The sequence below is a fragment of the Streptomyces sp. NPDC007917 genome (assembly GCF_042959105.1).
In the GTDB taxonomy this organism is placed as follows: Bacteria; Actinomycetota; Actinomycetes; order Streptomycetales; family Streptomycetaceae; genus Streptomyces.
This window is the reverse complement of record NZ_JBIBKK010000010.1, coordinates 1-57,671: the sequence shown is the minus strand read 5'-3', so window position 1 is coordinate 57,671 and position 57,671 is coordinate 1. Positions and strand designations below refer to the sequence as shown.

44 protein-coding genes, 2 tRNA genes and 1 pseudogene are annotated in these 57,671 nt (G+C 73.0%); 21 read left to right on the top strand and 26 right to left on the bottom strand.

Annotated features, from left to right (window positions below; all coding sequences use genetic code 11):
• Nucleotide 1 precedes the first annotated feature (1 nt).
• The 3 genes from crcB to ACFZDL_RS21420 are packed head-to-tail and all read right to left on the bottom strand — an operon-like array spanning nucleotide 2 to nucleotide 1,259.
• Complete coding sequence (gene crcB, locus ACFZDL_RS21430; RefSeq protein ID WP_353594105.1) at nucleotides 2–376, bottom strand: fluoride efflux transporter CrcB; 375 nt, start codon at nucleotides 374–376, stop codon at nucleotides 2–4.
• Nucleotides 373–723: a DUF190 domain-containing protein gene (locus ACFZDL_RS21425; RefSeq protein WP_353594106.1), complete on the bottom strand. Its 351-nt coding sequence runs from the start codon at nucleotides 721–723 to the stop codon at nucleotides 373–375. Before ACFZDL_RS21425 ends, crcB begins: the two co-directional genes overlap by 4 nt.
• The gene (locus tag ACFZDL_RS21420; protein WP_353594107.1) at nucleotides 720–1,259 is read right to left on the bottom strand and encodes a CrcB family protein; all 540 of its coding nucleotides are present in this window, start codon (nucleotides 1,257–1,259) and stop codon (nucleotides 720–722) included. Before ACFZDL_RS21420 ends, ACFZDL_RS21425 begins: the two co-directional genes overlap by 4 nt.
• A gap of 140 nt (nucleotides 1,260–1,399) precedes the next feature.
• On the opposite strand from ACFZDL_RS21420, the gene ACFZDL_RS21415 reads away from it, so the two are divergent.
• From ACFZDL_RS21415 to ACFZDL_RS21405, 3 genes are all read left to right on the top strand, one after another.
• Nucleotides 1,400–2,386, top strand: a complete 987-nt coding sequence (locus ACFZDL_RS21415; protein WP_353594108.1) for a zinc-binding alcohol dehydrogenase family protein — start codon at nucleotides 1,400–1,402, stop codon at nucleotides 2,384–2,386.
• 22 nt (nucleotides 2,387–2,408) lie between these two features.
• The gene (locus tag ACFZDL_RS21410; RefSeq protein ID WP_353594109.1) at nucleotides 2,409–3,308 is read left to right on the top strand and encodes a nitroreductase/quinone reductase family protein; all 900 of its coding nucleotides are present in this window, start codon (nucleotides 2,409–2,411) and stop codon (nucleotides 3,306–3,308) included.
• An 84-nt stretch (nucleotides 3,309–3,392) separates the two neighbouring features.
• Nucleotides 3,393–3,884 (top strand): MarR family winged helix-turn-helix transcriptional regulator, encoded by a 492-nt coding sequence (locus ACFZDL_RS21405; protein ID WP_353594110.1) that lies wholly within the window; start codon nucleotides 3,393–3,395, stop codon nucleotides 3,882–3,884.
• A 103-nt stretch (nucleotides 3,885–3,987) separates the two neighbouring features.
• Here the strand turns inward: ACFZDL_RS21405 and ACFZDL_RS21400 are convergent.
• Both ACFZDL_RS21400 and ACFZDL_RS21395 read right to left on the bottom strand, forming a co-directional pair.
• A tRNA-Ser gene (locus ACFZDL_RS21400) sits at nucleotides 3,988–4,051 on the bottom strand.
• Nucleotides 4,052–4,145: 94 nt separating this feature from the next.
• Nucleotides 4,146–4,218 (bottom strand) — tRNA-Arg (locus ACFZDL_RS21395).
• A 389-nt stretch (nucleotides 4,219–4,607) separates the two neighbouring features.
• Between ACFZDL_RS21395 and ACFZDL_RS21390 the strand changes: the two genes are divergently transcribed.
• The 7 genes from ACFZDL_RS21390 (at nucleotide 4,608) to ACFZDL_RS21360 (ending at nucleotide 14,080) form a co-directional block, all read left to right on the top strand.
• Nucleotides 4,608–6,302: a dynamin family protein gene (locus ACFZDL_RS21390; RefSeq protein WP_353594154.1), complete on the top strand. Its 1,695-nt coding sequence runs from the start codon at nucleotides 4,608–4,610 to the stop codon at nucleotides 6,300–6,302.
• Nucleotides 6,299–8,518 (top strand): GTPase, encoded by a 2,220-nt coding sequence (locus ACFZDL_RS21385; protein ID WP_353594111.1) that lies wholly within the window; start codon nucleotides 6,299–6,301, stop codon nucleotides 8,516–8,518. Before ACFZDL_RS21390 ends, ACFZDL_RS21385 begins: the two co-directional genes overlap by 4 nt.
• A gap of 119 nt (nucleotides 8,519–8,637) precedes the next feature.
• Nucleotides 8,638–9,240 (top strand): single-stranded DNA-binding protein, encoded by a 603-nt coding sequence (locus ACFZDL_RS21380; protein ID WP_353594112.1) that lies wholly within the window; start codon nucleotides 8,638–8,640, stop codon nucleotides 9,238–9,240.
• 204 nt (nucleotides 9,241–9,444) lie between these two features.
• A complete protein-coding gene (locus ACFZDL_RS21375; RefSeq protein ID WP_353594113.1) occupies nucleotides 9,445–10,845 on the top strand; it encodes a Cys-Gln thioester bond-forming surface protein in 1,401 nt (466 codons plus the stop codon).
• 234 nt (nucleotides 10,846–11,079) lie between these two features.
• Entirely contained in the window at nucleotides 11,080–12,744 is a 1,665-nt protein-coding gene (ettA, locus tag ACFZDL_RS21370; protein WP_353594114.1) for an energy-dependent translational throttle protein EttA, read from the top strand.
• Nucleotides 12,745–12,746: 2 nt separating this feature from the next.
• The gene (locus tag ACFZDL_RS21365; protein ID WP_353594115.1) at nucleotides 12,747–13,283 is read left to right on the top strand and encodes a thioesterase family protein; all 537 of its coding nucleotides are present in this window, start codon (nucleotides 12,747–12,749) and stop codon (nucleotides 13,281–13,283) included.
• On the top strand, nucleotides 13,280–14,080 hold the full coding sequence (locus ACFZDL_RS21360; protein ID WP_353594116.1) for a hypothetical protein: 801 nt from the start codon (nucleotides 13,280–13,282) through the stop codon (nucleotides 14,078–14,080). The genes ACFZDL_RS21365 and ACFZDL_RS21360 overlap by 4 nt, the downstream gene beginning before the upstream one ends.
• A 411-nt stretch (nucleotides 14,081–14,491) precedes the next feature.
• On the opposite strand, the gene ACFZDL_RS21355 is transcribed toward ACFZDL_RS21360, so the two are convergent.
• The gene (locus ACFZDL_RS21355) at nucleotides 14,492–14,896 is read right to left on the bottom strand and encodes a globin (RefSeq protein ID WP_353594117.1); all 405 of its coding nucleotides are present in this window, start codon (nucleotides 14,894–14,896) and stop codon (nucleotides 14,492–14,494) included.
• An 80-nt stretch (nucleotides 14,897–14,976) separates the two neighbouring features.
• On the opposite strand from ACFZDL_RS21355, the gene ACFZDL_RS21350 reads away from it, so the two are divergent.
• On the top strand, nucleotides 14,977–16,026 hold the full coding sequence (locus ACFZDL_RS21350; RefSeq protein WP_353594118.1) for a methyltransferase domain-containing protein: 1,050 nt from the start codon (nucleotides 14,977–14,979) through the stop codon (nucleotides 16,024–16,026).
• Nucleotides 16,027–16,049: 23 nt separating this feature from the next.
• Here ACFZDL_RS21350 and ACFZDL_RS21345 read toward each other — a convergent pair whose 3' ends face one another.
• The 14 genes from ACFZDL_RS21345 to ACFZDL_RS21280 form a co-directional block, all read right to left on the bottom strand.
• Nucleotides 16,050–16,796: a glucose 1-dehydrogenase gene (locus ACFZDL_RS21345; protein WP_353594119.1), complete on the bottom strand. Its 747-nt coding sequence runs from the start codon at nucleotides 16,794–16,796 to the stop codon at nucleotides 16,050–16,052.
• A gap of 145 nt (nucleotides 16,797–16,941) precedes the next feature.
• Nucleotides 16,942–18,204 (bottom strand): FHA domain-containing protein, encoded by a 1,263-nt coding sequence (locus ACFZDL_RS21340; RefSeq protein WP_353594120.1) that lies wholly within the window; start codon nucleotides 18,202–18,204, stop codon nucleotides 16,942–16,944.
• 71 nt (nucleotides 18,205–18,275) lie between these two features.
• Entirely contained in the window at nucleotides 18,276–19,643 is a 1,368-nt protein-coding gene (locus ACFZDL_RS21335; protein WP_353594121.1) for a VWA domain-containing protein, read from the bottom strand.
• A gap of 106 nt (nucleotides 19,644–19,749) precedes the next feature.
• The gene (locus ACFZDL_RS21330; RefSeq protein ID WP_353594122.1) at nucleotides 19,750–21,144 is read right to left on the bottom strand and encodes a PP2C family serine/threonine-protein phosphatase; all 1,395 of its coding nucleotides are present in this window, start codon (nucleotides 21,142–21,144) and stop codon (nucleotides 19,750–19,752) included.
• A 3-nt stretch (nucleotides 21,145–21,147) separates the two neighbouring features.
• On the bottom strand, nucleotides 21,148–23,643 hold the full coding sequence (locus tag ACFZDL_RS21325; protein WP_353594123.1) for a tetratricopeptide repeat protein: 2,496 nt from the start codon (nucleotides 23,641–23,643) through the stop codon (nucleotides 21,148–21,150).
• Nucleotides 23,640–24,971, bottom strand: coding sequence for a hypothetical protein (locus tag ACFZDL_RS21320; protein WP_353594124.1), 1,332 nt, complete (start codon nucleotides 24,969–24,971; stop codon nucleotides 23,640–23,642). The genes ACFZDL_RS21325 and ACFZDL_RS21320 overlap by 4 nt, the downstream gene beginning before the upstream one ends.
• Before the next feature lie 163 nt (nucleotides 24,972–25,134).
• Nucleotides 25,135–26,178: a glutamate ABC transporter substrate-binding protein gene (locus tag ACFZDL_RS21315; RefSeq protein ID WP_353594125.1), complete on the bottom strand. Its 1,044-nt coding sequence runs from the start codon at nucleotides 26,176–26,178 to the stop codon at nucleotides 25,135–25,137.
• 5 nt (nucleotides 26,179–26,183) lie between these two features.
• The gene (locus ACFZDL_RS21310; RefSeq protein WP_353594126.1) at nucleotides 26,184–27,629 is read right to left on the bottom strand and encodes a hypothetical protein; all 1,446 of its coding nucleotides are present in this window, start codon (nucleotides 27,627–27,629) and stop codon (nucleotides 26,184–26,186) included.
• Nucleotides 27,630–27,894: 265 nt separating this feature from the next.
• Complete coding sequence (locus ACFZDL_RS21305) at nucleotides 27,895–28,920, bottom strand: BadF/BadG/BcrA/BcrD ATPase family protein (RefSeq protein ID WP_353594127.1); 1,026 nt, start codon at nucleotides 28,918–28,920, stop codon at nucleotides 27,895–27,897.
• Nucleotides 28,911–30,173: a 6-phospho-beta-glucosidase gene (locus ACFZDL_RS21300; protein ID WP_353594128.1), complete on the bottom strand. Its 1,263-nt coding sequence runs from the start codon at nucleotides 30,171–30,173 to the stop codon at nucleotides 28,911–28,913. The genes ACFZDL_RS21305 and ACFZDL_RS21300 overlap by 10 nt, the downstream gene beginning before the upstream one ends.
• Entirely contained in the window at nucleotides 30,170–31,069 is a 900-nt protein-coding gene (locus ACFZDL_RS21295) for a carbohydrate ABC transporter permease (RefSeq protein ID WP_353594129.1), read from the bottom strand. Before ACFZDL_RS21295 ends, ACFZDL_RS21300 begins: the two co-directional genes overlap by 4 nt.
• A gap of 24 nt (nucleotides 31,070–31,093) precedes the next feature.
• On the bottom strand, nucleotides 31,094–32,050 hold the full coding sequence (locus ACFZDL_RS21290; RefSeq protein WP_353594130.1) for a sugar ABC transporter permease: 957 nt from the start codon (nucleotides 32,048–32,050) through the stop codon (nucleotides 31,094–31,096).
• Between the two features lie 11 nt (nucleotides 32,051–32,061).
• Entirely contained in the window at nucleotides 32,062–33,393 is a 1,332-nt protein-coding gene (locus ACFZDL_RS21285; RefSeq protein WP_353594131.1) for an ABC transporter substrate-binding protein, read from the bottom strand.
• 124 nt (nucleotides 33,394–33,517) lie between these two features.
• A complete protein-coding gene (locus ACFZDL_RS21280; RefSeq protein WP_353594132.1) occupies nucleotides 33,518–34,720 on the bottom strand; it encodes an ROK family transcriptional regulator in 1,203 nt (400 codons plus the stop codon).
• A 230-nt stretch (nucleotides 34,721–34,950) separates the two neighbouring features.
• Here ACFZDL_RS21280 and ACFZDL_RS21275 point away from each other — a divergent pair, with 230 nt between their 5' ends.
• Both ACFZDL_RS21275 and ACFZDL_RS21270 read left to right on the top strand, forming a co-directional pair.
• A complete protein-coding gene (locus ACFZDL_RS21275; RefSeq protein ID WP_353594133.1) occupies nucleotides 34,951–36,033 on the top strand; it encodes a hypothetical protein in 1,083 nt (360 codons plus the stop codon).
• Between the two features lie 41 nt (nucleotides 36,034–36,074).
• A complete protein-coding gene (locus tag ACFZDL_RS21270; RefSeq protein ID WP_353594134.1) occupies nucleotides 36,075–36,575 on the top strand; it encodes a hypothetical protein in 501 nt (166 codons plus the stop codon).
• 73 nt (nucleotides 36,576–36,648) lie between these two features.
• On the opposite strand, the gene ACFZDL_RS21265 is transcribed toward ACFZDL_RS21270, so the two are convergent.
• Nucleotides 36,649–37,788: a mechanosensitive ion channel family protein gene (locus ACFZDL_RS21265; RefSeq protein WP_353594135.1), complete on the bottom strand. Its 1,140-nt coding sequence runs from the start codon at nucleotides 37,786–37,788 to the stop codon at nucleotides 36,649–36,651.
• A gap of 367 nt (nucleotides 37,789–38,155) precedes the next feature.
• Between ACFZDL_RS21265 and ACFZDL_RS21260 the strand changes: the two genes are divergently transcribed.
• Nucleotides 38,156–38,692 carry an HNH endonuclease gene (locus ACFZDL_RS21260; RefSeq protein ID WP_353594136.1) on the top strand — a complete coding sequence of 179 codons (537 nt, stop codon included), beginning with the start codon at nucleotides 38,156–38,158 and terminating at the stop codon, nucleotides 38,690–38,692.
• Between the two features lie 122 nt (nucleotides 38,693–38,814).
• Here the strand turns inward: ACFZDL_RS21260 and ACFZDL_RS21255 are convergent, their stop codons facing one another.
• Nucleotides 38,815–41,793: a beta-N-acetylglucosaminidase domain-containing protein gene (locus ACFZDL_RS21255; protein WP_353594137.1), complete on the bottom strand. Its 2,979-nt coding sequence runs from the start codon at nucleotides 41,791–41,793 to the stop codon at nucleotides 38,815–38,817.
• Nucleotides 41,794–42,235: 442 nt separating this feature from the next.
• On the opposite strand from ACFZDL_RS21255, the gene ACFZDL_RS21250 reads away from it, so the two are divergent.
• From ACFZDL_RS21250 to ACFZDL_RS21235, 4 genes are all read left to right on the top strand, one after another.
• Nucleotides 42,236–42,535, top strand: coding sequence for a hypothetical protein (locus ACFZDL_RS21250; protein ID WP_353594138.1), 300 nt, complete (start codon nucleotides 42,236–42,238; stop codon nucleotides 42,533–42,535).
• 11 nt (nucleotides 42,536–42,546) lie between these two features.
• Nucleotides 42,547–44,883 carry a 4-alpha-glucanotransferase gene (gene malQ / locus ACFZDL_RS21245; RefSeq protein WP_353594139.1) on the top strand — a complete coding sequence of 779 codons (2,337 nt, stop codon included), beginning with the start codon at nucleotides 42,547–42,549 and terminating at the stop codon, nucleotides 44,881–44,883.
• Entirely contained in the window at nucleotides 44,880–45,116 is a 237-nt protein-coding gene (locus ACFZDL_RS21240) for a hypothetical protein (RefSeq protein ID WP_353594140.1), read from the top strand. The genes malQ and ACFZDL_RS21240 overlap by 4 nt, the downstream gene beginning before the upstream one ends.
• A 274-nt stretch (nucleotides 45,117–45,390) precedes the next feature.
• Nucleotides 45,391–46,365, top strand: coding sequence for an acyl-ACP desaturase (locus tag ACFZDL_RS21235; RefSeq protein ID WP_353594141.1), 975 nt, complete (start codon nucleotides 45,391–45,393; stop codon nucleotides 46,363–46,365).
• 134 nt (nucleotides 46,366–46,499) lie between these two features.
• Here ACFZDL_RS21235 and pepN (ACFZDL_RS21230) read toward each other — a convergent pair whose 3' ends face one another.
• Nucleotides 46,500–49,070 (bottom strand): aminopeptidase N, encoded by a 2,571-nt coding sequence (gene pepN / locus ACFZDL_RS21230; RefSeq protein WP_353594142.1) that lies wholly within the window; start codon nucleotides 49,068–49,070, stop codon nucleotides 46,500–46,502.
• A gap of 143 nt (nucleotides 49,071–49,213) precedes the next feature.
• Nucleotides 49,214–50,239, bottom strand: a complete 1,026-nt coding sequence (locus ACFZDL_RS21225; protein ID WP_353594143.1) for an aspartate-semialdehyde dehydrogenase — start codon at nucleotides 50,237–50,239, stop codon at nucleotides 49,214–49,216.
• A gap of 418 nt (nucleotides 50,240–50,657) precedes the next feature.
• Here ACFZDL_RS21225 and ACFZDL_RS21220 point away from each other — a divergent pair, with 418 nt between their 5' ends.
• Nucleotides 50,658–52,385: a TIGR03767 family metallophosphoesterase gene (locus tag ACFZDL_RS21220; protein ID WP_353594144.1), complete on the top strand. Its 1,728-nt coding sequence runs from the start codon at nucleotides 50,658–50,660 to the stop codon at nucleotides 52,383–52,385.
• A 100-nt stretch (nucleotides 52,386–52,485) separates the two neighbouring features.
• On the opposite strand, the gene ACFZDL_RS21215 is transcribed toward ACFZDL_RS21220, so the two are convergent.
• A complete protein-coding gene (locus ACFZDL_RS21215; RefSeq protein ID WP_353594145.1) occupies nucleotides 52,486–53,526 on the bottom strand; it encodes a hypothetical protein in 1,041 nt (346 codons plus the stop codon).
• Nucleotides 53,527–53,686: 160 nt separating this feature from the next.
• Nucleotides 53,687–56,305: an aminopeptidase N gene (gene pepN / locus ACFZDL_RS21210; protein ID WP_353594146.1), complete on the bottom strand. Its 2,619-nt coding sequence runs from the start codon at nucleotides 56,303–56,305 to the stop codon at nucleotides 53,687–53,689.
• Nucleotides 56,306–56,475: 170 nt separating this feature from the next.
• Here pepN (ACFZDL_RS21210) and ACFZDL_RS21205 point away from each other — a divergent pair, with 170 nt between their 5' ends.
• Nucleotides 56,476–57,111 carry a DsbA family protein gene (locus ACFZDL_RS21205; RefSeq protein WP_353594147.1) on the top strand — a complete coding sequence of 212 codons (636 nt, stop codon included), beginning with the start codon at nucleotides 56,476–56,478 and terminating at the stop codon, nucleotides 57,109–57,111.
• A 231-nt stretch (nucleotides 57,112–57,342) separates the two neighbouring features.
• Nucleotides 57,343–57,671, top strand: a pseudogene (locus ACFZDL_RS21200) (IS30 family transposase); the annotation flags it as partial.

The window sequence follows — 57,671 nt, the reverse complement described above, 5'->3', positions numbered from 1 at the left end:
CTCAGCCCCAGATGGCCCGGGCCAGCGCCGCACCGGCGAAGGCGGCGCCGACGCCGGTCGCCACACTCACCACCACATTCGCGACCGCGAAGACCCGGGCGCCGTCCTCAGCCAGCCGCAGCGTCTCGTACGAGAACGTCGAGTACGTCGTCAGCGCCCCGCACAGCCCGGTGCCCAGCAGCAGCTGCAGCCGCGAGGAGGCGGCCCCGGCGGCGGCCGCGCCGGTCAGCGTGCCCAGCACCAGACAGCCCACGACATTGACGGTGAAGGTGCCCCACGGGAACACCGAATCGTGCCTGGCCTGCACGGCCCGGTCGGTCAGATAGCGCAGCGGCGCGCCCACCATGGCGCCGGCCACCACCAGCAGCCAGTTCACCGGGTCTCCTCACCCTTCTCGCCCTCGTCGCGGTGCGGAAAGCGGATCACCTCGACCGGGTCGAGGACGACCAGCCCCTCGTCGACGATCTCCTCCAGCTCGGGGAGGAACGCCCGTACCCGCTCCTCCGTATCCACGATCACAATCGCGACGGGCAAATCCTCGCTCAGCGACAGCAGCCGTGAGGTGTGGACGAGCGACGAGGAGCCGAATCCCTCGACCCCGCGGAAGACGCTGGCTCCCGCGAGCCCGGCCCGGTGGGCGCGGTGCACGATCTCCGCGAACAGGGGCTTGCGGTGCCAGGTGTCACTCTCGCCGACGAACACGGTCAGCCGCAGGCCGCTCATCGCCCGCCCCCGCCGCCCGTGCCGTTCGCTTCCGTGGCATCCGCTGTTCGGCGTGCGCCCCGTGGCCCGGCCACCCCCATGGCGCGCCGCGTCGCCGCCACCGCGGCCCACACCGCCGCCAGCGCCGCCAGAGGGGTGGCCACCAGATAGACCAGCCCGGTGGCCGGGCTGCCCCCGTCGACCAGGCGCTCGATGTCCACGGCGTACGTCGAGAAGGTGGTGAACCCGCCCAGCACCCCCGTCCCGAAGAACGGCCGCACCAGCCGGTGCGCCGCCCACACCTCGGTGATCAGCACCAGGAGAACGCCGATGAGCCCACAGCCCACGGCGTTGACCAGGAACGTCGTCCAGGGGAACGCGCCCGCCGGGATCGGCCACAGCAGCGACGCCCCGTACCGCGCCACCGCCCCCGCCGCGCCGCCGACCGCCACCGCGCAGACCACCGGACCCTGCCCGCGCCAGGCGCCGTGGCGCGCGGGCGGGGCGGCGCCGGGGCCGGTGGCCCGCTCCGCCAGCGGAGACCGTGAGCTGCCCATGGGCCTTAGCCTACGGGCGCTCGCCGCGGGCCCACTGACGCGCCCGCTGACGCGCCCGGAACGCGCGCCTCCGCCTCCCCGTAAGGCCGCCGCAGTACGTTGCCCCGGTGGCGCAGGCGAATCCAGACATCCCAGGGAAAATGCGGGCATGGGTGGTGCGGACCCCGGGCCGGGTCGACCAGGTGGAGCTGCCGGTTCCGCGGCCCGCGGCGGATGAGCTGCTGGTGCGGGTCCGGGCCTGCGGGGTGTGCCGCACCGATCTGCACGTACGCGACGGCGACCTGCCGCCGCACAGGACCCCCGTCGTCCCCGGCCACGAGGCGGTCGGGGAGGTGGTCGCGGCGGGCCCGGCGGCGGAGGGCCCACCGGCCGGGACCCGGGTGGGAATCCCCTGGCTGCGCCGGACCTGCGGCCGCTGCCGCTACTGCCTGAGGGGCCAGGAAAACCTGTGCCCGTCGTCGGAGTACACCGGCTGGGACGCGGACGGCGGTTACGCCGAGTACGTCACGGTCCCCGCCGCCTACGCCTACGAACTGCCCGGCGGCTACGCGGACGAGGAGCTCGCCCCGCTGCTGTGCGCCGGAATCATCGGCTACCGCGCGCTGCGCCGCGCCGAACTGCCGCCCGGCGGCCGGCTCGGCATCTACGGCTTCGGCGGGTCGGCGCACCTCACCGCCCAGGTCGCGATCGGCCGTGGCGCGGTGGTCCACGTCCTGACCCGCTCGGCGGCGGCGCGCGCGCTCGCGCTGGAGCTCGGCGCGGCGTCCGCCCGCGAGGCGTACGACCGGCCGCCGGAGCCGCTGGACGCGGCGATCCTCTTCGCGCCGGTGGGGGACCTGGTGCCGGTGGCCCTGGAGGCGCTGGACGGGGGCGGCACCCTGAGCGTCGCCGGAATCTACCTCTCGGACATCTGGGCCCTGGACTACGAGCGGCACCTCTTCCGCGAGCGCACCCTGCGCAGCGTCACGGCCAACACCCGCGAGGACGGCCGGGAGTTCCTGACCGCGGCGGCCGCCCACCGGCTCCGGGTCACCGTGACGCCGTACCCGTTCGAGCGGGCGGACGCCGCGCTGGACGATCTGGCGGCCGACCGGGTGGAGGGGGTCGCGGTGCTGCGGATGGACTGAGGAAGGTATCGGAAAGGCTCCCGTGGACCTGAACAAACACCTCATCGAAGATTTCCGGGCGAACAACGGACAAGTGGGCGGCATGTTCGAAGGCGCCCACCTGATCCTGCTGACCACGGCCGGCGCCAGGACCGGCAAGCCGCATACGACCCCCACCGTGTATCTGCGCGACGGGGACCGCTATCTCGTCTTCGGCTCCAACGCCGACGGTCCCGAGCACCCGCACTGGTACCACGACCTGCTGGCCGATCCGCATCTCACCGTGGAACTCGGCACCGAGGAGGGGGCCGTCAAGCCGTTCGCGGCGCGGGCGGTGGTGCTGGAGGGCGAGGAGCGCGACCGCTACTGGGAGCTGCGCAGCTCACACGACCCGGGCTTCGGCGCCCACGCGGAGCAGACCGAGCGGACCGTACCGGTCATCGCCCTCCACCTCCTCGACCTCGGCGCGAACAACCCCGAGCGCAACCGGATGATCGGCCGGCAGCTGATCAGCCACCACAACGATCTGCGCGCCGCGCTCCACCACGTCCGCGCCGAGATCGACCGGGCGCTGGCGGGGGAGTCCGCGGAGGCCGACGCCGGTTCAGGGGCCGACCTCGTGGCTCAACTGCGCCGCCACTGCCTGACCTTCTGCTACGCGCTGCAGACCCACCACATCCGGGAGGACGGCTCGTTCACCGCCTTCGAGCAGCGGTTCCCGCATCTGGTCCCGGCCATCACACGGCTGCGCCAGGAGCACGAGGTGGTCGAGCGGGCCCTGAAGGAGTTCGAGGCCCTGCTGAACGGGGGACTGCCCGCCGACCCCGCCGATGTGAAGAAGATCCGCGCCGAGCTGGACCGGCTGGTCTCGGACCTGGAGGAGCACTTCGCCTACGAGGAGCGGCACCTGCTGCCCGCCCTGGAGGTGCCCCTCCCGTCGTGACCCCCCTGCCGTGAGCGGTGGCGCGCGCCTCGGGATAGCTTTGCCGGGAAGGCGACGGCGCGAGCCAGTAGGGGGTTGAGAGGCATGTCGGCGGAGCGTGAGCCGCGGTCCGGTCCGGAGTCCGCCCTGAGCTCGGACCAGGCGATCCGGGCCATGCTGCTGCTGATGCCGCGCGTCGCTGCCCGGCTCAAGCGCACCAGGATCCCGGAGCGGCTGAGCTCCTTCAACCTGGCCCCCAGGCATCTGTCGCTGCTGTCGTACCTGCTGTTCGACGGCCCGATGCCGGTCAACGAGCTCGCCGCCCGCCTGGAGGTCGCCCCCACGACGGTCAGCCTCATGGTCAGCGACCTCAGCCGCCAGGGCGTCCTGGAGCGCCGCACCGACCCCGACGACCGCAGGCGCACCATCGTCGCCATCACGGAGGACCAGGAGACCCGCTCGGCCATCGACACCTGGCTCGCCCACGGCGCGAACGCCTGGCGCGCGGCCTTCGACCCGCTCACCCCCGAGCAGCGCGCCGTGTTCGTCCGGACGATCGAGACGTACGAGCGCGAGGTCTCCGGCTCGGCCGACTGAGGGCGCGCGACGCCGGGTGTCCGGCGCGCGACGCACGCCGGGTGTCCAGAGATCAGAGCCGGAGGATCCGACAAGGTGCTCTGCCGATTGAGCTACCGACGCGAGCGCCGGACGGGACTCGAACCCGCAACCGCCCCATTAACAGTGGAAGTAGGACCCGCCTTCGCACCTGGACGGCCCCACTGTAACCGCCCGCGCCGACAGTGCCGACCGGATTTTCGGGGCCGGACCCTCTACGTGCGTAGAGGAGGAGGTGGAGAGCGCCCCCGGCAGGACTCGAACCTGCGGCCAAGTGCTTAGAAGGCACCTGCTCTATCCACTGAGCTACGGGGGCCGGACGGTGGATCACGCAACTGCTGAGCCCCCGGTGTGCCTGCGGTTCCGACGGTGCGGGGCCGTGGTGCCGGTGGCCGGGCTCGGCGGATCCGTGACCTTGCCGGGGACAAGGATAGGGCTCCGTGCGCCTCGCCCCGGTTGCTTCACCTCCGTGGCACGTTGTGGAGGTTCGGTGAAGCGGTTTGATAATCGCAGGCAGGTGCGAATCCCGCATCGTTTTTCACGCCTCAGAGAGCGGGTGTTGTCTACTCGTTATGCCCGTGCCCCAGTCGCCACGCCCGCCTCTTGGTCAATCTGGGGTAATCCGGGTGGGTCTGTTTGACGCACATGAGCGGGCATACGCTTCAAAAATGTCTCAAAAGCGGGCATTCTTCACCCGTGGCGATCTTGGACGTACGGCCCCGACTGCTCGACGCTCTGACCGCACTGCGCGATCGCGTCGATGCCGCACGGTTTCCGCTCCCCCTTCCCGGCGCCGACCGCGCTCGCCGCGGCCGCGCCGAGCTGCTCGCCCAGCTGGATGACTACCTCGTGCCCCGGCTGTGTGCCCCCCAAGCGCCCTTGCTGGCGGTCATCGGCGGATCCACCGGGGCCGGGAAGTCCACGCTCGTCAATTCGCTCGTCGGCCGCCGCGTCACCGAGGCCGGGGTGCTGCGCCCGACCACGCGCACGCCGGTGCTCGTCTGCCATCCGGAGGACCGCGCGTGGTTCGCCGGACAGCGGGTGCTGCCGCAGCTGACCCGGGTGTGGGTGCCCGCGCAGGGCGAGCGGGCCGAGGGCGGGTACGAGGAGGAGGACGCGTACGAGGGAGCGGCGTACGAATCCGGAGCGTACGAGGGCGGAGCGTACGGGGGCGGGGCGTACGGCGAGCAGGACAAGGCGGCGCGGACGGCGGCGGCCGGGGCGCTGCGGGTCGAGACCGACCCCGGGCTCGCCCGCGGGCTCGCGCTCCTCGACGCGCCGGACATCGACTCCCTCGTCGCCCGCAATCGCGACCTCGCCGCCGAGCTGATCTGCGCCGCCGACATCTGGGTGCTGGTGACCACCGCCACCCGCTACGCCGACGCCGTGCCCTGGCATCTGCTGCGCACCGCCAAGGAGTACGACGTCACCCTCGTCACCGTCCTGGACCGGGTGCCCCACCAGGTCGCCGCCGAGGTCTCCCACCAGTACGCGGGACTGCTCACGGCGGCCGGACTGGGGGACGTGCCCCGGTTCACCATCCCCGAGCTCCCCGAGTCCGCGGGCGGCGGCAGCGGGCTGCTGCCCGGGACGGCCGTCGCGGCGCTGCGCGACTGGCTCACCCGGCACGCCCAGGACCCGGCCGCCCGCCACGCCGCCGCCGAGCGCACCGCCGCCGGGGTGATCGCCTCGCTGCGCGCCCGGATGCCCGCGCTGGCCGGGGCGGCGGCCGCCCAGCACGCGGCGGCGGTACGGCTGGTGCAGCACGTGGACGGCGCGTACGAGGAGGCGGCCGAGCGGGTGCGGCGCGAACTGGACGGCGGGGCCGCGCTCGCGGGAGGCGCGCTCACCCACTGGCACGGCAGGCCGTACGACAGCACGCCCGAAGAACTCCTCACGGCCCTCGCCGACTCCCTCGCCACCCTCCTGCGCAGCGTCACGGCCGCCGCCGAGGAGCGGATCGAGGAGACGGGCCGGCGCGACCCCGCCGCGCGCGCCGGGCTCGCGCCGTGCGACGCGCGCGGCGCCGGGGAGCGGATCGGCGTGGCCGTACGGCGCTGGCGGCGCTGTGTCGAGGAGCTGGCCGAGGAGGAGGTGACCGCCCGGGCCGCCGAAGGCGGCGCCGGCTGCGCCCCGGACGAGGCCGCCGCGCTGCTGGTGGCCTCCCTGATCGGCGGGCGCCGCACCCGTACGGCGGGCGAACGGCTGGCCGAGACGCTGGGCGCGCACGGGGCGCTGCGCCTGCGCGACCGCGGTCGCCGGCTGCTCGACGACTGCGTCGGACGGGTGCTGGCGGCGGAGCGCGACCTGCGGCTGGCCCCGCTCGACGCCCTCAACGTGACCCCGGACCACCAGGTCCGGCTCATCGCCGCGCTGTCCGTACTGCAGAAGGAGAGGTGACGGTGGTGACGGCCACTGCGACATCCGGGCCGGGAAGCGCGCTCCCCCAGGAGAGCGCCGCCCGCAAGCCCGCGCCGCCCCGGCAGACATGGGACGACGGCCTGATCGCACGGCGGGTGGTGGGCCGGCGGCCCGGACCGCCGGTCGCGCCGGAAGGGCGGGGACCGGGGGCCGGGCCAGGATCGGGGGCCGGGCCGGGATCGGGGGGCGTGCCGGGATCGGGGGGCGGGCCGGCGCGGGTGGCTGACGGCGGCGAGGGGTACGGCGGCGAGGCGTACGGCCGGGGGCGCGAAGGGACGTACGGCGGAGGACATGGCGGGGGGTACGGCGGGGGGTACGGCGAGGGGGGCGGTCGGGGGTACGGCGAGGAGAGGGGCCAGGCGTACGGCGAGGGGGACGGCGGGCGGCGCGGCACGGGGTACGACGGGGCGCGCGGCATCGGAGGCGGCGCGGCGCACGAGCCGTACGCGCCGACGTACGAGCACGGCGGCCGCGGCTTTGTCACCGGCGCGCTGCGACCCCGCCTCGACGCGCTGCGCGAACTGGTCGGGCTCTCCCGCACCCGGCTGGACGGGCGCACCCTCGGCGAGGCGGGGCGGGTGCTCGACGAGGCCGTCGCACGGGGGCGGCACCCGCTCGGACACACCGTCGTGGCCCTCGCCGGGGCCACCGGAAGCGGCAAGTCCACGCTCTTCAACGCCCTGGCCGGGGCGTATGTGTCCGAGGCGGGAATCCGCCGCCCCACGACCGCCACGCCGCTGGCCTGCGCGTGGACCGACCACGCCGACGGCCTGCTCGACCGGCTCGACATCCCGCACCGGGACCGCCGCCGCCCCGCCTATCCGTACGACCCGACGCTGCGCGGCCTCGTCCTGATCGACCTGCCCGACCACGACTCGGCGGCCCCGGGGCACCGCGAGCGGGTGGAGCGGCTGCTCGGGCTGGTCGACGCGGTGGTGTGGGTGGTGGATCCGGAGAAGTACGCGGACGCGGTGCTGCACGAGCGCTATCTGCGCCCGCTGGCCGGATACGCCGAGGTGACCTTCGTCGTGCTCAACCAGGTGGACCGGCTGCCCGGCGAGGCCACCGACCAGGTGCTGGACGATCTGCGGCGGCTGCTGGACGAGGACGGGCTCGCGCTGGGCGAGCACGGGGAGCCGGGGGCGACCGTCCTCGCGCTGTCCGCGGTGACCGGCACGGGCGTCGGGCAGCTGCGGGAGGCCCTGGGCCGGCTCACCGCCGAGTGCGGGGCGGCGGAGCGGCGGCTGGCGGCGGACGTGGACGGCGCGATGGAGCGGCTGCGCCCGCAGTACGTGGCGGACGGGGCGCCGGTCGGCTTCTCCGAGCGGGCCCGGGCGAAGTTCGAGGAGCGGCTGGCGGACGCGGCGGGCGCCGTGGCGGCCGGGCAGGCGGCGGAGCGCGCCTGGCTGCGGGACGCGCGGTGGGCGTGCGGAACGCCCTGGGGGCGGCTGCGGCAGCGGAGGCGGGCGGGGGCCGTGTGGTCCTGGGAACGAGACAGCGAGTGCGTGGGGAGCAGCAGCGTGGGCGGGGGGAGCGGCGGCGCTCCCGGGGGACGGGCCGGGGCCGCGCCGGCCATCCCGGGGGCACGGGCGAAGGCGGCGGCGGTGGCCGCGGTCACCGCCCGGCCCGCGGTGGAGGAGGCGGTGCGGGCCCTGGCGGACGAGGCGACGGCGGGGCTGCCCGCGCCCTGGGCCCAGGCCGTACGGGAGGCGGCGGCGTGGGGCGGCAAGGGGCTGCCGGACGCGGTGGACGAGGCGGTGGTCGCGACGGCGGAGCGGCGGCTGTCCCGGCCGCTGTGGTGGTCGGTGGTGGCGGCGGCGCAGATCGCGCTGGCGGGGGTGTTGCTGGTGGGGGTGGTGTGTCTGCTGTCGGTGGTGGCCGGGGTGTTCGGCGGGGTGGCGTGGTGGCTGCCCGCGCTGCCGGCCGCGGCGGCGGGGGCCGGTGGTCCGGCGCTGGCCTGGGGGTGCGGGCTGGCGGCTCGGGGGCCCGCGCGGCGGTACGGGCTGGCGGCGGAGCGGCGGCTTCGGGAGGTGGCCGCGGAGTGCGGGCGGACGCGGGTGCTCGAGCCGGTGACGGCGGAGCTGACGCGCTACCGGGAGGTACGGAAGCAGTACGTGATCGCGGCGGGCGGGGTCGTGGCGGGCGGGTTCGGTTCACCCGGCCGGGGCGCCGAGTTGTCCACAACCGGGGAGTAGCCCACAGGCTCCGGCGGGCTTGCGCGATCGCGTGCAGCATGGAGGCGGAAGGCGACGCGAGCGCGACGCGGGCGAGATGCGGGCGCGGGCGCGGAGAAGTGACGGGGGAGGCTGCGGGGTTGAACGAGACCTGGCTGACGGTGGTGGGCAATGCCGCGACGCGGCCGGACTATTGGGAGACGGCGGCCGGTGTCGCGGTGGCCCGGTTCCGGCTGGCGGTGACGGCGCGGCGCTGGGACCGGGCGCGGGAAGCGTGGCTCGACGCGTACACGAGCTTCTACACGGTGTGGGCCTGGCGGGGGCTCGCGGTCAATGTGGCGGCGTCGGTCTCGCTGGGCGAACCGCTGGTCGTGCACGGCACGTTGCGGGTGCGGGAGCGGACGGGGGACCGGCCGGTGGAGCCGCGCGACGGGTGGCCGGGCGAGCGGCCGGCGGAGCGCCCCGGGGCGGAGTGGCAGGGGCCCGGCCCGCAGGGGGCCGACCGGCAGGGGGCCGACCGGCAGGGGGCTGATGGGCAGGGAGCGGCGCGGGCGGCGGATCGGGCGGGGGCTCGAGCCGGGGAGCGGCAGCGGGAGGACGGCGGTGGGGCCAGGCGGTGGATCACCGCGGACATCGACGCGGTGGCGGTCGGACACGATCTGGCGCGGGGCACATCCGCGTTTCGCAGGGTCTCGCGGGCTAAACCTCTTTTAAACGTACCGACCGGGGCAACATCCCCCTGATTCCCGGGGATTTGTCGATAAAGCCAGGTCAGAGGCGATGGTGTGATGAGATAACGATTTCGATTCGGATCGGTTGGGCCTTGGTATTCCTGGGGAACGGGACGAGGGTTCTCCCTAGGATCCCTGGTGCCAACGGGGGCTCCTGAGTTTTGAGTTCGCTGGCGAGGCGCACCCATAGATCGGCGCTCGCCCGAAGGGGAAACCATGATTTCTGTAAAGAGGCGGGGCGCTGCTCGTCTTGCCGCCGCTGTCCTGGCCTCCGGCCTGGTCGCGGCGGGTGCGATAGTCACGGCCGGCTCCGCCGCGGCGGACGAGGCGACTCCGAGCCAGGGTGGCGCCACCGCCACGCTGAGCGGTCTCAAGACCTTCGACCAGGCGGTCATCCACGACAAGGGCAAGGACCAGCGGGTCGGCGCCGGTCTGTTCGAGATGGCGGTCGACAACGGCGGCACCATCCAGACGTACTGCATCGACCTCCACAACCCGACGCAGAGCAAGGCGAAGTACGAGGAGAAGTCCTGGAGCGCCACGTCGCTGGCGCACAACGCCGACGCCGGCAAGATCAACTGGATCCTGCAGAACTCCTACCCGCAGGTCAATGACCTCTCCGCGCTCGCGGCCAAGGCGGACTCCGGCCCCCTGACGGAGAAGACCGCGGCCGCCGGCACCCAGGTCGCCATCTGGCGCTTCTCGGACGGCGCCGATGTCGACGCCGTCGACCCCGCGGCCGAGAAGCTGGCCGACTACCTCGAGAAGAACGCGCAGAGCCTCGAGGAGCCCAAGGCGTCGCTGACCCTGGACCCGCCCGCGGTCTCCGGAAAGTCCGGTGAGCGCCTGGGCCCGATCAAGGTCCACACCAACGCGGACAGCGTCACGGTCACCCCGGGTGACACCGCCGCCTCCGGCGTCAAGGTCGTCGACAAGGCCGGCAAGACGGTCACCAGCGCCGCCGACGGCAGCGAGATCTACTTCGACGTGCCCGCCGGTGCCGCCGACGGCAGCGCCACGCTGACCGCCCAGGCCGCCACCAAGGTCCCGGTCGGCCGCGCGTTCGCCAGCGCCACCAAGAGCCAGACCCAGATCCTGGCCGGCTCCAGCGAGTCCACCGTCTCCGCCACCGCCACCGCGGACTGGGCGAAGAAGGGCGCGATCCCCGCGCTGTCCGCCGAGAAGAACTGCGCCAAGGGCGGCGTGGACATCACCGCGACGAACAAGGGCGACGAGGCGTTCACCTTCGAGCTCCTGGGCGAGAAGCACACCGTCGAGGCCGGCAAGTCCCAGACCATCACCGCCCCGGTGAAGGAGGACCAGGCCTACAAGTTCACCATCACCGGTCCGAACGGCTTCGAGAAGACCTTCTCCGGCGTGCTGGACTGCAAGACCGCGAGCACCGGCGGCGGCAGCGGTGACGAGACCCCGTCCTCGCAGCCGAGCCCGGCGTCGGCCGGCGGCAGCAGCGCGGACAGCAGCGGCGGCGACCTCGCCGAGACCGGCAGCAGCAGCAACACCCCGATCATCGCGGGCGTCGCCGTGGCGCTCGTCGTGATCGGCGGCGGCGCGGTCTTCTTCGTCCGCAAGAAGAAGGCGGCTCCGGCGGGTGAGTGATCACTGACCCGAAGTAATCGCTGAAAGGGCCGGAGCCTCGGAAGAGGCTCCGGCCCTTTCGTATGCATGTGGTGGGCAACTCGTATGAGGTGGGCAACGGGTTTCCGTCGCGAGCTTGGCGTACGGCAAGATGGGGTGTATCTGACGACGCGGCGCAGCCGCACGCCGACCCACGGGCTGCGACCTTCGTGGTGAGGCCGCACTTCGATACCTACGATTGCCGGACGGTTTCTCTTGGCTGAGTACATCTACACCATGCGCAAGACGCGCAAGGCTCACGGCGACAAGGTGATCCTCGACGATGTCACGCTGAGCTTCCTGCCCGGCGCCAAGATCGGTGTCGTGGGTCCCAACGGCGCCGGTAAGTCGACGGTGCTGAAGATCATGGCCGGCCTGGAGCAGCCGTCCAACGGGGACGCCTTCCTCTCCCCCGGATACAGCGTCGGCATCCTGCTCCAGGAGCCCCCGCTGGACGAGACCAAGACCGTGCTGGAGAACGTCCAGGACGGCGTGGCGGAGATCAAGGGCAAGCTCGACCGCTTCAACGAGATCGCCGAGCAGATGGCGACCGACTACTCCGACGCGCTGCTGGAGGAGATGGGCAAGCTCCAGGAGGAGCTGGACCACGCCAACGCCTGGGACCTGGACGCCCAGCTGGAGCAGGCGATGGACGCCCTCGGCTGCCCGCCCGGCGACTGGCCGGTCACCAACCTCTCCGGTGGTGAGAAGCGCCGCGTCGCCCTGTGCAAGCTGCTGCTCGAGGCGCCCGACCTGCTGCTGCTCGACGAGCCCACCAACCACCTGGACGCCGAGTCCGTGCAGTGGCTGGAGCAGCACCTCGCCCAGTACGCCGGCACCGTCGTCGCCATCACCCACGACCGGTACTTCCTGGACAACGTCGCCGAGTGGATCCTGGAGCTCGACCGCGGCCGCGCCATCGGCTACCAGGGCAACTACTCCACCTACCTGGAGACCAAGCAGACCCGGCTGAAGGTCGAGGGGCAGAAGGACGCCAAGCGCGCCAAGCGCCTCAAGGAAGAGCTGGACTGGGTCCGCTCCAACGCCAAGGGCCGCCAGGCCAAGTCCAAGGCGCGACTGGCCCGTTACGAGGAGATGGCCGCCGAGGCCGAGAAGACCCGGAAGCTGGACTTCGAGGAGATCCAGATCCCGCCGGGCCCGCGCCTGGGCAATGTCGTGGTCGAGGTGGAGAACCTCTCCAAGGCGTTCGGCGAGAAGGTCCTGATCGACGACCTGTCCTTCACCCTCCCGCGCAACGGCATCGTCGGCGTCATCGGCCCCAACGGCGCCGGCAAGACCACGCTGTTCAAGATGATCCAGGGCCTGGAGACCCCGGACGCGGGTGACATCAAGGTCGGCGAGACGGTCAAGATCTCCTACGTCGACCAGACCCGCGCCAACATCGACCCGAAGAAGACGCTGTGGGCCGTCGTCTCGGACGAGCTGGACTACATCAACGTCGGCCAGGTCGAGATGCCCTCCCGCGCGTATGTGTCCGCGTTCGGCTTCAAGGGCCCGGACCAGCAGAAGCCGGCCGGGGTGCTCTCCGGCGGTGAGCGCAACCGTCTGAACCTGGCGCTGACCCTCAAGCAGGGCGGCAACCTGCTGCTCCTCGACGAGCCGACCAACGACCTCGACGTGGAGACCCTTTCCTCCCTGGAGAACGCGCTGCTGGAGTTCCCCGGCTGCGCCGTGGTCGTCTCCCACGACCGCTGGTTCCTCGACCGCGTCGCGACGCACATCCTCGCGTACGAGGGCGACTCCAAGTGGTTCTGGTTCGAGGGCAACTTCGAGGCGTACGAGAAGAACAAGGTCGACCGCCTCGGCCCGGACGCGGCCCGCCCGCACCGCGCCACCTACAAGAAGCTGACCCGGGGCTGAGTGTGGCCCGCCATATCTACTCCTGCCCCCTGCGCTGGTCCGACATGGACGCGTTCGGCCACGTCAACAACGTGGTCTACCTCCGCTACCTGGAGGAGGCGCGCGTCGACTTCATCTGGCGGCTGGCGCCGGGGGACGGCAGTGGCGCCTTCACCGGCGGCGTGGTCGTGGCCCGGCACGAGATCAGCTACCTCAGGCCGCTCTTCCACCGACACGCCCCGGTGACCGTCGAGCTGTGGGTGAAGGAGATCGGCGCCGCGTTCATCACGCTCGGGTACGAGGTCAAGGACGAGGAGACCGTGTACGCGCGGGCCTCCACCATGATCGTCCCCTACGACCTGGAGCGCGGCCGTCCGCGCCGGCTCACCTCCGAGGAGGAGGGCTTCCTGGTGACGTACCTGGAAGGCGACGCGGACGGCGCGGACGACGCTGCCGGGCCCGCCGAAGCGGCCCCCGAGGCCGCTGTGGCTTCGGAGGCCGCTGTGGCTTCCGAGGCCGCCGGGCGGGACGAGCAGCCCGAGGGGGCCGTGACCGTATGACGGTGCAGGGGGAGGAACTGTGCTTCGCCGACCCCGGGGAGGCGGCGGACCTCGCCGCCTTCCTGGCCCGGCTGATCCACTACGACCGCGCCGCGGCGGTGCGGCTGCAGGCGGGCGGCGGAGTGCTCGCCGTCTTCGGCCGCCCGCCGTCCTTCGAAGTGCTCGCCATCCGCACGGCGCGGCTCGCGGCCGACACCGTGCTGGACACGACGGTCTCGGCCGGACAGCTCGCGGACGCGCTGGACGCGGGGGCGCGGCGTAGGGCGGACGGCGGCGCGGCCGCGGCGCCCGACGGCCCGGCCGGCCTGGCCGTGGCCGTGCCCGACGCGGTCACCGGCCCGCCCTGGGCCGGCCTGCTGCCGCCGCGCGGCGGCTGGCGCCGGGTGCCCGGCCTGCCGGGCGCGGCCGAGGTGCGCGGGGCGGTCGCCTCGGCCGTCGCCGAGTTCCGCGCCCGGGACGCGGCGCTGCCCGAGGAGCGGCGCACCCGCGCCGAGCGGGATCGCATCGGCCGTGAGATCTGGTCGCGGACGCTCGGCGGGACCGGCCTTCCGCTGCGCGCCGTGCACGCGGCGCAGTCGCTGGGTTTCCTGCGCCCGGCCCGTACCGCGGAGCCGGTTGCCGCGGCTGTGGCCCCGGGTGGGCCGGGCGGCGGCGCGACGGCGACCGCTCCCGGGCCCGAGCAGCTTGCGCTGCTCGCTGCGGGCGGCTGGCTGCGGCTGCGTACGCCGTACGGCTCGATAGCGGTGCGCAAGACGGGGCTGCCGGGGCTCTCGGGCCTGTCGGTGACCCCGGCCTGAGCCCCGCCTTCGTCCGTCAGATCTGGTCGCGGACGCTTGGCGGGATCACCCGGCGCGGTCGCTGAGCTTCCTGCGCCCGCCCGTACCGCGGGGCCGGTTGCCGCGGCCATGGCGCCCGGCGGCGCTCGCTCCCCAGCCCGAACAGCTTGCGCTGCTCGCCGCGGGCGGCGGGGCGCGACCTCGCGTGGGGCCGCGGCGGGCGCGCGTCGCCCGCGCCGCCGGTGCGGCGGCGGCTGACCGCACGCCCCTGGCCGCGACGGGCCGTCGCGGAGCCGAGCGCGGCGCCGCCCGCCGCGCCGGGCGGGGACGAATCTGCGCGCGGCCGCTCGCGGGCGGCCTTGGCCGCCTGGGGCGAGCAGAGCGTGCGTACGCAGGGGCGCCCGCCGACGCCGTCGGCTCTGCGGCGCGGGGTCAGCCCGGGGTGTTGACCATGGACGCGGCCGCGTAGGTGAGGTAGTCCCACAGTTGCCGCTCGAGCTCGGGCGCCAGCTCCAGCTCGTCCACGGCGTCACGCATATGACGCAGCCAGGCGTCGTGGGCCGCGCGGTTCACGGTGAAGGGCACGTGGCGCATGCGCAGCCGCGGGTGGCCGCGGTTCTCGCTGTAGGTGCGCGGGCCGCCCCAGTACTGCATGAGGAAGAGTCGCAGCCGCTCCTCGGCCGGGCCCAGGTCCTCCTCGGGGTACATGGGCCGCAGCAGCGGGTCCTCGGCCACGCCCTGGTAGAAGCGGTGCACCAGGCGCCGGAAGGTCTCCTCGCCGCCGACCTGTTCGTAGAACGTCTGTTCCTGAAGCGTGCCGCGCGGAATCTCTGTCACCCCTCCATGCTCTCAGACCGCCTGACGGAGGACTCCGGACGTAGGTCGCACCCGGAGCCCGGGCGCAGGACAGTGGAGTCATGGGCAGCACGCGCACGGGCGGGCGCGGCGCGGACGGCACGGACCGGAAGACCGATCCGTACGCCGCGACGGCCGCGACGCTGCGGGCCGCCCTGGTCCGGGAGATCGCCGCGGACGGCGGGCTGACGGACCCGGCGTGGCGGGAGGCCTTCGAGGAGGTGCCACGCCATGTGTTCGTGCCCCGTTACTACGAGGCGGGCGAGGCGGGCTCGCCCGGCGGGACGGCGCTGTACGAGCGGCTGGGGCGGCACGACGCGGACGCCGCGCGGCGGGCGCGCTGGCTGGCGGGGGTGTATTCCGACGCGCCCCTGGCGACGCGGGTGCGCGACGGCGAGCTCGTGTCCTCCAGCAGCCAGCCGTCGCTGATGGCGCGGATGCTGGAGGCCCTGGAGGTGCGGGACGGGGACAGCGTGCTGGAGATCGGCACGGGCACCGGCTACAACGCGGCGCTGCTCGCGCACCGGCTCGGCGAGGACCGGGTCACGACCGTCGACATCGACCCGGACCTCACCGACACCGCCCGCGACCACCTGGCCGCGGCCGGATACCACCCGGCGGTCGTCACCGGGGACGGGGCGCTCGGCTGCCCCTCGCGCGCCCCCTTCGACCGGATCATCGCCACCTGCGCCGTGACCCGTCTGCCGCCCGCCTGGCTGGGCCAGTGCCGGAGCGGCGCGCTGATCCTGGCGCCCCTCGCCACCGGGCTGATCGCGCTGCGGGTCGCCGACACCCGGCACGGCGAGGGGCGCTTCCTGACCACCCCCGCGTACTTCGTCCCGCTGCGCGGCAGCGAGCCCCCGCCCCCGGTCCGTACGAAGGGACTGCCGACCGAACCGCTGCTGGAGGACTCCTTCCGCTTTCTGCTGAACGTGGTCACGGCGCGGCTGGACCCGCTGGAGGCCCTTGCCCTGTGGGAGCACGAGGGCCGGCCGGGGCGGGAGCGGTACGGCGTGACGGTGCGCGGGGAGCGGCAGTGGGCGTGGCTGGACGACCCGGAGGGCCCGTACGCATGGCCGCTGGGGCCCGCCCATCCCGAACGGACCCGCTGACGAGCGTCCCTGGACGAGCGTTCCTAGCTGAGGCCGCCCGAGGCACGGAGGTTCTGGCCGGTGAGCCAGCGGCCGTCGGGGCCCGCGAGGAACGCCACGACGTCGGCCACGTCGGACGGCTGCCCGAGCCGCCGGAGCGGGGTGATGCTGACGAGCAGGTCCAGCATCTCCCCGGGGTTCGCGTCGTGCAGCATGTCGGTGTCGGTCGCACCGGGGGAGACCGTGTTGACGGTGATGCCGCGTTCCCCCAGCTCCTGCGCGGCCGCCGCGGTGAGCTGTTCCAGCGCACCCTTGCTGATCATGTACGGGGCGATGCCGGGCGCGGGCCGGGTGGTGTTGAGCGTGGAGACGTTGATGATGCGCCCGCCGTCGGGCATGTGCCGGGCCGCGTGGCGCACGGTCAGGAAGGCGGCCCTCAGATTGACCCTCAGCAGGTGGTCGAAGGGCTCCTCCTCGATCTCGGCGAGAGGAGTCCTCGGAAGGTTGACGGCCGCGTTGTTGACCAGGATCTCCACGCCGCCCGACGGCCCCTGTGACGCGGTCTCCATCAGCTGCTCCGCCGCCCCGGGTTCGGCCAGGTCCAGCCGCACCGCGCGGGCGCTGCCGCCCGCCTCCTCGACGGTGCGGACGACGTCTTCGGCGGCCTCGGCGCTGCGCGCGTAGTTGAACACCACCTCGGCGCCGTCGCGGGCCAGCCGCTCGACGATGGCCCGGCCGATGCCCCGCGAGCCCCCGGTGACCACGGCGGTCTTGCCTTTCAGCACTGGCATTACACCCTCCACGCATCTCGGTGAGCGGATGTTCCGCCCCGAATCTATGCAGGGTGTGCCTCCGGTGGCGGACGATCGGCCGAAGTCGGCCGGCCGCCCGCCACCGGGCTGGGTCGCGTCAGCCGGGGAGAAGGGCCGTCCTCGGCTATCCCCGGCGCACGGTGATCGTCGTCCAGGCCCCGACGTGGACGCGGTCGCCGTCCTGGAGGGGGATCGGGACGTACGGCTGGATCGGGTCCTCCCCGCCGTTGATCGTGGTGCCGTTCGTCGAGTCCTGGTCGACGACCGCCCAGCCGCCGTCCGGCTGCTGGACGAGGACCGCGTGCTGGTGGGAGACCCCGGGGTCCTCCGGCGGGCGCGCCAGGTCGATGTCGGGCGACTCGCCGGTGCTGTGGCGGCGGCGGCCGATGGTGACCTGCGGCCCGGTGAGCTGGAGCTGCTGCTCGGGGGAGTAGGCCGGAAGGTTCAGACCGGCCGCCTCCGGGCCGCTGCGGTGCATCATCGCCATGAAGTACTCACGGTCCGGGCCGATGACCGCGACCCACCCCGCCGGGGCCGCCGGCCCGGGGGGACCAGGAGGTCCACCCTGGGGTCCGCCCTGGGGTCCGCCCTGGGTGAAGTGGGCGGGCGGCCCCTGGTGCGGTCCGGGCGCCGGGGCGCCCGGGTAGTCGCCGCCGAAGGAGGGCCCGGGCGGGGCCGGGGCCTGGGGCGGCTGCGGCTGCCCGTACGGCGAGGGGGGCGCGGGGGCGTGCGGCGGCGCGCCGGGCCCGGCGGCGTTCGGCGGACGCAGCGTCCAGTCGTCGTCGCCGAAGGACGGGCCCGGGGGCTGCTGCATCGGCGGCGAGGCCAGCGGCTCGCCCGGGTGGTTCGGCTGCGGCGGGCCCGCCTGGTAGCCGCCCGGACCCCCAGGGGGCCCCTGCGCCGGGAACGCCTGAGGCTGCGGGGGCTGCGGCGGCTGGAAGCCGCCGGGGCCGGGCCCGGGCGGGGGCGGCGGGGCGTACGAGGTGGGCGACTGGGTCAGGAAGTTGTAACGGCACTCCTCGCAGAAGGGCGCCTGCGCCTCACGGGGCGTACGGCACTGAGGGCACAGCTCCGCCTGGAAGGTGGAGTCCTGCGGCTGCGGGGTGGGCGCCGGGTAGCCGTAGCCCCCGGGCGCGCCCTGGGGCCCCGGGGCGCCTGGTGGTGGCGGCCCACCGGGGAAGCCCATGCCGTCGGGGGCGCCGGGACCGCCGGGGCCTCCCGGACCCGCGGGTCCCGGAGCGCTTCCAGGGAACCCGGGCGGGCCGGGCATGGGCGGTGGAGGCGGGGGGACGGCGCCCATGGGCACGGGCGTCCCCGACATCCGGTGGCCACACACCTCGCACCAGTCGTCGGCCGCGGATTGGTGGCCGTTAGGGCAGGTCGGCATGTCGGTCTTCCCCCTCTTGTGCCGTTCTCGGCATTCACTGCCGTTTTGTGTGCTTGCCGCGTTACTTCTTGCTACTTCTTGACGCGAACTGTCTTGGTGGAGCGCGTTTCGAGAGTCATCTCATCAGCCTCCGCGACCTTCGCTTTCAGTCGCACAGTACCTGTCGCCGCATCGACGACGTCCACCACCTTCGCAAGCAGTTTCGCCGTGTCCTCGTTCCCCGAGACGATCGCCAGCTGGACGGCACGCCCCAGCTTGGCCGTCGCTCCATCCATGTCGCCCGCTTTGCGGGCATCCAGGCCCTGCTGGATGGTCTGTGCCAGTTCGGCCTGGCCCGTATAGTGCGCGACCTGCGGATTCAACGCGGTGGAGACGACCATGTCCTCCGTCCACACGGCCCGCACCAGCCCCTGGGCGAGGGTGGCCGGGAGCCCGCCCCCGGGGCGCGGCAGCACCAGGGAGACGCGGGCGGCCAGCATCTCCTGCCCGACGTCGGCCGCGGGCACCCGCACACACAGGTGGTAGTCGCGGGACTCGTCGCCCCAGGAGCCCGTCGGATAGTCGCCGGCCCGCGCCCCGGCCTCGGCGCGCCGGTCGGTCAGGTCCTCGACCGCGGGCGCCACCTGCTTGACGAACACCACCTCGGCGCCCACCGGCGTCCACACTCGCAGGCCGACGTCCGCGACCTCCTTGCCCATCGCGGCGTCCATCATGCGCGTGAAGTCCGCGGCCAGGTCACAGGGGTCGGCCACGATATCGGCCGTGCCGAGCAGCGCGGAGGCGACGCCGGTGACCTCCTTGACCTCCCAGTCGGTGCCCACCCCGCGCGCATCGCAGGTGAAGCGGCCCGCGCAGGCCTCCAGCGCGGCCCGCAGCTCCGCCGGCTCCTCGTGCTCGTTGCGGCCGTCGGTCAGCAGGATGCCGTGCCGGATCGGCGCGTCGGCCGACGCCAGCAGACGGTCGGCGAGGCGCAGCCAGGTGCCGATCGCCGTGCCGCCGTCGGCGCTCAGCTTGCGCAGCGCGTCCTTCGCCCGGACCCGGGTGGCCGGGTCGGCGATCGCCGGCCGGCCCCCGCCCGGGAAGACCTCCACCGCCTTGTGGGTGCCGGCGACCACGGCGAAGGCGACGCCGTCGCGGATGGCGTCGATCGCGGCGGCGGTCGCCTCCCGCGCGCTGCGCATCTTCGTCGGCGGATAGTCCATGGAGCCGGAGCAGTCGACCATGATCACCACGGCCGCGCGCGGGGCCGGGCCGCCGCCCTGGTCCCGGGCCGGGGCGGGCGCCGGGACCGCCGGGATGGGCATCCCCCCGGTGGTGCCGCCGCCGGTGGAGGTGACCGTGACGATCGCGTTCACCTCGCGGCCGCCCTCGGGGAGGTATTCGTTCTGGTAGACCTCGACCGAGAACCGCGGCACGGTGGACTTGGCGAAGTTGGCCATCAGATCCGCTCCTTGGGCTCAACCGCTCCTTGGGCTCAACCGCTCCTTGGGCTCAACCGCCCCTGGGCTCAGACCGCTTGCTCGGCACCGGCGCTTCTCCGCAGGATCAGCCGGATCCTGCCCCGCCCGGCTCCGCGGGGAACGGCAGTACGGCCACTGTTACGTTGTCGTGGCCCCCGCCCTCCAGGGCGTGACCGACCAGCACGCGCGCGCTGTGCATCGGCCGGGCTCGGGCGTCCTGGGGCAGTGCGCGGGCCATCTCCTGCGCCGATTCCGCGTAGTTCCACAGGCCGTCGGTGCACACCACCACCACACCCGGCCGGTCCGGCTTGTAGGACGCGGTGTGCGGCTCCAGTTCATAGGCGTCCGCGCCGAGCCAGCCGGTGATGGCATGGGCCCGCTCGTCCGCGTACGCCTCCGCCTCGGACATCAGACCGGCCGCCACCATCTGGGCCGCCCAGGAGTCGTCCTCGGTGAGCCGGGCGGGCGGCGCCGAACGGTCGTCGGGCACCCAGTAGGCGCGGCTGTCGCCGATCCAGCCGACGGTCAGGATGCCGCTGGTGACCACCGCGCTGACGATGGTGCAGGCCGGCGCGTTCTGCTGGCGCTGGTGGGGTTCGTCGTGCGGACCCGTCCGGCCGTCCTCCGCCGCCAGCGAGTTCACGGCCTCCGCGGCGGCGACGATCGCCTCGTTCATGGCCTGCTGGGGATGGGCGCCGCGGGGCAGTGCGGCGAGCAGCGACTGGCCGGCCGCCCGGGCGGCGGCCGCGGACGCGTCGTCGGGGCGGGTCGCCGAGGAGACCCCGTCGCAGACGACCGCGAGCACCGCCGGCGAGCCGTCGGGCAGCGCGGCGGCGGACACGGCGAACGCGTCCTCGTTGCGGTGGTGGCGCAGCCCGCGGTCGCTGGCCGCCGCGACGCCCGCCAACTCCCGCTCCATGTGGTCGCGATCCCGTGGCTGGGCGTGGCCGCAGGAGTCGCAGTATCCGTCCTGGTCGATGGTGCCCTCCCGGCATGCGCCGCACAGGCGGCGGCCGCTGCTCGTGTCAGTGTCCGTTCCGGTGCCCGACATACCCGGAGTGTCGGGTGTGCCGGAGGCTGGTTGCTCCCCGAGAGCCGCCGTGGCCCGGGGGTCTGCCGCCGATTCGTCCTGCCCGCCCGGCACGTCCCAGGCCACCGGGACGTCCGGGGCCGCCGGGACGTCCTGGGCCGGTGGGGCCCACGCGGCAGCCGGGGGCGCCGGGGCGGGGGCCGGGAGCGGGTAGTCCTCCGGCTCCCGCCGCTCGGCCCGCGCCGCTCCGTTCACCGGGGGCACCGGATCCACCGGGTCCACCGGGGGCACGGGCACCGGGGGCGCCGGGCGGTCCGCGGCCACGGCGGCACCCGGCGCCGCCGACGCCAGGTCGGCCCCGCACACGCCGCAGAAGTTGTCACCCGACTCCAGCGGCTCTTCACAGGTCGGGCAGGCTGCCACTCCAGGCAGCTGCGGCATCTGCGACATCGATCACACCCACGTCCTGGGGCGGAAACGGTTGGCCCGCTCCACCAGTTCGATCCTTTCCTCGCCCCGCTGCGCGAGCCTGGCGAGTACCCGGTACGAGCGTTCCAAGCCGAAGCGCAGTCCCCGCTCGTCCAGACTGCTGCCCAGCAGGGACAGCCGGGCGCCGCCCGGCTGCGCGCCGCTGCTGCCGGACAGTACCCAATCCAGGGCGCTGCCCAGTACTTCCGTGCACAGCCGCTCGTACCGCACCGCGTCCAGGCCCAACTGGCCCAGCCGCTCGACCTGTTGCGCCGAGGCCATCAGATCGGCCAGCAGCGGCTCGTGGGCGGCGCGCTGCCGCAGCCGCGCCCGCACCGCCGCGACCCGGGCCGCCGTGTAGTGGATGGACGACTCCGGTACGGACTCCAGAGCGGCCACCGCACCCGCACGGTCCCCGGCGTACAGCAGGACCCGGGCGAGCCCGAAGGCGGCGCTCACATGGTTCGGGTCCGTCGTCCACACCAGCCGGTAGTACTCCGCCGCATTGTCCAACTGGCCGAGCACCTCGGCGCACACACCGAGCGCCAGCTTCGGCGCGGGCTCACCGGGAAACGCGTCATAGACGGCGTCGAACGACAGGGCCGCGGTCTCGTTGTCCCCGGTCGCCAGCGCATGCAGCCCCCGGTACCAGACGATCCGCCAGTCGTCGGGATAACCGGCCTCCAGACCGTCCAGCGCGATCCCCGCCTCACGCGCATGGCCCAGCTCCAACTGGGCGCGGACACGGCGCAGCCGCAGCTCCAGCGAGTCGGCGGGGGCCGCCCGCAGCGCCGCGTGCAACTCGGTCGGGGCGGAGGCCAGCAGCCCGGCGAGAAACCCGGCGTTGGCGTCGTCCGGATCCACCAGCGGCACCGGCAGCGCCAGGGCGGTGGCGCGGGCGTCCAGCGGCGCGATCGCCGGCAGCGGCAGGGCGAGCACGCCCTCGGGACGGGGCGGAGCGGCGGCCGCCCGGCCCCGGCCGGCACGGGCGCCGAGCACGGACGCGTCCTGCCCCTGCTCGGCGAACAACCGGGTGTCCACCACCCGCGGCTCGGGCCCGAACAGCGTCGACAGCGCCGGCCGGGGCCGCCCCGTCTGCAACGCCACGACCTCCCGCAACACGCCCGTCAGCTGGTCGGCCATCTCCTGCGCGGAGCCGAACCGGCGGTTCGGATCGGGGTCGGTGGCCCGCACCAGCAGCCGGTAGAACGACTCGTAGCGCTGGAACACCTCGATGTTCCCCGGATCGGGCAGGCTGTCCGCGAAGACGTTCGTATAACCCTGGAAGTCGAAGGTGAGCACGGCCAGCGTGCGCGCCACCGTGTACAGGTCCGAGGCGACCGTCGGGCCGAGCTCCGAGACCTCGGGGGCCTGATAGCCGACCGTGCCGTAGATCGGGCTCTCCTCGTCGTCCATCCGCCGCACCGCGCCCATGTCGATGAGCTTGAGCTGATCCTGCTGCTGGATGGCGTTGTCGACCTTGAAGTCGCAGTAGAGCAGATTGCGGCTGTGCAGATGACCCAGGGCCTCCAAGGCCTCGATGCCGTACGCGCACGCCTGCTCGACCGGCAGCGGATCACGCCTGCCGTCCGGCGCGCGGCGGGCGTTCGCGATGTCCTTCAGCGACTTGCCGCCGACGTACTCCATCACGATGTAGCCGTCGAGGCTGCCGGTGCGCTGGTCGAGGTGTTCGACGAAGTTGTAGATGCGGACGATGTTGGAGTGCTCGATCTCGGCCAGGAACCGGCGCTCCGACACGGCGACGGACAGCGCCTCCTCGTCGCCCGTGTCCAGCAGGCCCTTGAGGACCACCCAGCGGTTTGACACCGCCCGGTCGATGGCCAGATAGATCCAGCCGAGACCGCCGTGGGCCAGACACCCCGCCACCTCGTACTGGCCGTGCACGATGTCGCCCGGGCTCAGCTTGGGCACGAACGAGTACGGATGGCCGCACTTGGTGCAGAAGCCCTCGGTACGGCCCGGCCGGTCGCCCCGGGCGCGCCCCACCGGCGCCCCGCAGTCGCTCCGGCTGCAGAACCTCTTGCGCTCCGGCACCTCCGGATCGGCCAGCACCGCCGTACGCGGATCGGGCCGCGGCACCTCCGGCACGCTGACCAGACCCGCGCCCAGCCGGCTGCGCCCGGAACGGGCCGCGGCCGAGGAACGCGAGCTGCGCACCGACACCGAACGCGAGGAGGACCGCCCCGACCCCAGCGAACGCGACAGCCGCCCCGACACCGAGCGCCGGGACGAGGACGACCGCGACGACGGCCGCGAAGAAGAACGCGAACCGGTCCCCGACGAGCCGCTTCCCCGGTCCCCGCGCCCCACGCCGGTGATACCGGTGGGCTGCGAGGCGACCATTCCGTCCCGCGAGACGACCGGGGCCATGCCACAGGTGTCGCAGTACAGCTGGCCGCCGCCCACATCCTCGTACGACCCGCCGCAGCCACGCCGCTGACACCTGCCCACAGCGCTCACAGCACCCCTCCCGTCCTTCGGTCCTGAGGCTCCTGCGGCGCCGTCTGGCGCGGGACCAGGGCCTCGGCCGCGGCCTGCTGGTAGCGCAGCACCGCCGCTTCGGCGGCGCGCAGATCACAGGGCGCGCTCCACAGCATCCGGCGCGCCGTGTCGTACCGCTCGATCAGCAGCGGGTCCTCGGCCATGCCGTGGCGCGCGACCTTCGCCTTGTACGCGTCCAGACGGCCGCGCAGCTCGGCCCGGACCGCCAGCGGCGCGGTCACCGCTGTCAGCGACTCCCGGGCCCGCAGCAACTCGTCGTCAGCGCGCTCCTCCAGCGACTCGAGCAGCGGGGAGAGCCGGTGCCACTGGGCGCGCCTGCGGTACTCGGCCGCCGTCACCAGCTGCTCCTGCAGCACCGTCGGCGGGCCGCTGACCGCCGGCACCTCGGATGCCGCGATCTTCGCCAGCACCTCGCCGCGCGCCTGCCGCGCCTCGGCGAGCGTGCGGTCCGCGCGGGAGAGGACGTCACGCAGCCGCATCAGCCGCCGCTCCGCGTCCTGCCGCACATCGAGAACCGCCTCGATCTCGCGCCGTACGTCCTCCAGGGCGCGGGCCGCGGCGTCATAGCGGGTGGTGTCGGGGCGGCCGCCGCCGGGCGCGGAGCTCGGCGAGGCGCCGGACCAGAAGGCGAGCGGATCGGAGACGACCTCGGCGCGCAGCGAGGTCAGCTCCGCGGTGATCCGCTCCAGATCGTCACCGGAAGGGTGCTCCCCGGGGCGCACCCCCACCGAATGGGCGAGGGAGCGGGTGCGGCGCAGCTCGGCGGAGAGCATGTCGATACGGGCGGGCAGCGCGGACCACACGGCGTCGGCCGTGACGATGACATCAAGGGCCTCGGCGTACCAGCGGTTCATCCGGTCGACCAGCGCGTCCAGCGTCAGCTGCTCGCTGAGCAGCGGCGAGCCGGTGAGCGAGGCGCTGCTGGGCAGCGTGATGCCGGGGCCCCGCAGCAGCTCGGTCAGCTCGGCCAACTCGCCGGGCGTCGACCAGCGGTGGCGGGCGCGCACCTCACGGGCGGAGTGCAGCGCGTCCGTGTAGGCGTCGAAGTACGTCCACAGCAGGGAGATGGCCTGTTCGGTGGTGGCCCACCGGTCCTTGGTGACGCCCGTCAGCTCGGCGCCCTCCAGGAGTCTGCGGCCCGCGTGGTCCTGGAGGGCGAGCAGCGAGGACTCGATCGCCTCGTGTTCGGCGCCGAGCTTCGCCAGCACGCGGTCCACCTCCTCGCGGCCCATGACCGGCTTGTCGGGTTCCCCCGCGGAACTGGGGAAGGGTCCCGTGCCCCCCATCGATCACCTCTCCGTGTCCGTGCCCTGTGAACTGCGTGATCCGTATTCGCTCATCCCTACTGCGCGCACGTGCCGCGTGCATCCCTACGCGCGCCCGCCCGGCGCCAACCCTCGGCGGCTGCCCGTCCTTCGCTGCCCGTCCATGGACGCTGCTCCCTGGGCGCTAGTCCTTGTACACCGGGGCCGGTGCCGCCGGATTCTCCTCCGTCCTGCCGAGATCTTCGGCGAGCCACTTGCGGTAGGCCCGCATCCAGGGGCTGTTGTCACCGCCGGAGCGGTACTCCTCCAGCACCTTGTTGACCCGGCGTACCAGGTCCTCGTCGGATCTGTTCATCGCCACGCCGTAGAACTCCTCGGTGAACGGCTTGCCGACGAGCTTGACGGACGGGTCCTGAGCCGCCTGCCCGGCCGCCAGGGCGTTGTCCGTGATCACGGCGTCCACCTGGCCGAGCTGCAGCCTGACCAGGCAGTCGAGCTGGTTGGGCACCGGGTCGACCTTGATCGCACCCAGGTCCTTCGCGCCGCCCTTCTCCTTGTCCAGCTCGGCCTCGGCGGTGGAACCCTGCGCCGTGCAGACCCTCTTGCCGCGCAGCGAGGTGTTGTACCCCGTGACGGAGGAGCCCTCGGGCACCAGCACCTGCTGCCCCGCCTTGAAATAGGCGGTGGAGAACGCGACGTCCTTCAGACGGTCGCAGTTGATGGTCATCGTGCGGACGACGATGTCCACCTTCCCCTGCTGCAGGGCCTTGATCCGCTGGCTGGTGGGGATGGCACGGTAGATGACCGCGTCGGGATCGCCGAAGATGTCCTTGGCGATGGCGCGCACCAACTCGATGTCGAAGCCGGTGAGATCACCGGTGGCCGGGTCGCGGTAGCCCCAGCGGTAGCTGTTCTGGTCCACCCCGGCGATCAGCTTGCCCAGCTTGCGGCCGTCGACCCTCCGGTTCTTGATGCGCTGTATGGCCGGGCCGCTCGCGCTCGACGGCCGCAGGCTGGCCTCCGGCCGGACACACTTGCCCGTGGTGGTCGCCGCCGTCGTCCCCACCGCCCGCGGACGCGCCCCGGCCCCGCCGCCGTGCCCGCTCCCGCCGCCCTGGTCGTCGAGCGCCGCGGGCACGAAGATCGCCGTGGCCACCCCCAGGGCGCAGACGGCCGCCGCGGCACCCGACCGCACTGATCGCCCCGCTCGCATCCTCAGACCCCCCATCGCCCTCACCGGTACTCCGCCAGCCGGCGGCCCATGCCCAGCAGCGCGGCCGCCGCGCCCAGCGCGGCCAGCACCCCGGCGCCGAGCGCCAGCCCGCCCAGCGCGCCCCGCCCGTCGTCCGCCGCCCGCTTGAACTCCCGCTGCTCGTGGTCCAGGGCCTTCGCCAGCAGATCGTCGACCTTGTCGAACGACTCGCCCGTGCTGCCCTCACCGCCGATGACCTTCGCCCGCGCGTCCTTGTAGTCGCCCGCGTCGTCGTCGGCACGGGCGGCCTTGTGGCGCACCTGCCACTCCCGTACGCGCGTGATGGCCTGGTCCACCGGGGCGCGGCCCTCGTCGTCGTCCGCGAGGTCCCGCGCCCGGGCCAGCAGGCTCCCGGGGGCGGCCCCGGACTTGCCCCCGCCCGCGACGCTCCCGGCATCCGCGCCGTCATCGCCTATGAGGCCCGACATCTGCTCGGCATAGCCCACCTCGTAGGCGTCCTTGCCCTTGTCCTTGCCTTCCTTGTCGACGACGACCGCGCCGCGTGCCACCAGCGTCAGGTTCTCGTCGCCGCGGGCGCGCAGCGAGTCGATCCGGGCCTCGTTGAGCACATGCAGGGACTTGGCCCCATGGTCATTGGAGTCGTTCAGCGCGGAGCGGGCGAGGCCATGGCCGACCGCCAGCCACACCAGCGCCACCGCCGAAGCGGCCGCGGAGGCGAGCAGCCCGCGGTTGAACACCCGGTTGGTGCGCAGAAAGTCACGGCGCTGGGCCCAGCCCAGGGCGGCCAGCGCGGCGACACCGATGCCGATCGCCGCCCACGGCCAGGCCGTCGCCTCCTCGTAGTCCTCGCCGAGCCGCGCGGTCTCGGCCTGGTACAGCCGTCCGGCGGCCGGCAGCAGCCGCTGCCGCATGGTGTCGTTGGCATACCGCAGATAGGCCCCGCCCAGCGGCAGCCCCTGGCGGTTGTTGGCCCGCGCCGACTCGACCAGACCCGCGTAGACCGGCAGCAGCTCGCTGATCCGGCGTATCTCCTCGCGGGCGGTGGCCGAGCCCTCCGTATTGGCCGCGGCCCGCACCAGCAGCTTGGCGGCCCGGTCGATATCCGCCTCGTAACGCCGCCGCACCTCGGCCGGCTCCTGCCCGCCGGCCAGGAAGGCACTCGCCGCGGTGGTGTCCGCGTCGGCCAGGGAACGGTAGATGCTCGCCGCGTCGGCACTCAGCGGCTGGCTGTGCTCGACCACCGCGTCCGCCGCGGTCTGCCGGTCGGAGACCTGCCACGCCGTCACCGCCCCGAACGCCACCACCAACGCCGCGAGCACGGCCCCGATGACCCGCAGCCGCCCCGGCTCCGTCGTCGCCGCGGCCCGGGCCCGCCCGATGCCCTCCCGCCACGCGGCCCGCCGCCGCCCCGACAACGCGGGCGCGGCCGCTGCTCCGGCCGCGCCGGTGGTCGGCGGGTATGCCACGAGACCTCCCCCTCGGTCCTGACCCCTCAGTCACTGTCGACGGCCCGTCGCCCGGTGCGGCGGGGGACAGGTGTCCGGGCAGCAGTATGGACGCAGCCGACGACGAGCACACCGGTCGTGCCCGGATCTTGGCCCGATCGCGATCTTCGCCTCTGAGCCGCCGGCCCCGGGGTGTCCGCGTCGTCCTCCTTCTCCCAACTTCTCATACGCTTCTCGGCGCGGATCGGTTCCCAATCACCCGCCCCGACCTGGAAAATCGGCGTCCTCAGCCCCGGGCGTAATGCGCGCGCAGCACCGCGTACGCCGCCGCCGGCGCGCCCGTGCGGTCCAGACCGAGCAGGGCCGCTCCGAGCACGGGCGGCGCGGTGACCACCCTCGGCTCGGCCTTGGGCGCGCGCTCGGCCAGCAGCTCGCGGACCCGGTCGTCCAGGAGCGGATGGCGCGCCGCGAGCACACCGCCGCCCAGCACCACCGGCGTCTGCTCACCGAGCAGTTCGAGCCGGGTCAGGGCCACCGTGGCCATGGTGACCACCTCCTCCGCCTGCCGGGCGACGACGGCGCGCGCGATCCCGTCACCCGACTCGGCCACCGCGAAGAGCACCGGCGTCAGCTCATGGCGCCGCGCCGGGGCGATCCGCCCCAGATGAAGCGCCTCGATCAACTCGTACATGGTCGCCAGGCCGAAGTGCTCGGGCAGGGCGCGGGCCAGCGCCGTCGACGCACCACGGCCGTCCTCCGCGCGCGCCGCCCACCACATCGCCTCCTTCGACAGATCACTGCCGCCGCCCCAGTCGCCGGAGAGCCGGCCGATGGCGGGAAACCGCGCGGTGCGGCCTCCGTGGCCCAGCCCCGCGCAGTTGATGCCCGCGCCGCAGACGACGGCCACACCGGTCGGCTCACCGTCGTCCGCGACCCCGGCCCGCAGCAGCGCGAACGTGTCGTTGGCGACCGTGACACTCGCCCCCCACCCCTGGGCCGCCAGCAGCGGCGTCACCTGCTCCTCCTCGGCCGGTAGGTCCACATTGGCCAGGCAGGCCGAGACATGCTCGGTCGACGGCGGCCCGTCGAACCCGGCGGCCCGCGCCGCCCGCGCCACCAGCGGGGCCAGCGAGGCCACCGCGGCCTCGGCGCCGACGACGGGCGGCGCGAAGCCGCCGCCGCGCGCCGTGCCGAGAACCGCCCCGTCCGGGCCGACCAGCGCCACGTCGGTCTTGCTGTTGCCCGCGTCCACCGCCAGGACGGACGCACTCGGCGGATGGGCGCTCACGCCCTGGGACTGCTTCAGGCCCACGCCAGGTGCTCCCGGTTGTGCGCGATGAGAGTGTCGGTCAGCTTCTCGGCGTACTCGATCTGGCCGATCAGAGGGTGCGCCAGCAGGGCGTCGAAGACCCGCTCACGGCCGCCCTTCAACGCCGCCTCCAGCGCCAGGTCCTCGTACGCGGTGACATGGGCGACCAGCCCCGCGTACAGGGGCTCCAGCGGGCTGACGGGCAGCGGGCTCGCGCCGCGCCCGTCCACGGCCGCGGGGACCTCGATCACCGCGTCGTCCGGGAGGAAGGGCAGCGTGCCCCGGTTGAAGGTGTTGACGATGCGCACCTCACCAGTGTCCCGTAGCAGGGACGAGGTCAGATCGACCGCCGCCTCCGAATAGAAGGCGCCGCCGCGCTTGCCCAGCAGCTCGGGCTTCTCGTCGAGCGCCGGATCGGCGTACATCTCCAGCAACTGCCGCTCGATCGCCGCGACCTCGGCCGCCCGCGACGGCTTGGTCCCCAGCTCCCGTACGACCGCGTCGTGTTGGTAGTAGTAGCGCAGATAGTACGAGGGGACGACGCCGAGGCGGTCGAGCAACGTACGCGGCATCCGCAGATTGCCGGCGATCGCATCACCGTGCTCGGCCAGCAGCTTGGGCAGCACGTCCTCGCCGTCCGGGCCGCCGAGCCGCACCGCGCGCTCCCAGGTGAGGTGGTTGAGACCGACGTGGTCCAGCGACACCTCCTCCGGGGCCACGCCCAGCAGCTTCGCGAACCTCCGCTGGAAGCCGATCGCGACATTGCACAGCCCGACCGCGCGGTGCCCCGCCGTCAGCAGCGCACGGGTCACGATGCCGACAGGGTTGGTGAAGTCCACGATCCACGCGTCCGGGTTGCGGCGGCGCACCCGCTCGGCGATGTCCAGCACCACCGGGACTGTGCGCAGCGCCTTGGCGAGCCCGCCCGCGCCGGTGGTCTCCTGCCCGACGCAGCCGCACTCCAGCGGCCAGGTCTCGTCCTGGTCGCGGGCGGCCTGCCCGCCCACGCGCAGCTGCAGCAGCACCGCGTCCGCGCCGTCCACGGCCGCGTCCAGGTCATCCGTCCAGGAGATCCGGCCGGGGTGGCCCTGCTTGGCGAAGATCCTCCGCGCCAGCCCGCCGACCAGCTCCAGCCGGTCGGCGGACGGGTCGACCAGGACCAGCTCCTCCATCGGCAGCACATCCCGCAAGCGGGCGAATCCGTCGACGAGTTCGGGGGTGTAGGTGGATCCGCCACCCACCACTGCGAGCTTCAACCCTTGACTCCTGTCAGTGTGACGCCTTCGACGAAGGCTTTCTGAGCGAAGAAGAAGACGATGATGACGGGGGCCATGACCAGCAGTGTCGCGGCCATCGTCAGATTCCAGTTGACGCTGTGCGCGCTCTTGAAGCTCTCCAGGCCGTACGACAGCGTCCAGGCGCCCGGATTCTGCGCGGCGTAGATCTGCGGGCCGAAGTAGTCGTTCCAGCAGTAGAAGAACTGGAACAGCGCGACGGCCGCGATACCCGGCTTGGCCATGGGCACGATGATCCGCAACAGGGTCCGCAGCTCCCCACAGCCGTCGACCTTCGCGGATTCCAGATATTCCCCGGGGATCGTCAGCAGGAACTGCCGGAGCAGAAAGATGGAATACGCGTCGCCGAACGCCATCGGAATGATCAGCGGCCACAGCGACCCCGACAGATGGAACTGCTGGGCCCACACCAGATACATCGGCACCACCACGACCTGCGGCGGCAGCATCATCGTGGAGATGACCAGGATCATGGCGGTGCGACGGCCCCGGAAGCGGAATTTGGCGAGCGCGTAGGCGACCGGCACCGAGGAGATCAGCGTGAACGCCGTACCGAGCCCCGCGTATATCAGGGAATTGCGCCACCAGTCCAGAAAACCCGGGGTGTTGAAGACCTCGGTGTAATTGGACCAGTGCCATGCGTCGGGCCACAGATCGCCGCTCATCGCCTGGCTGTCACTCATCACCGAGGTCAGAAAGACGAAGACGAACGGCAGCACGAAGAACAGGGCCGCGGCGATGGCGACCGCGTGCACGGCGATCCAGTGCAGTGCGGCCTTGCGGCGGGCGGCCGGGGCGGAAGAGGGGCGGACGGCGGGCCGCGCCGGCGCGGACGGAGCCGAGAGGGTGGTGGTCATGACGGTTGGTCCCCTTAAGCCTTCTCAGTCGTCCGCCGACAGCAGACCGGCTCGCCGGCGCATCAGCAGGGTGGTGACGGCCATCGCGATCGCGAAGAGCACGAGCGACAGCACACAGGCGGCCCCGGTGTTGAAGTTCTGGAAGCCGAGCGAGTACACGAGCTGGGGCACGGTGAGCGTGGAGTGGTCGGGGTAGCCGGGCTGGATCACCGTGCCGGGGCCGATGCTGACGCCCGAGGCCAGCTTCCCGGCGACCAGGGCCTGCGTGTAGTACTGCATGGTCTGCACCACACCCGTCACGACCGCGAACATCACAATGGGCGTGATCGACGGCCAGGTGACATAGCGGAACCTGGTGAACGCCCCGGCGCCGTCCAGCTCGGCCGCCTCGTACTGCTCCTTCGGCACATCCAGCAGCGCGGCCATGAAGATGACCATCAGGTCGCCGATGCCCCACAGGGACAGCATCACGAGCGACGGCTTGGCCCAGGCCGGGTCGTTGAACCAGTTCGGCGCGTCGATCCCGAACGTGCCGAGAATGTCGTTCACCGGGCCGGTGCCGGGGTTGAGAAGAAAGACGAACGCGACGGTCGCGGCGACCGGCGGGGCCAGATAGGGAAGGTAGAAGGCGGTCCGGAAGAATCCGACGCCTGACTTGATCTTGGTGACCAGCAGCCCGATGCCCAGGCCGAACACCACGCGCAGCGTGACCATCACCACGACCAGCCACACCGTGTTCCACAGCGCCGGCCCGAACAGCGGCATCTGCTCCAGCACATACCGCCAGTTGCGCAGGCCCACGAAGGTCGGCGCCTTGATCTGGTTGTAGTGCATGAAGGAGAAGTAGACGGTGGCGATCAGCGGATAGCCGAAGAAGACGGTGAAGCCGACCAGCCAGGGCGAGAGAAAACCGACGGTGCGCAGCCGCTCGCGCAGATGCTTGCGGCGCAGGGCGGGCGCGTTCGTTGTCATCGTGGCCATGTCGCCCTCCGTCAGTCCTGCGCCTGGAGAATATCGGCGTCTATCTGGTCGTCCAGTTCTCTGAGGCCCTTGTCCAGGTCATGGACCTTTCCCGCCTCCACGTCGTATGAGAAGTCCTGCAGCGAGGTCACGTACTGTCCGCCGTTGATCGAGGGCGGAAGGGCGTTGCTGTGCTTGTTCTGCGCGATGTCGAGGAAGGTGCGGAAGGTCGGATCGGAGTCCAGCTCGGGGGAGGCGAGCGCCGCTTTGGTGGACGGCACATTGTGAATGGCGTTGGCGAAGGCGACCACCTGATCGGTGTCCGCGGTCAGGAAACGCACCAGTTCCCAGGCGGCGTTCTGATGCTTGCTGCTGTGCGCGATACCCGTGACGGTGCCGGTGAGATAGCCCCGGCCGTAGGTGTCGGCCTGGTCGTCGGGCACGGGCAGCGGGGCGGTGCCCCACTTGAACTTCGCGTCCTTGAGGAAGAGGCCGCGCCATTCGCCGTCCAGGTGCATGGCCAGCTTGCCGGTCAGAAACGCGTTCTGGGAGGAGAACTCATCGCCGAAGGAGGTGCGGAAGGTCTCCAGCGGCCCGTAACCGCCCTGTTCCTGGATCAGGTCCCGCACGGTGGCGTAGAAGTCCTTGATCTTTCCTTCCTTCTCCAGCCGCGCCTTTCCGTGCTTGTCGAAGTACGTCGGGCCCCACTGGGCGAAGAGCCGGTCCGGGCTGTTCTGGTAGAGCCGGAAGTCGGGCATGAAGCCGACCCGCTCATAGCCGCCGCCCTTGGTGCGCTCGGTCAGCTTGGCGGCGTCCCGTTTGAGCTCCGACATGGTGCGCGGGGGGCGCGCGATGCCCGCCTCCTCGAAGGCGTCCTTGTTGTAGTACATGCCGTAGGCGTCGGCGAGCAGCGGCAGCGCGCACTGCTTGCCCTCGTAGCTGGTGTAGTTCAGCAGCGTCTTGGGGAAGACCTTCTCCTTGTCGAGACCGGTCTTCTGCATGAACGGGTCGAGATCCACCCACATACCGGACGAGCAGTACTGGCCCACGTTGTTGGTGGTGAAGGACGTGACGACGTCGGGGGCGTCACCGCCGCCGGCCCGTAGCGCCTGGTTGATGGTCTCGTCGGTGACATTGCCGACGGACTTCACCTTGATGTTGGGGTGGAGCTTCTCGAAGCGGGCGATGCTGTCGTTGATCGCTTTGACTTCGTTCGGCTCCGACCAGCCGTGCCAGAACGTGAGCGTGACCGGTTCGGTCGGATCGTCGTCGGCACTGCCGGTGCTCGGGTTGGCGCAGCCCGTCAGGAGCAGGGCGGCGGCGCAGAGCGCCGCCGCGAGAGGGACCGGTGATCGTCGTGGCATGGACGGACTTCCTTGTGCACGGGGGGACGGCAGGGAAGCGGCGGTGCGGGGCGCCGGGCGGGGGGTTGGGTACGGCGATTCGAGACCAGGGGTTGTCGGGGACAGGGGGAACCGGGTCGAAGGCTCAGGCGGTGTCGAAGACGGTGTGACGGGCATCGGTGAGCGCCGTCTGCAGCGCGCCGATGAGAATCGGATCCCCCTCGATGGCGCTGATCCGCAAGCGCGGCCGGGGCAGTGCGAGCCCCGTCATCTCGGCCTCGACCAGCTCGCGCAGCCGCTCCCCACCGGCCTGGGCGACCTGCCCGGAGAGCACCACCAGCTCCGGGTCGACCACCGCCACGACCGAGGCGAGCCCGGTGGCCAGGCGGCGGGCCAGCTCGGTGAGGACGGCGTCGCCCGCGCCGGGCGTGCGCAGCGCGGCGGCGAGCGCCTTGGCGGCGGTGGGCGCCTCGATGCCGTGCTCCCGGGCCAGTTCGACCACGGCGGGGGAGCCGACCAGCTTCTGGAAGCCCCCGCCCGCGTCCGGCCGGGCGGCACTGTCGTCCCCGCCGCGTGCGAGCGGAGCCCCCGGCAGCGGCATATAGCCGATCTCCCCGGCGCCACCGGTCGCCCCGCGCAGCAGGGTGCCGCCGAGCACGATGGCCGCGCCGACGCCCTCGTCGGCCCAGACGAGCGCGAAGTCGTCGAAGTCCTGCGCGGTGCCGTGGTGCTGCTCGGCGACGGCCGCGAGGTTGACGTCGTTCTCGATCACGAGGGGCGTGCCCAGCACCTCGGCCAGCTCGTCCCGCATGGTGCGGGACTGCCAGCCCGGCAGATGGGGTGCGTAGCGCAGCACCCCGGTGTGCGGGTCGAGCGCGCCGGGGGTGCCGATCACCGTCTGCCGCAGATCGTCCCGGGTGAGCCCGGCGGCGGCCAGCGCGCCGTCCACGGCCTCGGCGACGAGCTCGCCGGTGCGGTTGCGCACCGACTCGGCGGTCGCCTCGGCGTTCACCCGGTGCTCGCCGAGGACCCGGCCCGTGATGTCGGCGACGGCGGCGGTGATGCCCTCCTGGTCGACGGCGAGCGCCGCGACATGGGCGGCGGCCGGGTTGATCTCGTACAGCTGGGCGTTGGGCCCGGGGCGGCCGGTGACGTTCCCGGTCGTCCGCACCAGCCCCGCGGCCTCCAGGCGGGTCAGCAGCTGGGAGGCGGTGGGCTTGGAGAGCCCGGTCAGCTCGCCCAGCCGGGTCCTGGTCAGCGGCCCGTGCGCGACCAGCAACTCCAGCGCGGCCCGGTCGTTCATGGCGCGCAGCACGCGCGGCGTTCCCGGAGTGCCTGATGCGGCCATGGTGGGTGCCCCCGTATCGCTCGAACTTCTCTGTTAAGAAACTTTCCTATTGATGAACAGCAAGGTAAGGGGCGGGGCGGCGGGCCGTCAATGGGCGCGGCCGGGTCAGTGGGCGGGCGGCGGCGGACCGGCGCGGGCCGGGGCGGGCCGGGGCCGGAGCCGAGGGTTCCTCCACCGGTGGTCCAGCGGTGACTGCCACCGTCGCAGGCAGTCGAGAGAACGGGGAGCGCATGAAAACAACCTCACGAGGGCCGCTCGCGGTGTTCATCGCCGTGCTGCTCGCGGTCGCCGCCGGGGCCGGCGGCGCGCGGGCCGCGTCGGACGGCCCGCACGGCTCGAGCGGGGCGAAGGGCGGGGCGGTCGGCTCGGGCGGGGCGAAGGGCGGCCCGAACGGCTCAGGCAGGGCGAAGGGCGGGGGCGCGGCCTCGGCCGCGCTGATCCAGGCCGGGGGCGGCCGGGGCGCCGCCCGGGCCGAGGCCGCCGAAGCGGTACGGGCCTACTGGACGCCCGAGCGGATGCGGCACGCCGCATACCAGGGCGGCGGCCCGGCCCGGGGCGCCATGGAGCAAGCCCAGCGGCAGATCGCGGCTCCCGCCACCGAGCCCACTGTCGAGCCCGGCTCCGTACCCCCGGCCGCGGCGAGCAGCCCGGGTGCGCCCACCGCGGCCGACGAGATCCCGATCCGCGTCGGGCGGATCCTGTACGTCGATCCGTTCGACGGCAAGGACAAGGCCTGCGACGGCAACGCGCTGAACAGCGGCTCGCGCCGGCTGGTGGTCACCTCCGGCAGCTGTGTGTACAGCCGGGCCGCACACGCCTGGATGAACAACTGGGTCTTCATTCCCGGGTACTTCAGGGGGAGCGCGCCCTACGGCAAGTTCGTCGGCGACTGGGGATACACGTTCAACGCCTGGATCGACGACGGCAATATGAACTACGACTTCGGGCTGGCCACCACCCACCCCAACGAGTCCGGCCAACGGCTCGTCGACAGGGTCGGCGGCGACGGCTTCGCCTGGAACCAGCCCAGGGAGGAGTTCGTGAGCGCCAACGGATACTCCGTCAACGCGCAGATCCCCTCCGGGTGCGGCGGCTACACCCGCGCCGCCTCCTTCGGGGGCATCGAGCTTCCCTGCGCTCCGTCGGACGGCGGGCTCTCCCGGGGCGGCCGCTGGCTGATGAACGTCGACCCCGACACCACCCTCGGCTACGTCAACGGCGTGACGAGCATCCACCAGCCCAGCGGCTGGCTCCAGAGCCCCTACGTCAACACCGAGTTCAGGGACTTCTACTACCGGGTCGCCGACGCCTGACTCCCGGCTGACGCCATCCCCACCGGAATTGAGGAACCATCATGCGCGCTCCCAGGACCCTGAAGACACTCGCCGTCCGCGCCGCGCTCGCGGTGGGCACGGCCCTCGCGGTCTCCACCACCCTCCTCGTCCCCGCCACCCAGGCCGCGGCGGCGCCCGCGGCCGTCGCGCGGGTTGCCGCCGGGCCCACGCTGATCAGCTACGACATCCAGTCCAAGACCCTCACCGGCAGCGGCTTCCTGCCCAGCCACCGGGTGTGGGTCAGGACCGCCGTCTCGGGTTCGGTGCCGACCTGCGGCACCGTGACCCTCTCCGACCTCCGCACCAGCCCCACGCTGCTGCAGACCACCTCCGACCCGTCCGGGAACATCTCCGTCCCGGTGGACCCCAAGGCCACGCTGCCGCCGCTGCTGGTCTGCCCCAACCCGATCGTCTATCTCTACGGGGCGTATCCGGGCGAGCGCGTCCACTTCAGCGCCCACGACGAGCGCTATGAGAACGGCCGTCTGGTCTGGAGCAACACGCTGACCGTCACGGCCTGAGCCCCCCACAGCCCGGGACCCCGTACGCACAGCCGCGCGACCACCGCGGCTGTGCGTACGGCTGCTTCCCGGCTTACTTCTGCACCGGCGGGGCGGCCGGCGGGGCGGCGGGCGGCGCGGCGGGCGGTGGGATCGGGGACGCGGCCAGGGCCTGCGGGGAGTCCGGGTTGGACAGGGCCGACGGCGCCGCGACGGTCGACGTCGCCGCGTCGGCGGCGTCCTCGGGCTGCAGATCCGGGTCCAGGGGGCGGCCGACGATGCGGATCCCCGCCTCTTCCAGCGCCTTCTTGATCCGCCAGCGCAGCTCGCGCTCGACGCCGAGCGCCTTGCCCGGCATGGTCCGCGCCGACACCTTCACGACCATGGAGTCCAGGTAGACCGCGTCAAGCCCGAGGACCTCGATCGGCTCCCACAGCCGCTCGTTCCAGGGCTCCTCCTTGGCCATGTCCACCCCGACCTGGGTGATCAGCGCGCGGACCCGTTCCAGGTCCTCGTCCGCGCGGAGCTGGACGTCCACACCGGCCGTGGCCCAGCCCTGGCTGAGGTTGCCGATCCGCTTGACCTCGCCGTTGCGCACGTACCAGATCTCGCCGTTGTCGCCGCGCAGCTTGGTGACGCGCAGCCCGACCTCGATCACCTCGCCGGAGGCCACCCCGGCGTCGATCGAGTCGCCGACCCCGTACTGGTCCTCCAGGATCATGAACACGCCGGACAGAAAGTCGGTGACCAGGTTGCGGGCGCCGAAACCGATGGCCACACCCGCGACACCGGCGCTGGCCAGCAGCGGCGCCAGATTGATCTGCAGCGTCGACAGGATCATCAGCGCCGCGGTGCCCATGATCAGGAACGAGGCGACGGAGCGCAGCACGGAGCCGATCGCCGCGGAGCGCTGGCGCCGCCGCTCGGCGTTGACCAGCAGCCCGGCCAGCGCCGTGCCGTCCACGGCCTGGGCGGTGCGGTTCATGCGCTCTATCAGCTTGGTGATGGCGCGCCGCACGACGGACCGCAGCACGAACGCGATCACCAGGATCAGGGCGATGCGCAGCCCGATGCTGAGCCAGGTGGACCAGTTCTCCTCCACCCAGCCCGCGGCGTTGGTGGCGCTCTGCTGCGCGTCCTTCAGCGTGGTGGGAGCGCCGGGGGTGGTGGGAGTGGGAGTAGGCGTGGCGTCTGCGGCCGGAGCAGCGGACCAGAACACAGCGAAACCCTTCATGTGCGACATGCCCGCACGGAGGACCGCGCGCGCAACCCCTCACACAGTAGCCGGGCCCGGGAATGTGCCGTTCCTGTGTTCGAGAGCGCGTGAGGGCGCCGAGGGGGCGTACAAGAGCGGGGTGAGGGCGTCAGCCCGGTGGTTTCCGCCGCGGCCCCGGATGCCTCGTGATTCTCGCCACTCCCATGGGTGTCCGCCGGTCCGGAGGGCCGCCGGATTCCGCTCTTCCGGCGGTATGCGCGCGGTACGCGGAAATGCCTCTCAACCGTTAACCCGGTGATGGTGGCGTTCCGGCCAGGGTTCAGGGGAAACTGGGGGAGATCGTCCCGGCGCGAGCCACGCGCCGCCGGCGTACAAGGAGGCACCCGTGCCGCATGTCCTGGTCCTCAACGCGTCGTACGAGCCGCTCGGCGTCGTACCGCTCCGCCGCGCGCTCGTACTCGTCCTCAATGACAAGGCCGTCAGCCTTGAGGACTCAGGCGCCCTGATGCACAGCGCGACCCATGTCATACCCGCACCCAGCGTGGTCCGCCTGAAACGGTTCGTCCGGGTGCCCTACCGGGGCCCCGTCCCCCTCACCCGCCGTGCCCTGTTCGCCCGCGACGGCGGGCGATGTGCGTACTGCGGTGGCGTGGCGACCAGCGTCGACCACGTCATCCCCCGCAGCCGCGGCGGCCAGCACACGTGGGAGAACGTGGTGGCCGCGTGCCGTCGCTGCAACCATGTCAAAGCCGACCGCCATGTCGCGGAGATCGGCTGGCGGCTGCGCCATCAGCCGGCGCCGCCGTCGGGCCTCGCCTGGCGGATCATCGGCACAGGGCATAGGGACCCGCGCTGGCTGCCATACCTGCAGCCGTACGGCGCGGAGGACGCCATGGCCCGGATCGACGGCAGATCTGCCTGAGACCGGGCCATCGTCATGTCTGCGTGGCTGTGTGTCCGCGTGGCCGTGCGGTGTCGGCGCGGCGGTCCGCGGACCGTGGCCCCCGTGGCGGAGCGGGGGCCGGGCGCGGCCCGCGGCCCGTGTCAGTGCGTCGTCACCGCGTACGCCGCCACCGACCACAGGGAGTAGCCGAAGCGGGTGGCGCGCTCGGCGCCCTGGACGCGGATGAAGCGGGTGCCGGGTGCGTCCATCCGGACGGTCTCGTGCCCGCCCCGGCCGTCGGAGACGGTGGCCGCGGTGCGCCAGGTGCGGCCGTCGGCCGAGACCTGGACGCGGTAGCGGGTGGCGTACGCGTCCTGCCAGTGCAGATCGAGCCGGCCGACCCGGGCCGGGCGGGCGAGCTCCAGCTGCAGCCAGGCGCCGTCGTCGGCGGGGGAGGACCAGCGGGTGGCGGGGTCGCCGTCGATCGCGGCCGAGGCCGGGAAGTCGGCGGTCTCGTCGGCCGACGACGTGGCCTTCGCGCCGTCCGCGCGGGCCAGGTCGGGGCCGCCGGTGGGCGGGAAGGCCCGTACGGTCAGCACGCTCTCCTGGTCGCCGAAGCGCACCGGGACGGTGAAGGTCCCCGCTTTGGTTCCGTCCGGGATCGAAACCTCGATCCGGGCGGTCGCGGTGCTCCCGCGCCGGGCCGTCACCGCCTTGTCGGCCTTGACGCGGACGCCGCGCGGGGCGTGGACGGTCAGCTTGCCGTGGATGTCCTCGGGGCGGCGCGGGGTGACGCGGGCCTCGACGACGACGGCGCTGCCGCCGGTCTCCGCGTCGACGGCGTCCCGGGACAGATGCAGCTCCGCGGCCGGGGTGTCGCCGAACCACGGGGTGATCTCGTGCACGTCGGGCGGTGTCGTGCCCGCCTCCCACGCGAGCCGTAGCGCGTCGGCCCGTATGCCCCGGCCGGCGAGCTGGGTCCAGCCGCTGCCGGAGACCGCGCCGAGCTTCCGCCAGCCCTCGTCCGGGACATGGGCCCAGACGGTGCCGGGCGAGGTGGCCGCGCGGCCGGTGAGCGCGGAGACGGCGGCGAGCGGGCGGGCGCGGTCGAAGCGCACCGTGACCGGGCCGGTGGCGGCCAGGGAGGTCGCCGCGTCGCCGTCGGCGGCGGCGCGCTGGGCCTTGGAGGTGTGCAGCGACCCGGCGTCCGCGCCGTCCAGGCCCGTCCAGGCGTCGGCCCGGGCGAGGGCTTCCTTCAGGAAGGGGCCCAGGACGCCCTTGCCCACCGTCACCCGGCTCTCGGCGATCTTCTCGTGCAGCTCCTGCACCGCGGTCCTGGCCGACCAGCTCGCCGAGCCGTCGCCGCGCGCCTGGGCGGTGAGCATATCCACAGCCCGCGCCCCGGCGTCGCCGTAGCGCCCCAACTGGTCCAGCCAGGGGCCCAGTTCGCCGCCCAGGGTCGTATCGAGCCGGTCGGGGGCGTCCCGCATCGTGGTGAAGGCCGAGCGCAGCCGGTCCGCCGCCCGGTCCAGCCGCCGCCCCTCGCCCTCGGCCAGCGCGGTCCAGAACGCCTCGATCAGCGGGCGCAGATACGCGGACTCCTCGCCGCCGAGGACCGAGGACGCGTCGTTTCCGGCGAGCGCGCGCAGCGCCGCGCGGGCGCGGGGATCGGGCCCGGCCAGGTCGTCGACGGCCGCCCGCCAGGACTCCTGGGGGCGGTAGCCGCGCGGGTTCCAGGCGAAGTCGGCGGCGGTGAACAGCGCGATGCGGGAGGCGGTCGGCTGCTCCATGGCGTTGGCGAGCAGCCCCGCGGACTGGGTGGCGACGGCCGGCTCCCGCCCGGTGTACGGGCCGAGGAAGACACGGTCCTGGGCGTAGTCGTTGACCGGGTAGTTGTCCATGGTGACCAGCGCGTGGCCGAACGCGGCGCGCGCACCGGCCAGTTCGCTCCCGGTGATGGTCTTGGGCACCACCCCGACGCCGGTCCAGGCGATCTCCACGCCGGGGTCGACCCGGTCGGCCAGGGCGCGCCGGAAGTCGGTGGTGCCGTCCTGGTAGTACTCGGTCGGCAGCAACGAGAGCGGGACGGCGTCCGGGTGGCGTGCGGCCAGGTGCTCGGCGACGGCGTTGGCGACCTCGGCCTGCGCCCTGGCCGCCGCCTCGGGACCGGACCCGTAGGCCTCGGCGTCCGCGCCGCAGTGCCACTCGCTGTAGCTGACGTCCTGGAACTGGAGTTGGAAGGCGCGCACCCCGAGCGCCCACATGGCGTCCACCTTGCGCAGCAGCGCCCTGCGGTCGTCGGCGGAGGAGAAACACAGCTCCTGGCCCGGGGAGACCGCCCAGCCGAGGGTGACGTGGTTGCGGCGGGCCCGGTCGGCCAGCTGCCGGAACTCCTCGCGCCGCTCGGCGGGGTACGGGTCACGCCAGCGGGCCTGGCGGTAGGGGTCGTCGCCGGGCGCGTACAGGTAGCGGTTCTGCTTCGTACGGCCCATGAAGTCGAGCTGGGCGAGCCGGTCCGGGTGGGACCAGGGCTCGCCGTAGAAGCCCTCGGTGGTGCCGCGCACGGTGGCGGCGGGCCAGTCGCGCACGGTCACCCCGGGGAAGCGGCCCGCGCCGTGCGCGGGCCGGACCAGGAGCTGGCGCAGCGTCTGGACGGCGTGGAAGAGGCCGTCCGGGCCGACGCCGGACAGCGCGACCGTCTCCACCCCGGCCGCCCGGCCGGTCGCCAGGCGGTAGCCGCCGGAGGGCAGATCGCCGCGCTCGGGCGCGCCCAGGGCGCTCAGCGCGCTCAGCGCGCCCCTCCCGCCGACGCGCACCACCAGTCCGTCCGCCGGCGGCATGCCCTTGGGGACGGGCTCGGTGGCCTCGTTGACGATGTGCGCCCCGGCGTCGTGCAGCAGGGCGCGCAGCGCGTCCAGCGCGTACGGGTCGGAGTCGGCGTCGGCGACGAGCGTGACCTCTTTGCTCACGCTCACGCCGGATCCCTGGGCGCGCAGCGACTGAGGGCGCGGCCATACGGGCGGCAGGCCGCCGTCGCTCTCGCGGTCCGTCGTCGCGGCGCCGGGGGCTCCGTGGTCCCCGGGTGCGGCGGCCGCGCCCGGCGCGCCGCCCAGCAGTCCGCCGATGACGGCGGCGGCCATGGCCGTGGCGCCGGCCGCCCTCGATGTTCGACCTCGGCTTCCCCGCAGCTGCACGGGCTTCTCCTCGATACGGACTGGTGGTTCGCCTAGGTGTAGCCCTGGTAGGCGCGAGCCCACCATCGCGCGCGTGAGGGTGTCAACGGCGGTGCCCGAAGTGCCGGTAATGCCAGGTGTGGGATGTGGCGAGATGAGTACTTCGGCGGGGCGGGGGCGCGTCGCCGGGGTGGTCCGAGGTGGCTGGGAGCGCACCATGGCTGGTGAAAGTCTGACGCCGGAATGTCGGGTTGGTCAGTAAGCTATGTGCCTCGGACCCCTTGTGACCGTGAAATCGTCTGCTTCAGGGGATGTGACCTGAGGCACGTCCGGGGGCCGGTTACGTCTGCGACCGCCTCCAGTGGGTAGGCCTGCCCTGTCCCACTGCCGACACCCCACGGAGGCCCGTGTGGCCGCGTCAGCTCAGCTTCTGCTCTCTGCTCAGTCCAAACCTGTGACCGAGACCGCATCCGGACCGGGGGAGCCCGACCCGTTCGCCGGGGTCTCCCACCCCGACTGCGGCCTGTGCGGCCTGGAGGGATCCGGCTCCGGTCTGCACGCGGAGGCGCCGCTCACCAGTGAGCCCGCGCCCATCGACATCGCCCCCCTGACCAGCGAGCCCCCGCTCGCCGCCGAACTGCCGCTGACCAGCGAGCCGACCACCGCCGCGTACGGCGCCGGAGCGGGCATGGGGCCGATGGAGTTCTGAATGGAGTCCTGATGGGCAGAGCGCTCCTCGCCGAGCTGCACGGCGTCGCCACCTCCTACGAGCCCGCCCCCGGCCACACCGTGCGGGTGCCCGACGACACCGTCGTCGCTGTGCTCGCCGCGCTCGGCGTGGACGCCTCGACCCCCCACTCCGTACAGACCGCCCTGGAGCGGCACGAGCGCGAGGAGCGCACCCGGCTGCTGCCGCCCTGCCTGGTGGTGCGCCCCGGCCGGCCGCCACGGCTGCGGCTGCCGGAGGGCACCGTGCTGCGGGTCGAGCCCGAGAACGGCGCCGGCGCGGCGCTCGACTGGCGGCCCGCGGCCGACGGCCCGGCGGCCTCCGCGCTCCCCCTGGGCCGCCACACCGTGCGCGCCCACGCCCCCGATGGCGGCTCGGCCACCGCCACCCTGATCGTCGCCCCCGACCGGATGCCGGCGCCCTCGGCGCGCAGCCACGGCTTCCTCGTCCAGCTGTACTCCCTGCTGTCCGCGCGCTCCTGGGGGATGGGCGACCTCGGCGACCTGGCCGATCTCGCCGCCTGGTCGGGCCGGGCGCTGGGCGCCGGGTTCGTCCAGCTCAACCCGTTGCACGCGGCCGTGCCCGGCACGCCGGCCGAGCCCACCGACCCCTCCCCGTACCGCCCCTCCTCGCGCCGCTTCCCCGACCCGGTGCATCTGCGGGTCGAGGATGTGCCCGAGTACGCCCAGCTGCGCGGCCCCGCGCGCGACCGCGTCGACCAGCTGCTGGAGCGGGCCGCCGGCTTACGCACCGCCGTGCTCCAGGAGGGCGCGCTGATCGACCGGGACGCGGTGTGGGCGCTCAAACGGGAGGCCCTGGAGCTGGTGCGGACCGTGCCGCTGAGCCCCGGCCGGCGGGCCGCCTACTGCGACTTCCTCGCCGAGTGCGGCCAGGCCCTCGAGGACCACGCGATCTGGAGCGCGCTCGCCGAGATCCACGGCCCCGCCTGGCGCGCCTGGCCGGGCGGCCTGGCCGACCCCCGGTCCGCCGCGGTGGCCCGCGCCCGGGGCGAGCACCTGGACCGGGCCGACTTCCACTGCTGGCTCGCCTGGCTGACGGACGGGCAGCTGGCCGCCGCCCAGCGCGCCGCGCTCGACGCCGGGATGGCCATCGGCCTGGTGCACGACCTGGCGGTCGGGGTGCATCCGTCGGGCGCCGACGCCTGGGCGCTGCGGGACGTCTTCGCGTCCGGGATGTCCATCGGCGCTCCGCCCGACGCGTTCAACTCCCGCGGTCAGGACTGGGGGCTGCCGCCGTGGCGGCCGGACGCCCTGGCCGCCACGGGCTACGCCGCCTACCGGGACCTGCTGCGCGGGCTGTTGCGGCACGCGGGCGCGCTGCGCATCGACCATGTGATGGGCCTGTTCCGGCTGTGGTGGGTGCCGGAGGGGCGGGAGCCGACGGAGGGCTGTTACGTCCGCTACGACGCGGAGGCCATGCTCGGCGTGCTCGCCCTGGAGGCGCACCGCGCGGGGGCGGCGGTCATCGGCGAGGACCTGGGGACGGTGGAGCCGGGCGTGCGGGAGGCGCTGGCCGCGCGGGGGGTGCTGGGCACGTCGGTGCTGTGGTTCGAGCGGAACTACAACGGCGGGGGCGGTGGGGACGGCGACGCCGGCGAGGACGGCGAGACCAGCGGGGTCAGCGGGAGTGACGACCCCAGCGGAAACGGCGAGGCCGGCGAGGTCAGCGGGCCCGGCGGGGGCGACGCGAGTGAGCGGCCCAGGGGCGCCGCGCCCACCCGCGCCCGGCCGCTGATGCCCGAGGAGTGGCGCGTCGACTGTCTGGCCACCGTCACCACCCACGACCTGCCGAGCACCGCCGCCCGGCTCACCGGCGACCATGTCGAGCTGCGCCACCGGCTCGGCCTGCTCGCCCGCCCGCTCGCGCTCGAGCGGGCCGCGGACGCGGTGGAGCTCGCGGAGTGGCTGGCGCTGCTGGGGCGGCTGGGGATGCTGCCGGAGGGGCCGGGCGACGAGGAGGCGGCCGTCAAGGCGGTCCACCGCTTTCTGCTGCGCACCCCGGCGAAGCTGGTCGGCGTGTGGCTGCCGGACACGGTGGGGGACCGGCGCCCGCAGAACCTGCCCGGGACCTGGGACGAGTATCCGAACTGGCGGCTGCCCATCGCGGACGCGGCCGGCCGTCCCGTATCGCTGGAGGACCTGGTGGTCTCGCCGCGGCTGCACGCCCTGATGGGAGAGGTGGCGAGGGTGGCGCGGCGCGGGGGCGGGCCCGGAGAGACCGGGGAGACGGGGGAGACGGGGCCTGGGAGCCGGGGCAAGCCCACCCCGGGCACGCGGGGCGCGAGGGCGTCCGATACCGTGAGTCCGTGAGCAACAAGGTCAAAAAGAACGCCGTTCGCGCCGGTGCCGTCATCGCCGCGACGACGGCGATGCTGATGGTGTCGTCCCCCGCGTTCGCGTTCCGCGACGACGGTGACGACCCGGGTCCGGGCCTGAGCGTCGCCGAGACGCTGGGCCTCTATGTGGTCGCTCCCATCGTGCTGTTCGTCGTGATCGCCGGTCTGGTGATGCTCGGCGACAAGACGCGCAAGCGCAGTGACTGACGCGACCTGATACGAACTGACACAGAGGACGCCGTGACGAGGGCGCCCCCGGCTGGAGGCCGGCGGGCGCCCTCGTCACGTTTTCCCGCCGTTTCCCACGCGTCTCCCCAAGCGGTTTCCCGGTGCGTCTTTCAGGCGCTTTCCCACGCCTTTTCCCGGTGCGTGCCCGGCCGTTTATTTTCGCTTTAACCTACGGTGTCGTAACCTACGGAGCCGTAAGTCAAACCTACGGCCCCGTAGGTTACGCATCGCACGATGTCCCCAGGAGCCCCCTGTGACCCTTGCCCCCACTCGCCGTCACGGTCAGGCCGTATGGAGCGACAGCCGCCTGCTGTACGCGCTCGAAGAGGTCGTCGAAGTGGAGCTCAACCGGCATCTGAAGGCCGCCAAGGAGTGGATGCCGCACGAGTACGTGCCGTGGAGCGACGGCCGCAACTTCGACGGCGTGATGGGCGGCGAGGCATGGGCGCCCGAACAGTCCAAGGTCACCGACGTGGGCCGGATCGCGCTCGTGGTCAATCTGCTCACCGAGGACAACCTGCCCAGCTACCACCACGAGATCGCCACGCTCTTCGGCCGCGACGGCGCGTGGGGCACCTGGGTGCACCGGTGGACGGCGGAGGAGGGCCGGCACGGCATCGTCATGCGTGACTACCTGCTGACCAGCCGCGCGGTCGACCCGGTCGAGCTGGAGCGGTTCCGGATGAGCCACATGTCCGAGGGGTTCCAGTCCGACAACAGGCACAGCATGCTGCACTCCGTCGCGTACGTGGCCTTCCAGGAGCTTGCCACCCGCGTATCCCACCGCAACACCGGCCACCACTCCGGCGACCCGGTCTGCGACCGGATGCTGGCCCGCATCGCGACCGACGAGAACCTGCACATGGTCTTCTACCGGAATCTGCTGGCGAAGGCGTTTGAACTGGCGCCCGACCAGACCATGAGCGCCGTCCGCGATGTGGTGGTCGATTTCCGCATGCCGGGCCACGGCATTCCCGGGTTCGAGCGGGCCGCGGCGCAGATGGCCATCGGCGGCATCTACAACCTGCGCATCCACCACGACGACGTGCTGCAGCCCGTGCTGCGCTTCCTCAAGGTGCTGGAGATCTCCGGGCTCACGGGCGAGGGGCTGAAGGCGCAGGAGGAGCTGGGGCTGTACATGGGGGGCCTGGACGCCCAGGCCACCAAGTTCGACGAGCGGCGCGAGGCCATGCTCGCCCGCCGCGCGGCCCGCGCCGACCGCGTCTGAGCAACGGGACCGGACGCGGCGGACCAGACGCGCGGGACCGGACGCGGCGGACCAGACGCTAGGGACCAGACGCGCGGGACCAGATACGAGGGCGCCCCGGACCGGCCCGGTCCGGGGCGCCCTCGTACGTGCCGTCAGCCCGCCGCGGCAGCGTCCGCCGCCTGGGCCCGAAGCGCACGCTCGACGCCCGCGCGGCACTCGGTGACCAGGCGCCGCAGCGCCGCGCTGGGCTCGGCGGAGGCCAGCCAGGCGTCGGTCGCGTCCAGAGTCGCCTGCGAGATCTGGACGGTCGGGTAGAGGCCGATCACGATCTGCTGCGCCATCTCGTGGCTGCGGCCCTCCCACACGCCCTTGACCGCGGCGAAGTACTTCTCGGTGTACGGGGCCAGCAGCTCGCGCTGGTCGCTCTGGACGAAGCCGCGGATCACGGCCTCCTGCACCGCGTTCGGCAGCTTGTCGGACTCCACGACCGACGCCCACGCCTCGGCCTTCGCCTCCGGCGTCGGCCGCGCGGCGCGTGCGGTGGCCGCGTGGCGCTCGCCCGCCGAGGTGCGGTCCCGCTCCAGCTCCGCGTCGACCGAGGCCCCGTCGGCCCGGCCGGTCGCGGCCAGCCGCTCCAGGAACACCCAGCGCAGCTCGGTGTCGACGGCCAGGCCCTCGATGGTCTCGGTGCCCGCCAGCAGCCCCGCCAGCAGGTCGAGCTGTGCGTCGGTGCGGGCGGTGTCCGCGAAGGCCCGCGCCCAGGCCAGCTGGTGGTCGCTGCCGGGGGCGGCGGCCCGCAGGTGGTCCACGGTGGCCTCGGTCCACCGCGCCAGGCCGCTCTCGCGCCAGTCGGGGGCCGCGTACAGGTCGAGGGCCAGCTTGACCTGGCGCTGCAGCGACTGGACGACGCCGATGTCCGACTCCTTGGCGATACCGGACAGCACCAGGGAGAGGTAGTCGCGGGTGGCCAGCTCGCCGTCGCGGGTCATGTCCCAGGCCGAGGCCCAGCACAGGGCGCGCGGCAGGGAGGCCTCGAAGTCGCCCAGGTGCTCGGTGACCACGGCCAGCGAGTCCGGGTCCAGGCGCACCTTCGCGTACGACAGGTCGTCGTCGTTGAGCAGGATGACGGCCGGGCGCTTGCGGCCGGCCAGGGTGGCCACGGGGGTCAGCTCGCCGTCCACGTCGACCTCGATCCGCTCGCCGCGCACCAGCTTGCCGGTGGCGTCGACGTCGTACAGGCCGATCGCGATGCGGTGCGGGCGCAGCAGAGGCTCGCCCTTGGCGCCGGGGGGCAGGGCCGGGGCCTCCTGCCGCACCGCGAAGGAGGTGATGGTGCCGGAGGCGTCGGTTTCGATCTCCGGGCGCAGGATGTTGATCCCCGCCGTCTCCAGCCACGCCTTCGACCAGGTCTTCAGGTCCCGGCCGCTGGTCTCCTCGAGCGCGCCGAGCAGGTCGGACAGGCGGGTGTTCTTGTAGGCGTGGCGCTTGAAGTACGCCTGTACGCCCTTGAAGAACTCCTCCTCGCCGACGTAGGCGACCAGCTGCTTGAGGACGGAGGCGCCCTTGGCGTAGGTGATGCCGTCGAAGTTGACCATGACGTCGTCCAGGTCGCGGATCTCGGCCATGATCGGGTGGGTGGAGGGCAGCTGGTCCTGCCGGTAGGCCCAGGTCTTCATCGAGTTGGCGAAGGTGGTCCAGGCGTGCGGCCACCTGCTGCCGGGCGCGGACGCCTGGCAGGCGATGGAGGTGAAGGTGGCGAACGACTCGTTCAGCCACAGGTCGTTCCACCACTCCATGGTCACCAGGTCGCCGAACCACATGTGGGCCAGCTCGTGGAGGATGGTCTCCGCCCGCGTCTCGTAGGCCGCGTCCGTGACCTTGGAGCGGAAGACGTACTGGTCGCGGATGGTGACCGCGCCCGCGTTCTCCATCGCGCCCGCGTTGAACTCGGGCACGAACAGCTGGTCGTACTTGGCGAAGGGGTAGGCGTAGTCGAACTTCTCCTGGAACCAGTCGAAGCCCTGCCGGGTCACCTCGAAGATCGCGTCCGAGTCCAGGAACTCGGCGAGCGAGGGACGGCAGTAGATGCCCAGCGGCACCGACCGCCCCTCGCCCTCCCAGCTGCTGTGCACGCTGTGGTACGGGCCCGCGATCAGCGCGGTGATGTACGTCGAGATGCGCGGCGTCGGCTCGAAGCGCCAGACGTTGTCCTTGGGCTCGGGCGCCGGCGAGTTGGAGATCACCGTCCAGCCCTCGGGAGCCGTCACCGTGAACTGGAACGTGGCCTTCAGGTCCGGCTGCTCGAAGCTGGCGAACACCCGGCGCGCGTCCGGCACCTCGAACTGCGTGTAGAGGTAGGCCTGCTGGTCGACCGGGTCCACGAAGCGGTGCAGGCCCTCGCCGGTGTTGGTGTACGCGCAGTCCGCGACGACCCGCAGCTCGTTGCGCCCCTCCTGCAGGCCGCTCAGCGCGATCCGGGAGTCCGCGAAGACCTCGGCCGCGTCCAGCTCGTACCCGTTGAGCACCACCTGGTGCACGGTGGGCGCGACCAGGTCGATGAAGGAGTCGCCCGCCTCCGCCGAATCGAAGCGCACTGAGGTGACCGACCGGAAGGTGCCGCCCTCCTGGGCGCCGGAGAGATCGAGCTCGATCTCGTACGAGTCGACGCTGAGCAGCCGCGCCCGCCGCTGCGCCTCTTCGCGGGTCAGGTTCGTTCCAGGCACCTGGGCATCTCCTTCGAATACGACGTTTCGGCCATCCTTCCACGCAAGGCCCCTCCGCCGCCCGCGGTAATCGCCCGGCGCCGCGGGGCGCCACCGTCAGGTGCCCGGAACGGTGACGCGCACCGGGCCGAGGGGGCGCCGGCTCAGCTGAGCTCGGCCGCCACCAGTTCGGCGATCTGGACCGCGTTGAGCGCGGCCCCCTTGCGGAGGTTGTCGTTGGACAGGAAGAGCGCGAGGCCGTTGTCGACCGTCTCGTCCACGCGGATACGACCCACGAAGCTGGCGTCCTTGCCCGCCGCCTGCAGCGGGGTCGGGATCTCCGAGAGCTCGACGCCGGGGGCCCCGGCCAGCAGCTCGTAGGCGCGCGCCACGCTCAGCGGACGGGCGAAGCGGGCGTTGACCTGAAGCGAGTGGCCGGTGAAGACGGGGACGCGGACGCAGGTGCCGGAGACCTTCAGCTCGGGGATGCCGAGGATCTTGCGGGACTCGTTGCGGAGCTTGTGCTCCTCGTCGGTCTCGAAGCGGCCGTCGTCGACGAGGTTGCCCGCGAACGGCAGCACATTGAAGGCGATGGGGCGCTTGTAGACGGCGGGCTCGGGGAACTCCACGGCGGACCCGTCGTGGGTCAGCGCGGTCGCGCCGTCGATGACCTTGCGGGCCTGGCCGTCCAGCTCCTCCACCCCGGACAGGCCGGAGCCGGACACGGCCTGGTAGGTGGTGGCGACCAGGGCGGTCAGCCCCGCCTCCTCGTGCAGCGGGCGCAGCACCGGCATGGCGGCCATGGTGGTGCAGTTCGGGTTGGCGATGATGCCCTTGGGGCGGTGAGCGGCGGCGTCCGGGTTGACCTCGGAGACCACCAGCGGCACCTCGGGGTCCATCCGCCAGGCGGAGGAGTTGTCGATCACCACGGCGCCGGCCGCGGCGACCTTGGGCGCCAGCGCCCGGGAGGTGGCTCCGCCCGCGGAGAACAGGGCGATGTCCAGCCGGGAGTAGTCGGCGGTGGCCGCGTCCTCGACGGAGATCTCGGTGTCCTGCCAGGGGAGCGTGCGCCCGGCGGAGCGGGCCGAGGCGAACAGCCGCAGCTCCTCGACCGGGAAGTCCCGCTCCGCGAGGATCTTCCGCATGACCCCGCCGACCTGGCCGGTGGCTCCGACGATTCCGATCCTCACGACGCGCTCCTTCACGTTCTGTGCCTGCTGCTGGGTGGCCGGCGTGCCTCCCATCATGCGGGTGGCCCGGGTGACCTTGTCCAATCCATTCTCCGGTCCGTTGTCCGGATGCCTGGGACGGTTCATTGTCCAGTGCCTGGGGCGGGCCCGCGCCGGGCGTGGGCCGCGCACACACCGCGCGTGCCCCATTCCGAAGTTCTGTGGGCGTTCCCAGGCCCGGTGAACTCCGGGTGAGCGGCGGGATTCCGGCGGCGTAGTGCGGGATGACCGTTTGCTGCCGCCAAGATCCACGTGCGTATTTCGGCGGCGGGCGTTGCCGCATCGTTAACTCGCAGGCCATCCCCGCTGCCAACGATCCGAGGTGACAGGGCAGCTCGCTGCCCGACCGCTGCCGCGCATCCACTCGGGGAGATCCCGCATGTCCCGCATACGGTCCGCCGCCCACGCCGCCCTCGACCGCCGCACCCTCCTGGTCGCCGCCGCCTCCGCCAGTGCCGCGACGGGCCTCGGGCTCGCCTTCGGGCCCGGCAGCGGCTCGGCGACCGCCTCGCAGCCGCCCCAGGTGCGCGCCGCCGCCCGCAGGGTCGTCAGCGCCCCCGCGCTCCCCTCGAAGGCCGGCACCACGCTGGAGACCTTCTCCGCCCCGCGCGGCAGCGGCCCCTACCGCCGGCTCGGCGACGGCCCGGCCTGGGCCCGTACCGTACGCACCGAGCTCGCCGGGGCCAAGGGCGGCCGGGAGGACCGGCGCACCACGCTCGCCTCCTTCGTGCAGCTCACGGATCTGCACCTGACCGATGTGCAGCACCCGCTGCGCTACGAGTTCCTGCGCGCCGGGCGGCCGGGCGCCTGGCGGCCCCACGAGGCGCTGACCGTGGTCGGCGCCGCGTCCCTCATCGAGCGGGTCAACGGGCTGCGCGGCGGTCCCGCCACCGGCTCCCCGCTCTCCTTCGTCATGACCACGGGCGACAACACCGACAACAACGCCCGGATCGAGCTGGACTGGTTCCTGGGCGTGATGAACGGCGGCCGGATCACCCCCAACACGGGCGACCCGCGCCGCTACGAGGGCGTGCAGAACAGCGGGCTCAAGGCGTTCTGGCACCCGGAGAGCGCGCTGCGCGACGCCGACAAGCAGCTCGGCTTCCCGCACATCGACGGCTTCCTCGAGGCCGCGCTGCGCACCGTCAACAGCCCCGGGCTGCGGCTGCCGTGGTACTCGACCATCGGCAACCACGACGACCTGTCCGGCGGCGTCTACTCCTTCGGCGGCTCCTACTTCGCGGACCTCGCCACCGGCAGCCGCAAGCTCCAGATCATCCCGGCCGCCGAGGCCAAGGAGCGCTTCAAGGACGAGCGCAAGGGCGGCGACCCCACGGGCAAGGTCATGAAGGAGCTGCTGCGCGCGCACGCGAAGGACATGCGCACCGTCACGCCCGACGAGCGCCGCGCGCCCTTCTCCCAGCGCGACTTCGTCGCAGCCCACCTGGACCCCGCCCACACCGGGCCCGGCCCGGTCGGCCACGGCTACACCAAGGCCAACCTCGACGAGGGCACCTGCTACTACTCGTTCCGGATATCCGACGGCCTCCTCGGCATCAGCCTGGACACCACCGACCCGGGCGGCCACTACACCGGTTCGCTGGGCACCGCCCAGCTGCGCTGGCTGGAGCGGACGCTGAAGGCCCACAAGGACGACCGGATCCTGGTCTTCAGCCACCACTACAGCCGCAGCATGGACAACCTGAACCGCGACCCGGCCCGCCCGCGCGAGGCCCGGCACGGCGGCGACGAGATCGTGGCCCTCTTCCAGCGCCACCCCCAGGTGCTGGCGTGGATCAACGGCCACAGCCACAAGAACGAGATCACCCCGCGCTCCACCTTCTGGGAGATCACCACCGCCTCGCACGTGGACTTCCCCCAGCTGGCCCGGGTGATCGAGGTCGTGGACAACCACGACGGCACGCTGTCGCTGTTCACCACCCTCGTCGAGTCGGCCGCGCCGCGCCGCGCGGACCACTCCGACCTGTCCCAGACCGGCCTCGCCGCGCTCTACCGCGAGCTGTCCTACAACGCCCCGGGGCGCAGCCAGGCCCTGGCGGGCGACGCGGGCGACCGCAACACCGAGCTGCTGCTGCGCAAGCCGTGACCTGACGCCCCGCGGCCCGCGCCCCGGCGCAGCCGCTCATCCGGCCCGTCGCTCATCCGGCCGGTCGCTCATCCGGCCGGTCGCTCATCCGGCCCGTCGCTCATCTGGGCCGGATCACGACGTAGGGCGCGGGCACGCGGTCGACGGACGCGATCAGCGCGGTGCGGACCACCGCGGCCTGCGCGTCCAGGGACTCGCGGAGCTTCTTGGGGGTGACGCGCACGACCGTGATGCCCAGCCGCTCCATGTGCTCGCCGGCGGGGGTGAGGCCGCCCAGCGGGTCGTGCCCGCCGCCCTGGCGGGGGGTGCGCGCGTCGATCTCCAGCGCCACGGCCTGCAGCGGCCAGTACGCGTCCACCCCGGCCAGCAGGGAGCCGCCGGGCAGCCGCAGCTCCACGTTCCACAGCGGCTCGGGCAGGGAGTGTCCGCGCACCATGTTGTACAGCAGGGCCTCGGCCATGGTCCGCCCCTCCGCCAGCAGCGCGTCGACGGCGTCGACGACATGCGGCCGGGACAGCAGCCGGGCCCGGCTCAGCTCCCGTACGACGGACGACGCCTCGCAGTGCCCGTGCCGTACGGCCTCGATGAGCAGCCGGCGGACGGCCGGGGCGTCGGACAGCCGGGCCACCGCGTCGGCGAGGGCGCGGGAGGCGGGGGCGGTCGGCAGACCGGTGATCTGCCGGGGCCGGGGCAGGGCGGCGGCGCGGACGAAGCGCACATAGCCGGCCCCGCGCAGCCGTCGTGCGCGCGGTACGAGCACGTCGACGCGGTCCAGGGCGCGCAGCGAGGGGGCGGCGGAGAAGCGGTGCAGGGCCAGCGCCGCCAGCCCGGTGATCATCGCCTCGCCGTACGGCCCGCCCGCCCCGGGCGCCGGCACGGTGCCCTGCGGGTGGTCCGGGCGCTCCCGGCTCGCGGTGTACAGGAGCGCCGCGTGCAGCCGCTCCTCGCCGGTGGCGGGGCCGGGATGGAGCAGATGGACGCCCGGCAGGATCCGCTGCCAGGGGCCGCCGGGGCGGCAGCGCTCGGCGGCCTCGGCCGCCGTCACGCCGTGCTCACGGAGCTGACGGCTCGTCAGGACGCTGCGCCCGCCGCCCGGGAGGTGGTGCAGCGGGCGGGGCGAGAGCGGGGTGTCGGAGTTCATGACCCCGCCATTCCCGGGCCCGCCCGGCCCGCTAACCGCTGTTACACACTCGTCGACAAATACGGACAACACTGCCCTAAAGTACGGGCGTTCGAGTGCCGAAAACACCTGATCCGCCGACAACGACCCCCTGCCGGCGAGCGGCGCCGACGGCGACCCGTCAGACGGCCGAGCGGGCATCGCACTCCTGTGCGCGCAGCGCCCGCGCGAGATCGTCCCGCGCCTCCAGGACCAGCCGGCGCAGCGCGGGCGCCGCGTCCGGGTGGCCGGCCAGCCAGGCGTCGGCCGCCTCCAGGGTCCTGGCGTCGCCCTGCGCGGGGAACAGGCCGCGGACGATCGACATGGCGATCTCGATCGACCGCTCCCGCCACACCCGCTCGATGACGGCGAAGTACCGGTCCTCGTACGGCGCGAGCAGCTCCGCCTGCGAGGGCTGGGCGAACCCCGCGATGGTGGCCTCCACCAGCGCGTTGGACAGCGCGTCCGACTCCACGACCGACGCCCACGCCTCCGCCTTGACCTCGGCCGACGGCCGGGCGGCCAGGCAGCGCACCTGGTGGCGCTTGCCGGAGGCGGTGTCGTCGCGGGCCAGCTCCGCCGCGATCAGCGACGCGCCGGCCGCTCCCTGGGCGGCGAGGGAGGCCAGGAACGTCCAGCGCAGCTCCTGGTCGACATCCAGCCCATCGATCCGGGCCGTGCCGTCCAGCAGCCCCAGCAGCACCCGCTGGTCCAGGTCGGTGGCGGCGGTCTGGGCGAAGAACCGCGACCAGGCCAGCTGATGGCCGCTGCCCGGCGCGGCCAGCCGCAGCTCGCGCAGCGCGCCCTCGGCGACCCGCAGGCCGCCCTCCTCGCGCCAGTCGGGCGCCGCGTAGTGCTGGAGCGCGGACTGGGCCCACGCCTGGACCATCTGCACCACGCCGATGTCGGTCTCCGCCCCGCCGAAGCGCTCCACCAGGTCCAGGAAGTCACGGGCGGGCATCAGCGCGTCCCTCGTGAGATTCCACAGGGCGGACCAGCACAGCGCCCGCGCGAGGGGGTCGGTCAGCTCGCCCAGGTGGGCGCGCAGGGTGTCCAGCGAGGCCTCGTCGAAGCGGACCTTGCAGTACGTCAGGTCGTCGTCGTTGACCAGGATCAGATCGGGCCGCTCGGCCCCGGTCAGCTCGGCCACCACCGTACGGGGGCCGTCCACGTCGACCTCGGCCCGGGCGTAGCGCACCAGCGCGCTGGGCTCGCCCGCCGCGGCGCCGGCCCGGCGGTAGAGGCCGACGGCGACCCGGTGCGGGCGCAGGGTCGGATGCTCGGCGGAGGCGGCCTCCTGGACGATCGACAGCTCGGTGATGTGGCCGGCCGCGTCATAGGTGGCCTGGGGGGTGAGCACATTGACCCCGGCCGTCTCCAGCCAGGCCCGGGACCAGGAAGCCATGTCCCGGCCGGAGGTCTCGGTCAGCACCGACAGCAGGTCGGCCAGGCGCGTATTGCCGTACGCATGGCGCTTGAAGTAGCGGCGCGCGCCCTCCAGGAAGGCGTCCCGCCCGGCGTAGGCCACCAGCTGCTTGAGGACGGAGGCGCCCTTGGCGTAGGTGATCCCGTCGAAGTTGAGCTTGGCGTCCTCCAGGTCGCGGATGTCGGCCGTGACCGGGTGGGTGGACGGCAGCTGGTCGGCGCGGTAGGCCCAGGCCTTGCGGCGGTTGGCGAAGGTGATCCAGCCGTCGGTGAAGCGGGTCGACTCGACGAGCGAGAAGGCGCCCATGAAGTCCGCGAAGGACTCCTTGAGCCACAGGTCGTCCCACCACTCCATGGTGACCAGGTCGCCGAACCACATGTGGGCCATCTCGTGGAGGATCACATTGGCCCGGTGCTCGTACGAGGCCTGGGTGACCTTTCCGCGGAAGATGAACTCCTCGCGGAAGGTCACACAGCCCGGGTTCTCCATCGCGCCCAGGTTGTACTCGGGCACGAACGCCTGGTCGTACTTCCCGAAGGGGTACGGATAGTCGAAGTGGTCGTGGAAGAAGTCCAGGCCCTGCTTGGTGACGGTGAAGACGTCGTCCGCGTCGAAGTGTTTGGCCAGCGAGGCGCGGCACAGGGCGCCCAGCGGGATCTCCAGGGTGGAGCCGTCCGGCAGGGTGCGGCTGTAGTCGTCCCGCTCGTAGTGGTACGGACCGGCGACGACCGCCGTGATGTACGTGGAGATCGGCTCGGTAGGCGCGAAACGGGTGGTGGCGAACCCGTCACCCGCGCCCCACGGCTCGCATTCCGCCACCGCGCCGTTGCTGAGCACCGTCCAGTCCTGCGGGGCGGTCACCGAGAAGGTGAACCGGGCCTTGAGGTCGGGCTGCTCGAAGTTCGCGAAGACGCGGCGGGCGTCGGCCGGCTCGTACTGCGTGTAGAGATAGACCTGGCCGTCCTCGGGGTCGACAAAGCGGTGCAGCCCCTCGCCGGTCCTGCTGTAGGCGCACTGCGCGTCCACCACCAGCTCGTTCTCCGCGGCGAGGGAGTCGAGGGCGATCCGCGCGCCGTCGAAGACGGTCTCGGGGTCGAGCTCCCGGCCGTTCAGCCGCACGGCGGTGACCCGCGGCGCGAGCAGATCGGCGAAGGACGCGGCCCCGGGCTCGGCGCAGCGGAAGCGCAGCGTGGTCGTCGAGCGGAAGGTGCGCGGTCCGGTGCCGGTGTGCTCGGCGACCGCGGACCGCAGGTCGAGCGCCACCTCGTACGAGTCCACGGTCAGCAGCCGCGCGCGCTCGCGGGCCTCGTCACGGGTCAGGTTCTCGCCGGGCAAGACGCGGCTCCCTCGTCATCGTCTCGAATATCGGACATTGAGCATGCGAAATCATGTCACGCGGCACTGACAACGGGAATCGGGGAATGGCCGCCACGCCCGGCCGTGTTTCCTGGAACACATCTGGAACACATAGCGCTTTTCCACAGCTGTCCGTTCGAGGAGAGATCGTGACCGAAACCGCCAAGACTCCTGCTGATTTCTGGTTTGACCCGCTGTGTCCCTGGGCCTGGATGACCTCGCGCTGGATGCTGGAGGTGGAGAAGGTCCGCCCGGTCGAGGTGCGCTGGCACGTGATGAGTCTGGCCGTGCTCAACGAGCCCAGGGCCGACGAACTGCCCGAGCAGTACCGCGAGCTGATGAAGACCGCCTGGGGCCCGGTCCGGGTCTGCATCGCCGCCGAGCAGAAGCACGGCAGCGAGGTCCTCGGCCGGCTCTACACCGCTCTCGGCACCCGCTTCCACAACCAGGGCCTGGAGAAGAACCGCGAGACGATCGTCGCCGCCCTGGAGGAAGCCGGACTGCCCGCCGACCTCGCGGACGCCGCCGACTCCGACGCGTACGACACCGAGCTGCGCGCCTCCCACAAGGAGGGCATCGACCTGGTCGGCCAGGACGTGGGCACCCCGGTCATCGCGGTCCCCGGCGCGGACGGCGAGCAGGTCGCCTTCTTCGGCCCGGTCGTGACCCCCGCCCCTAAGGGCGAGGCCGCCGCCCAGCTGTGGGACGGCACGCTGATGGTCGCCTCGATCCCCGGCTTCTACGAGATCAAGCGCACCCGCACGGTGGGCCCGATCTTCGACTGAGGCACAACCGAGGCACCCACGACGGACGGCAGAACCCACGACGGGCGGCGCCGGCGGAAGACCGCGGCGCCCCCTGAGGAGTAAACGGTGAAGGCCCCCGCGCGGCTTGGGTTCTAACGGTCCTCGCAACACCCGCGATCTGTGGGAGTTGCGAGGACCGTGGCCGTTGGACGCGATGATCTTGCGGGGTTGAGGGAGTGTTTCCTTGCGCGGCTGGATGCCGTGGGGAACGTGAGCGTGGTGGCGCGTGAGCTGGGAGTGAACCGGAACACCGCCTTCGGATGGGCCCGGAAGGCCGGACGGACCTCGGTGCGCCTGCCGCGGCGGCACCCCGGGCGCGACGAGTACGAGCGGCTTCGGGCCGCCGGTGTCGCACGCCGAGTGGCGGCCCGGAAGGTCGGTGTGAACGAGCGCACGGCCAAGGACTGGGACTGGGGCGTCAAGAAGAGCCGCACCACGCGCACTTACGCCGACGGCCGCCGTGTCGACTACACCACCGGGACCGTCACGATGAGCGGCGTGACCACAGCACCGGTGGGCCTACAAGCCCTGGAAAAGCA

Coding starts and splice junctions, on each gene's coding strand:
- ACFZDL_RS21425 (WP_353594106.1), bottom strand. CDS start 723: ATGAGCGGCCTGCGGCTGACCGTGTTCGTCGGCGAGAGTGACACCTGG.
- ACFZDL_RS21420 (WP_353594107.1), bottom strand. CDS start 1,259: ATGGGCAGCTCACGGTCTCCGCTGGCGGAGCGGGCCACCGGCCCCGGC.
- ACFZDL_RS21415 (WP_353594108.1), top strand. CDS start 1,400: ATGCGGGCATGGGTGGTGCGGACCCCGGGCCGGGTCGACCAGGTGGAG.
- ACFZDL_RS21405 (WP_353594110.1), top strand. CDS start 3,393: ATGTCGGCGGAGCGTGAGCCGCGGTCCGGTCCGGAGTCCGCCCTGAGC.
- ACFZDL_RS21375 (WP_353594113.1), top strand. CDS start 9,445: ATGATTTCTGTAAAGAGGCGGGGCGCTGCTCGTCTTGCCGCCGCTGTC.
- ACFZDL_RS21360 (WP_353594116.1), top strand. CDS start 13,280: ATGACGGTGCAGGGGGAGGAACTGTGCTTCGCCGACCCCGGGGAGGCG.
- ACFZDL_RS21350 (WP_353594118.1), top strand. CDS start 14,977: ATGGGCAGCACGCGCACGGGCGGGCGCGGCGCGGACGGCACGGACCGG.
- ACFZDL_RS21345 (WP_353594119.1), bottom strand. CDS start 16,796: ATGCCAGTGCTGAAAGGCAAGACCGCCGTGGTCACCGGGGGCTCGCGG.
- ACFZDL_RS21340 (WP_353594120.1), bottom strand. CDS start 18,204: ATGCCGACCTGCCCTAACGGCCACCAATCCGCGGCCGACGACTGGTGC.
- ACFZDL_RS21335 (WP_353594121.1), bottom strand. CDS start 19,643: ATGGCCAACTTCGCCAAGTCCACCGTGCCGCGGTTCTCGGTCGAGGTC.
- ACFZDL_RS21330 (WP_353594122.1), bottom strand. CDS start 21,144: ATGTCGCAGATGCCGCAGCTGCCTGGAGTGGCAGCCTGCCCGACCTGT.
- ACFZDL_RS21320 (WP_353594124.1), bottom strand. CDS start 24,971: ATGGGGGGCACGGGACCCTTCCCCAGTTCCGCGGGGGAACCCGACAAG.
- ACFZDL_RS21315 (WP_353594125.1), bottom strand. CDS start 26,178: ATGGGGGGTCTGAGGATGCGAGCGGGGCGATCAGTGCGGTCGGGTGCC.
- ACFZDL_RS21295 (WP_353594129.1), bottom strand. CDS start 31,069: ATGACCACCACCCTCTCGGCTCCGTCCGCGCCGGCGCGGCCCGCCGTC.
- ACFZDL_RS21290 (WP_353594130.1), bottom strand. CDS start 32,050: ATGGCCACGATGACAACGAACGCGCCCGCCCTGCGCCGCAAGCATCTG.
- ACFZDL_RS21285 (WP_353594131.1), bottom strand. CDS start 33,393: ATGCCACGACGATCACCGGTCCCTCTCGCGGCGGCGCTCTGCGCCGCC.
- ACFZDL_RS21280 (WP_353594132.1), bottom strand. CDS start 34,720: ATGGCCGCATCAGGCACTCCGGGAACGCCGCGCGTGCTGCGCGCCATG.
- ACFZDL_RS21275 (WP_353594133.1), top strand. CDS start 34,951: ATGAAAACAACCTCACGAGGGCCGCTCGCGGTGTTCATCGCCGTGCTG.
- ACFZDL_RS21270 (WP_353594134.1), top strand. CDS start 36,075: ATGCGCGCTCCCAGGACCCTGAAGACACTCGCCGTCCGCGCCGCGCTC.
- ACFZDL_RS21265 (WP_353594135.1), bottom strand. CDS start 37,788: ATGAAGGGTTTCGCTGTGTTCTGGTCCGCTGCTCCGGCCGCAGACGCC.
- ACFZDL_RS21255 (WP_353594137.1), bottom strand. CDS start 41,793: ATGGCCGCCGCCGTCATCGGCGGACTGCTGGGCGGCGCGCCGGGCGCG.
- malQ (WP_353594139.1), top strand. CDS start 42,547: ATGGGCAGAGCGCTCCTCGCCGAGCTGCACGGCGTCGCCACCTCCTAC.
- ACFZDL_RS21220 (WP_353594144.1), top strand. CDS start 50,658: ATGTCCCGCATACGGTCCGCCGCCCACGCCGCCCTCGACCGCCGCACC.
- ACFZDL_RS21215 (WP_353594145.1), bottom strand. CDS start 53,526: ATGAACTCCGACACCCCGCTCTCGCCCCGCCCGCTGCACCACCTCCCG.